We start from the raw sequence: 55,362 nt of genomic DNA, 5'->3' as shown, positions 1-55,362 counted from the left end.
TCTACGCCGCCACCGGAACCCTCCACCTGGAGGCCATGGCCAAGGGACTGCAGGGCGTCGACCCCCGCCTGGACACCCTCGCCGCCGCCGGCGCCGCCCTCACCGTCGTCGGCTTCGCCTTCAAGCTCGCCGTCGCGCCCTTCCACTTCTGGGTGCCCGACACCTACACCGGCGCCCCGCTCCCGGTCGCCGGCTACCTGTCGGTCGTCGGCAAGGCCGCCGGGTTCGCCGGCCTCATCCTCGTGACCGTCGTCGCCTTCCGGCCGTACGCGCACGTCTGGGGCCCCGCCGTCGCCGTCCTGGCCGCCCTCACCATGACCGTCGGCAACGTCGCCGCCCTGGTGCAGCGCCCCGACCGCCCGCGCAGCGCGGTCCGTCTGCTGGCCTGGTCGTCCATCGGCCAGGCGGGCTACCTGCTGGTCCCGATCGCCGCCGCGGCGTACACCGACCCCGACCGCCAGGTCGGCACCACCCTCGCGTACGCGCTGATGTACGGCGCGGTGAACCTCGGCGCCTTCGGCGTGGCCGCGCTCGTCGCCCGCACCGCGCCGCAGAACCGCCTCACCGACTACCGCGGCCTCCACAGCAGCCACCCGCTCGCCGCACTGGCCATGGCCTTCTTCCTGCTCTGCCTGGCCGGCCTGCCGCCCGGCGTCATCGGCCTGTTCGCCAAGGTCGCCGTCTTCTCCTCGGCCGTCGACGCGGACCTCGGCTGGCTGGCCGCCGTCATGGCCGTCAACGTCGTCATCGCACTCGTCTACTACCTTCGGTGGACGGTCCTGCTCTTCGCGAAGCCCGGGACGGAACCGGCCGCCACCGCCCGCCCGGCCGGCACCCCGCGCCCGCTCGGCGCCGCCATCGCGCTCACCGCCGTCGTCGGGATCGTCCTGTCCGGCGCACCCCAGCTCATCCTCCGCTTCGCCTCCGACACCCTGCTCTGAGCACCCCGAAGAAGGTGCACAAGGGAACTAACGCCCCTCCGGTGGCGTTGGCCCCTGCGGGAGGTTCTCCTTGGACGAGGAGAGAAGGTCCTCCCGATGCACACCTTGGAGGGTGTACCGTGCACCGCCGGCACAACGGCCTGAAGACCGCCGCGCTCCTGGGCGGAATGTCGGCTCTCATCCTGGTCATCGGCAGCTTCTTCGGCCGTACGGGACTGATCGTCGCACTCGTCGTAGCCCTCGGGACCAACGCCTACGCCTACTGGAACAGCGACAAGATCGCACTGCGCTCCATGCGCGCCCGCCCGGTCAGCGAGTTCGAGGCGCCGGCGCTGTACCGCATGGTGCGCGAACTCTCCACCTCCGCGCGGCAGCCCATGCCGCGGCTCTACATCTCCCCGACCGAGGCCCCCAACGCCTTCGCCACCGGCCGCAACCCGCGCAACGCCGCCGTGTGCTGCACCGAGGGCATCCTGCGCCTCCTCGACGAGCGCGAGCTGCGCGGCGTCATCGGCCACGAGCTGAGCCACGTCTACAACCGCGACATCCTCATCTCGTCCGTCGCCGGTGCCCTGGCCTCCGTGGTGATGTTCCTCGTCAACTTCGCCTGGCTGATCCCCATCGGCCGCTCCGACGACGACGAGGGCCCGGGCCTGTTCGGCCTGCTCCTCATGATGATCCTCGGCCCGGTCGCCGCCTCCCTCATCCAGCTCGCCGTCAGCCGCTCCCGCGAGTACGAGGCCGACGCCTCCGGTGCCCGCCTCACCGGCGACCCGCTCGCCCTCGCCTCGGCGTTGCGCAAGCTGGAGACGGGCACCAAGCGCGCCCCGCTGCCGCCCGAACCCCGGCTGGAGACCACCAGCCACCTCATGATCGCCAACCCGTTCCGCCCCGGCGACGTGTCCAAGCTCTTCTCGACCCACCCCCCGATGGGCGAGCGCATCGCCCGCCTGGAGGAGATGGCCGGCCACCGCCGCTGACGCCCACGTGCGGCCCGGCCCGCCCGCGGGTACGGGCCCTGTGCAGGACGGCTGACGGAGCGGCGGCTCCCGTCCTCCTGACGGGCGGGGCCCCCGGACGCATGGGAGGCTTGGGCAATGAAGGCGGTCAACATCGTCCTGAACGTCGTGTGGCTGATCATCTGGGGCCTGTGGATGGCCATCGGCTACGCCCTGCTGGGCCTGCTGATGTTCATCTTCATCATCACCATCCCCTGGGGGATCGCGTCCCTGAGGATCGCCAACTACGTGCTGTGGCCCTTCGGCCGCACCACGGTGGAACGCCGTGACGCGGGCGTCGGGTCGCTGCTCGGGAACATCATCTGGCTGATCCTCGCGGGGATCTGGCTCGCCATCGGCCACGTGCTCGCGGGCATCGGCTTCTGCCTGACGATCATCGGCATCCCGTTCGGCATCGCGAACTTCAAGATGGTGCCGATCTCCCTGGTGCCGCTCGGCCGCGAGATCGTCCCCGTCGACGCCCCGTACGCCACCCGCTGAGCCGCCCTCGCTCCCGGCGGCCTGGGTCAGTCCGGCTCGATGTTGTGGTTGAGGCGGAAGACGTTCTGCGGGTCGTACTCCCTCTTGACCCGGGCCAGCCGCCCCAGGTTGTGCGCGCCGAACCCGGCGATCACGCGGCCCTCGCCCTCGTCGCCGATGAAGTTGAGGTAGACCGCGCCGGAGGACCACTGCCGCACGTCGGCGCGGATGCCGTGCGCCCACCGCCGGGCCCGCTCGTCGTCCGCCGGGTCCGCCCACAGGCCGAACGGGTGCACGACCCACGGCGCCCGGCGCCAGGGCAGCGGGTAGTCGGCCGGAGGACGCGCCACGGCGCCGCCCACGGGGAACAGCACGTGCTGGGAGGGGGAGGGGACCACCATGTCCCGGGCCCGGGCGCAGAAGCGGTCCACGGCCTCGTCGGGGAAGTCGTCCAGGTACTCCGCCGACCAGTAGTTCCGGTAGCCCGGCGGGTCGTCGAACATGGACTGGAGGTCCGCGTACGGCAGCTCCGTCACCAGCCGGCCCTGCGGGCCGAGCGCGAGCAGCGGCTCCAGCACCTCGCGCGCCGCGTCCCCGGTGCCCGCGTACGTCACCAGGACGGCGCAGGTGAGCGCGCCCACCATGTGCTCCGGGACGAACTCCTCCGCAGGCCCGGTGAGGAAGAGCAGGCCCCCGCCCATCTCGTCCGGCGCCGACGCCAGCAGGGTGCGGTAGGCGCACAGCACCTCGGGGCCGGCGTCCGGCGGCCACAGCAGCAGGGCCACGGTGACCGCGGGCAGCGGGTGCAGCCGCAACGTGAGAGAGGTGGCGACGCCGAAGTTGCCGCCGCCCCCGTGCAACCCCCAGAACAACTCCGGGTTCTCGTCCTCGGCGGCCCGCACCATGGTGCCGTCCGCCGTCATCAGCTCGACTTCCACCAGGTTGTCGCAGGCCAGCCCGAACGCGCGCTCCAGCCACCCCGATCCGCCGCCGAGGGTGAAGCCGCCCACGCCCGTGGTGGACACCCGGCCCCCGGTGGTGACCAGGCCGTACGGCTGCGTCGCCCGGTCCAGGTGGCTCATCGTGGCGCCCCCGCCGACCCGTGCCGTGCGCGCCCCCGGGTCGACGACGCCGGCGTGCATGCGCCGCAGGTCGACGACGACGCCGCCGTCCGTCAGGGCATTCCCGGCGACACCGTGCCCGCCGCCGCGGACGGCGACCTCCAGCCCGCGCTCCCGTCCGAAGCGGATCGCCGCGGCGACGTCCTCCACCGTCTCGCACAGGGCGATCACGGACGGCCTGCGGTCGATCATCGCGTTGAAGAGCGTGCGGCTCTCGTCGTAGGACGGGTCGCCCGGTGCGACGACCTCGCCCGTGAAGCCGGAGCGCAGGGCGTCCAGGGTCGCGTCGTCCAGGACCCGGGGTGCCATCGGTGCTGCCCCCTCTCTCCACCTCCACGGTAGGACGGGGGCAGGGGCCCGGCACGTCGGCGCCGGGCCCGCGCGGTCAGTCCGCCAACCCGGCTGCCAGGGTCGCGCCCAGCTCCCAGCAGGCCTGCAGATCGGCCTTGGACGGCTCCCCGGTGACCGTCACCTCGGCCGCCGCCTGCTCCCAGCCCAGGCCCGTGGTGATCGACCGGATCCCCCGCACCGTCCCCGTCACGTCGTTGCCGCCGTGCACGTAGTAGCCGAACGGGCGGCCCCGCGTGCCGTCCAGGCACGGGTAGTAGACCTGGTCGAAGAAGTGCTTGAGCGCCCCCGACATGTAGCCGAGGTTCGCCGTCGTGCCCAGCACGTAGCCGTCCGCCGCGAGCACGTCGGAGGCGGTCGCCGCGAGGGCGGCCCGCCGCACGACGTCCACGCCCTCGATCTCGTCGGTGGTCGCGCCGGCGACCACCGCCTCGAACATCGCCTGGAGGTTCGGCGACGGCGTGTGATGCACGATCAGCAGGGTCGGCACTCAGCTCACTCCGACCGGCGCGGACGCCGGCAGGCTGTCCATGAACGAGCTCACCGAGAACACCGCGTTGCCGGGGCCGGCCGGGCCGTACCCGGGCGGCGAGCTCAGCCCGTACTCCTCCAGCGTCGCGCGGTACACGTCCAGCAGGCGGATGTGGTACTCCAGCGGCGCGCCCTCCGGGTTCGCCTTGCCCAGCGGGGTCGTCGGCTCCGGGCACCAGGTGGTGAAGCGCGGCGTGATGCCCCGCGACATGAAGAAGCGCAGGCCCTCCGCCGTGGAGTCGATCGCCTCCCCGACGCTGCCGAAGCCGAACGGCTCGGCCATCTCCACGCCCGCGACGAAGTTGGGGATCACGTTGCGCGGGCCGAAGATCTCCGCGGAGTCCAGGATGCGGCGGTGCCACTCGTCCCGGCCGACGTAACGCTCCTTGCCCGGGCAGTACAGCTCGAACAGACGGCGGTCCCACACCTCGTAGTTGGGGTGGTAGATCTGCACGCCGTAGTCCTTGAAGCGCTGCACGTCCCCCTTGGGCAGCGCCTGCGCGACGACCTTGCCGATCCAGCGGCCGGGGAAGCGCTCCTCGATGGCCTTCGCGTAGTGGCCGTAGAAGTCCGCCTCGTCCCGCCCGGCGACCTTGGAGGTGATCGCCCCGCCGGTGAGGGTGTAGGCGGTGGAGGACTTCGTCTCGTCGTACTTGTCGATGATCTCCAGCGCCTCCAGCACCTCCTCGACCGGCTTCACACCCGTGTAGGGGCGTCCGGCCGCCTTGTGCTGGCGCCAGTTGTGGTTGATGTCGCAGTACTGGCACTCCTCCTTGGCGCCGAAGTACTGGCACACGCGGAAGACCGTCAGATAGATCAGGTAGCCCCACTGGATCGTCGGCGCGACCTCCATCACCGACTTGCCGTTCTCCAGCGTGTGCCGGTAGTACGCCGGCATCGGCGGCAGGCCGACGTCCGCGATGCGCACCCCGTCGAGGTAGAGGCCGAGCACACCGCGCCCGCCCGCCCGCACGCGGTACGGCGAGGCCGGGTTCACCCGTACCGACACCACCGTGCGGCGCAGGTCGTACGGCCCGCCGGTGAGCACGATCTCCTCCGGCGGCCGCTTCAGCGCGGCGGCGCCCAGCTCGGGGAGGGTGCGGTGGTCGAAGGAGAAGATGAAGTACGACTTCGGCTTGACGTCGCCGTCCTCGTTGCCGCTGAGCGCGGACTCGTCGAACGCGATCCCGCCGCGCAGGAGGTCCTCCTTGATGACCGCCTCGCGGGGGACGTGCGGGAAGCGGCTCATCAGGTCCTCGACCAAAGCGGTGCGGCTTTGCATGCCCGGCTCCATCCTCGAGACACTGCCCCGGGTCCGCCGTCGACGGGCGGGGCGGTCCCGGGGAGACCTAACAGGAAGACACTACGCACCTACGGCGGCTTCCCGGGTGGCACCCTCCGAATGCGCCCCGTCGTGCGCGTGGCGAAGGCCCCGGCCGCCTCCTCGCGGCCGGGGCCTCGGCAAGACCTCGCTCAGCGGTAGTTCACGAACTGCAGCGCGAAGTCGAGGTCCTTGCCCTTCAGCAGCGCGATGACGGCCTGCAGGTCGTCCCGGCTCTTGGACGTCACGCGCAGCTCCTCGCCCTGGACCTGCGCCTTGATGCCCTTGGGCCCCTCATCGCGGATGATCTTGGCGACCTTCTTGGCGTTCTCCTGCGAGATGCCTTCCTCGATGGTCGCGAAGATCTTGTACTCCTTGCCGGACAGCTGGGGCTCGCCCGCGTCCAGCGACTTCAGCGAGATCCCCCGCTTGACCAGCTTGGTCTCGAAGACGTCCAGGATGGCCTTGACCCGCTCCTCGGAGTTGGCCTGCATCAGGATCTTGTCCCCGGACCACGAGATCGACGCGCCGACGTTCTTGAAGTCGTAGCGCTGCGAGATCTCCTTGGCGGCCTGGTTGAGGGCGTTGTCGACCTCCTGCCGCTCGACCTTCGAGACGATGTCGAAACTGGAGTCGGCCATCTTCTGTTGGCTCCTTGGCTCTGATCCGTCAGGTCCGCGACCCGCCTCCGGGCCGCCCCCGCAAGCCTAGCCACCGGACCCGCCCGAAGCGCTGATCAATAGGGTGGCGAAGCACCCCCGCGCATCGGGTATTGTTTACGACGTCGCCACGGGGACCGCACACAAGCGGCCCACGGAGACACTTCCCAGGCGGTGTGCCCGAGTGGCCAATGGGAGCGGACTGTAAATCCGTCGGCTTAGCCTACCCAGGTTCGAATCCTGGCGCCGCCACAGTGGAAACACAGCCCCTGAGCTGCGGAAACGCAGAGCAGGGGCTGTTTTGCTTGCTCCGGCGGGCGTTGGCCGCTGTCTCGCTCCGTCCCGTTCTCGGACGCTCTCCACCAGCGGTTGTGGACGGGGTGTGGACGGGAATCCGGAGCCCGACCTGCGGCTGTGGGGCATGCGTGGGACGGCTGGCTGCACCTTGGCTTCGCGGTCGTGGCCGCATTGTCAGTGGCCAGTGCGAGGCTCCCGGCATAGCCGTGCGAGGAGATCATCATGGGTACCTGGGCTACCGGCCCCTTCACCCATGCCGACCTTCCGCTCCGACCTCCGGAACCTGGCGGACGAAGCCCTCGGCCGCATCGTCAGCGACGAATCCGGATTGGCGTCGAACTGGGTCAACCCACGGGACGGCAGACAATGGCGTGCGACGCTCAACAGCCTTCGCGCCGTACTCGCCCCGCCGCCACCGACCATCCCGCTCTTTGACATCAAGCCATAGCGCGGAGCTCAAGAGTCCACTGTGCCGCCGGGGTTCATCGGCCACTGCATGTACCAGTCGAAGTCCGGTCCGTGGCTGAGCGCCTGGTCGGAGAGGAGGCGGCGTGGCCAGCAGGTCTGCCCACCGTTCGCCGAGATCGGTCTGCTGGCGCCGGAACAGCGCGCGACAAGGCCCCCCGCCCCCGCTTCCCACTGCCGTGATGAAGGCACGGTAGGAGGGAGGAAGGCTCATCCCGTGCTCCTGCTCGAAGCGAGCCATTCGGGATTCCGTGACCGGCGGGTCGAGCTGGTGGCGGTGACGTGCCGCACCGAATCGCCGATGGCCGGGGTCGGCTTCGGCCAGCGCGTGGGGCCGCTCGTGCACCTCCGTGGCGTTGCCCATGCGCCGATCGCAGGACGGTTTCCCGCGCCGGCGGACGACGACTCGGTGGAAGGGGACCGGAAACTCACTTCCGGTCCCCTTCCCGGCTGTCGCCGCCGGCGCGGGCGGGGTCAGTAGCTCAGGGCGGCGACCTCGGACGCGCCCGATTCCGTGCCGTCCGCGTAGAGGACCGTGACGCGGTAGTAGACCGTGGTGGCGGCCGGCTGGGTGCGGTCGGACCAGTACCAGTCGGTCGAGTTGCCCTTGGGCTCCGTGGCGAGCGCGTCGAAGGTCCCGCTCTCGCGGTTCCATCGGCTCACGGTGAAGGCCGTCACCGGGCTGCCGTTGGCGTTCTTTCCGTCGGTGAGGAACCAGTGGAGGGAGCCGGTCTCGTTGCTGTTCAGGTGGATCGGGGCGCCGGTCGCCGGTGGGGCGGTGGGGCGGAGGTCGGGTTCGGTGACCTCGGTGACGGTCGCGCCGGTGTCGGGGGTGAGCTGGTTGCCGTACTGGTCGACGGAGACGACCGCGTAGCGGATCCGTTGGCCGTCGGCCGCCGTCCGGTCGTGGAAGGTCGTCGCCTTGATCTCCCGCGGCCGCAGGGTCCAGGGGTCGATCAGCGGGGCGTACGTCCACCGCCCGTCGGCGAACGTGCCGCGCAGCACGCGGTAGTGGTCGAGGCCCGGTGCGGTGTCGGCGTCCCAGGTGAGGGTGACGCCGTTCTCCTTGGGGTCGGCGGTCAGGCCGGTGACCGGGGCGGGAGCCGTCGTGTTCCCGGAGACGGTGACGACGACCTCCTGGGACGGGGTGCCTCCGTTGCCCGCGTGGTCGACCGCGACCACCCCGTAGTAGTAGGTGGCGCCGGGCGGCGGCGCCGCGTCGGTGAACGTGGTGCCCTCGACCCCCGTGCCGACCACCTCCCGCGGGCCCCCGGTACCGCGCGGCTGGGCGTACCGGATGATCGTGTAACCCGCGAAGTCGTCGCTGGTCCGCTCGGAGGGGTCCCAGGTCAGCGTGACGCCTGCCTCGTCCTCCCGGCCGCGCGCGTTGAGTGCGGTGTCGACCGGACCCGTCAGGTCGCGGGTGTAGTACATCGCCGCGTGCGAGGCCGCCGACTCGTTGCCGTGCGTGTCGACGGCGGTGACCACGTAGTAGTGGATGTCGCCGGTCTGCGGCAGCGGCCCCGTGTAGCCGCCGTGCGACAAGGCGTCGCCGGTCACCCGGTTCTCCGGGGTGAGGGCGACCGGCAGGGACGTCGAGCGGTAGACGCGGTAGCCGGCCAGGTCGGGCTCGGAGTTGCTGTCCCAGTACAGGGTGATCGTGCTGGGGTAGCCCATGGCCCAGTTCTCCTCGACGCCCTTCGGGGCGGCGGGGGCGGCGCTGTCGACGGTCGTGATGCCGAGGTCGGCGGTGCCCGGCGAGGTGTTCCCGGCCTTGTCGTAGGCGCGGACCTCGTAGTAGTAGACGTTGCCGTCCTTCGGGACGGTCGTGTCGGTGTACGAGGTGGAGGTCGTCGTGGCGATCGGCTTCGAGGGGTAGGAGGCGCCCTTCAGCCGGCGGTAGACGCGGTACCCGGCGAGGTCCATCTCCTTGTTCTTGGCCCAGCCGACCTTCGTGGACGCGGTGGTCGCGCTGTAGGCGACGGTGGTCCCGGCCGGGACGAGGGGCTTGACCTTGTCGACCGTCGCCGACGTGCGGGGGGCGTAGCCGAACGTGACGTTGGCCGAGCCCGTCCAGTTGACGAAGTCGACGCGCAGGGTGTGCTTGCCGGAGGGGACGGTGACGTTGGCGGTCTTGCGCACCGTGGACGACACGTTCTTCCACAGGTCGACCTTGCGGACGCCGTCGAGGTAGACGCGGATGCCGTCGCGGGAGGAAGCGGTGAACGTGAACGGCCCACCCGAACCGAAGTCGCGCGTGGTGGACCAGCGGACGCCGAAGTTGTTGACGGGCAGGCCCTTGTAGGGCGCGCCGGTGCCCCAGTTCTGGTCGATCGCCGAGTCGCAGTCCGTGTGCCTGGGTGTCCCGGAGAACGTGGTGTTCGCGTAGAACGTTCGCTTGAAGACCGGCGAGGTGCAGGTCACGGCGGCGGAAGCGGGCGTGGCCGCGGTGAGCAGGCCGCCCGCTGTGGCGAGCACGACGGTGGCGGCCGTGGCGACCGTGGCGCTTCTGGGTCGGTTCATGCGTTCCTTCGCTTCCGGTCCTCGGCGGCATGGCGGCACCACCGACGATCAGGACCGATGAGGAACGCGCTTGGTTGTACGCCCCGGACCTCGATGTCCACGGCTTCTGCCGCGGCGTAGGAGCAGGAAGACGGCCTTGGCCAGGACGACGGCCACGAGGGCGCCGACGGCCCAGTGCTTCCAGGGGCCGGACGTCAGGAGCAGCCCGCCCAGGCCCAGGTGGGCGACGACGACCAACACGACGACGGCTGCGAGGCCGAGCTTCGTGCGCCGTCGCGCCGGGTACCGGGCCGGGTGGCCGGTACGGACGTGGCCTTCGGCCTGCTGCGACCGCTCGACGCCCATGATGAGGAACCCCCCACCTTCCGTGGTCGGTGTGCTCTTCGACCATGACGACAGGGCGGCGGGGCGGTATGTGACACCGGCCGTGCGACGGGTCCCCTCCTCCCGGGGTCAGCGCCAGTAGGTGTCGTGGCTGAGGCGGTGGTGGTGGCTGTCGTACTGGTCGACGGTGGCGATGGTCCTGCCGTCGGGGACGGCGACGGCCCAGGCGCGGTAGTCGGTGCCGGGGACGGTGACGGTGGTGGCCTTGAGGTGGGTGCCGTCGGTGAGGTTGACGATGCCGTACGCGACGGCGGCCTCGGGGTTGGAGACCATGAGGCGGGAGCCGGTGGTGCCCTTGTCGTGCGGGCCCCACAGGCCCGTGCCGCCGCTGCCGGCGGGGTCGTGGGCCCCGGTGACGGGCTGGCAGTCGGACCAGGGGCCGCCCTGGTGGTCGATGCGGATGCCGCCGATGTACATGCGCTGGCACAGCAGCGCCGTGCCGGGGGCGGTGGTGCCGTCGGGGAGCGCGGGGAGGCGGTAGCCCTCCGGCAGCGTCGGGTGGAACTCCAGCGCGACCGACCAGGGGGCGCCGCCGGTCGTGCCGCCGGCCACCCGGACGGTGACGGGGCCGGGCGACGCGGTGGCGGTCGGGCTCGCCGCCGGGGAGGAACGGTCCGCGGGGCCGGCGGAGGGGCGGGCCCCCTGGATCGAGACCGCCACGGCGACGGCGAGGACGCAGGCGGCACCGGCCACGGCGCCGACGGCGACCGCCGCGCGGTGGCGCTTCCTGTGCGCCCGCGCGGTGGCGAGGATCCGGTCGACGGGGGCCTGGGAGGCGGGGTAGGCGTCGCGCGACCGGGCGAAGGCGTCGCGCAGCCAGTCCTCTTGGGCGGGGCGGCGGTCGTGGTCGGGAGTCATCGTGCCTCTGCGGGGCGGCTGGACGGGTGAAGACGGGCGAGGGTCGCCCGGTTGCGCAGTTTGTCCAGGGCCCGGGAGGCCTGGCTCTTCACGGTGCCGACCGAGCACCCGAGGACGTCCGCCACTTCCTCCGCTGACAGGTCCTCGCAGTAGCGCAGCACGACGACCGCCCGCTGCCGCTCCGGTAGTCCGGCGAGCAGGCGGGCCAGGGCGTCGTACCCGTCCACGCCCCCGACACCCGCCCCGTCCTCGGGGGCGGGGCGGGTGTCGGGCAGCGACGGGAGGAGGAGGTGGGCGATCCTGCGGCGGCGGTGCCGGCTGCGGTTGGTGTTGACCAGCGCCCGCCGCACGTAGTGCTCCGCGTGCTCGGGCCGCAACCGCCCCCAGTGCGGGTACACCTTGGCCAGCGTCGACTGCACCAGGTCCTCCGCTTCGTGGAAGTCCGCGGTGAGCAGGTACGCGGTGTGCGTCAAGGCGCGCCAGCGGGCGGCGACGAAGCGGGTGAACTCCGCGTCCGGTTCGCTGCCCTCGGCTCGGTGGTCACGTGGCTGCACGGCAGGAGGTGCCCGTCCTTCTTCCTGGGATCAGCGCCAGTAGGTGTCGTGGCTGAGGCGGTGGCGGTGGCTGTCGTACTGGTCGACGGCGGCGATCGTCCTGCCGTCGGGTATGGCGACGGCCCAGGCACGGTAGTCGGTGCCGGGGACGGTGACCGTGGGAGCCTTCAGACGGGTGCCGTCGGTGAGGACGACGACGCCGTACGCGACGGCGGCCTCGGGGTTGGAGACCATGAGGCGGGAGCCGGTGGTGCCCTTGTCCTGGAAGCCCCACAGGCCCATGCCGCCGCTGCCGGCGGGGTCGTGGGCGCCGGTGACGGGCTGGCAGTCGGACCAGGGGCCGCCCTGGTGGTCGATGCGGACGCCGTCGATGTACATGCGCTGGCACAGCAGCGCCGTGCCGGGGGCGGTGGTGCCGTCGGGGGACGTGGGAAGGTCGTAGCCCTCCGGCAGCGTCCGGTGGAACTCCAGGGCCACCGACCAGCGCTTGCCGTCCACCCGGCCCTCGCCGATCAGCTGCGTGACGACCTTGGGCGCCTGCTTCCCGGGTGCGGCGACCGCCTTGGCGGCCACGGCGGCGGGTGCGCCGGCGCGGTGCGTGGCCGGGGCGGACGGGGCCGACGGCGCCGCCATGGCGGAGGCGCCGAGCGACATCGCGCCGATCGCGACCGCCGTGGCGGCCGCCACGCCTGCCTTCCTGGCAAAACTGAGAGCCACGGAGCATTTCTCCTTCGAAGCCGCCACCCGGCACCGCGCCGGGCGGTCCTTGACGGCCGGCGCGTGGGCCCGCGCGCCGGCCTGCGGTGGCCACCGGATGTGGTGGCCGCCGCTTGGACGTCCATTCGTAGGTACTCCCGAATGTGCGCGGAGGGTTGCACGGCCGCGCAACTTCCTCCGGGACGCGGCCGGTTGAGGTCGCACCGTACGGTGGCATCCGGCCGGTCCCGTCACGCGGGCCGCAGGGGAGAGGGAGCCGGGAATGGCAGGCCGGGCCCGTGGCCTCGGGCTCCGCGAGGCCCAGATCGTGGTGGGCGAACGCCACGACCACCACGGCGAACGGATCGTCCGCACCCCCGACAGCCCCCTCGACACGGAATCCCTGCACGCCCGCGCCGCCGGCTTCCCCGGCCGCGTCGCCGCGATCGAGGCGGTGTGGGACGGCGACACCGTGCACGACCGGTTCGTGGAGCTGCTGGCGATCACCGCGGACCCTGCGGGCGAGCACCACCTGGCCAGTCGACCCATCGCGGCACCGCGGTGCGGTACCTGGGCGAGGAGAGGGACGTGGGCCGGCGCCACCCTTCGGCGGTCGCCGCCGACCGGGCAGGCCGGGCCCTGGCCTCCGTCCTCTCGGTCCCCTTCCACTCCGCGAGTCCGCACACCCCGGACGACGAGGCGCCGCGCCTGCGGCTCTGAGCGACGCGAGGGCCACCGGGAGCCACCTGGAGCCCCTGGTGGGCATCGGTACCACCCGGGCACTTCCGGTATTTCGGGATGAGATGTACGAAAGAGGGGAAAGTGGTTGAACGTGGCACGCAGCTGTCGCGTACCTCCTGCTGAGGGAGGAGGGATGCCTGTGTGATCCGCGCTGACCGCACCGACACGCTCTGCCGGACTCCTACGGACGGCCGACGCCGCCCGCCGGGGCCTCGGGAGCAGAAGAGGTTTCCCCATGAACTACATAGCCGAGCGATTGCGCGTCCAGCCGCAGGCGGAGGACGCCGTACCGGTGCGCCCGCGGGTGAGCGCCGGTGACTGCGGCCTGCTGCTGATCCGGCTCACCTTCGGTGTCCTGATGGCGGGGCACGGGCTCCAGAAGCTCTTCGGATGGTTCGGCGGCCAGGGGCTCACCAGCACCGGCAAGGGTTTCGAGATGATGGGCTACTCGCCGGGGAAGGTCTTCGCCGCCATCTGCGGGGCCTCGGAGTTCCTGGGCGGCGTGGGCCTGGCGCTGGGGCTGTTCACCCCGCTCGCCGCGGCGGCGCTCATCGGCGTGATGATCAACGCCATGGTCACGGTGACCGGTGCCCGCGGGCTGTGGGACGAGCAGGGCGGCATCGAGTACAACCTGGCCATCACCGTCGTCGCCCTCGGGATCGCCGCCATCGGCCCCGGGCGGCTCGCGCTGGACCGGTACTTCCGCTGGGGGAGGGGCGGCTGGGCCGATGCCGCCGTCGCGCTGGCCCTGGGCGGCGTGGGGGCGCTGGTCGTCCTGAACCTGTAGGCCGGGCCCCCGTACCGGGGGCACCTGCCGGTGACCCCGGGGCGCAGACGGCCCCGGGGTCACCTGACGTCCGACGCGGGCGCCGCAGCAAGCTCACCCCTACGAGTGACGCGTGAGGCGTGCGCAGGAAATCGAACACATGATTGAATCCTGTGCATGGCCAACACCGTGTTCCCGCCCGACCTGGTGCAGGCGCAGCGCGAATGGCACCGCACCTACGCGCAACTCGCCGCGGAGCCCGCCCATGCGGCGGTCCTGCGGCGACGCCTGCTCTGGCTCTCCTGCCGGCTGTTCTGGCACCCGTACTGGCGCACCGGCCCCGGCCGGTTGCCCGCGGCCCGCGTGGAGCTGCGGCGGCAGGCGCGGGCCGCTCAGAACCCGAGGTCGGACAGACCGGGATGATCGTCGGGCCGTCGTCCGAGCGGCCAGTGGTACGCGCGCTCCGCCTCGGCGATCGGGGTGTCGTTGATGCTGGCCAGCCGTACGCGCATCAGGCCCTCGTCGTCGAACTCCCAGTTCTCGTTGCCGTACGAGCGGTACCAGTTGCCGGAGTCGTCGTGGCACTCGTAGGCGAAGCGGACCGCGATGCGGTTGCCGTCGAAGGCCCAGAGCTCCTTGATGAGCCGGTACTCCTGCTCCCTGGTCCATTTGCGGGTGAGGAACGCGACGATCTCCTCCCGGCCGTTGACGAACTCGCCGCGGTTGCGCCACCGGCTGTCGGGTGTGTAGGCGAGGGACACCTTCTCGGGGTCGCGGCTGTTCCAGGCGTCCTCCGCGAGGCGGACCTTCTCGATCGCGGTCTCGCGGGTGAACGGGGGTGCCGGGGGCTTCATCGGCATGGTCTCTCCGTGACGTCAGGGGGATGGCGCTGGTCGTCCCGATACGATCAAGTGCAGCCCAGAGCCGGACTGATCGCATCTCGGCCGTCCCCCCTCTACCCGTCCGCTCGCGCCCGCATCCCGCGCCCCGTGGAATGCGCGGGTCGGTGTACTGCTGTGACCTCAAGGCCGCCCGGGAGATCGGCTTCGACGAGGCCTTCCCGTACGTGGACTTCACCAAGCCCCTCGGCCAACGGCGCATCGGCATCCGGCGGATTCACCCGGAGCCCGGAGCCCGGCGCCAAGGCCCACAGGGCTGCCCGTAGTGCGGTTCAGTTCCCGGCGACGTCCTTCACGGCGACCGACACCGGGGTGTGACCCTCGATCAGTTCCAGGGTGAGCCCCGCCGTCGAGGGCGTGTCGAGCAACTCCGCCAGCACCGCCGCGACGTCGTCACGGGTCACCGAACCGCGCCCGGTGGAAGCGGCGAGCCGGACCCGCCCCGTGCCCGGGTCGTCGGTCAGATGGCCGGGGCGGACGATCGTCCAGTCCAGGGCGGCGCGCCGGCGCACCTCGGCGTCGGCGGCGCCCTTGGCGCGCAGGTAGGCGGCGAAGACCTCGTCGGTGCCGGAGCGGGACCCGGCGTCGGCCCCCATGGCGGAGACCATCAGGTAACGGCGTACGCCCGCGCGTTCCGCGGCATCGGCCAGCAGCACGGCGGCGTCCCGGTCGACGGTCTCCTTGCGGGCGGCGCCGCTGCCCGGCCCCGCGCCCGCCGCGAAGACGACCGCGCCGGCCCCGGCCAGTGCCTGGGCCACCTCGTCCACCGATGCCGACTCCAGGTCGAGCACGATCGGCTCGGCGCCGGCCTCGCGCAGGTCATCGGCCTGTTCCGGCGTGCGGATGATGCCCGCCACCTCGTCCTCGCGCGCGGCGAGCAGCCGCTCCAGCCGCAGCGCGATCTGTCCATGTCCACCAGCGATCACAGTGCGCATGCCACCGACGCTACGCCCGGCGCGCCGTTCATGCCGGGTCACGTCGGCTCCTCGACTGACGCGGCAGGTCGAGCGCCAGGGTGTCGGTGTACTCGCGTACCGCGCTGGTCCGGGAGACGACCCGCCCCCGGTGGATGACGATCCGGCTGTACGCGAGCGAGAGCGCGCTCTCCAGCCGGTCGGCCCGTACCGCGAGCAGCTCGGCGGGGAAGCCCGCCTCCACCCGCACCTCGGGCAGCCCCATGACGGCGCGGGCGTCCCGGCTCACCGCCTCGTACGCCTCCCCCGGGGCGCACTCGCCGTGGGAGGCGAGCAGGAAGGCGGCCTCCAGGGGGTCGCCACGGCCGACGGGGTTGGTCAGGTCGCGCAGCGCGCCGCTGCCCGCGGCGATCCGGACGCCGGCCGCCCGCAGGGTCCGCACCGGCGCGGTGCCGCCGCGGCGCAGCGACTCCAGGGCGCCGCAGCCGCCCTGCGGGAGGGCGGTCAGCGAGACCCCGGCGGCGGCGAGCTGCCCCGCCAGACGGACGGTCGTGTCGTACGGGAGCCGGGCCAGGCCGCCGCAGGGGCCGAGGGCGACGCCGGGGCGCAGTCCTCCCGCCATCGCGGCGAGCCGGGAGAGCCGGGCCGGGTCGGCGGCGTCGGTGTGCAGGTCGACCGGGAGGCCGAACTCGGCGGCCACGGCGAGCACGGCCTCCGCGTACCCGCCCGGGTCGGGGTCGAGGTCGGGGCAGCCGCCCACCACGTCGGCGCCCATCTTGAGGGCGTCGCGGAGCACGGCGAGGCCGTCCGCGCCGGCGGGCCCGGTGAGCACCCGGGGCACCGCCACGGTCCGCACGTCGACCAGGCCGCGCAGGGCGCGCCGGGCCTGCAGCGCCGCCTCCAGGGCGCGCAGCCCCTGTACGTCGCCGATGCGGATGTGCGTGCGGACCGCGGTCGCGCCGTGGCCTAGCTGGTGGAGGGCGCCCTCGGTGACCCGCCGCTGCACGTCCTCGGCGTCGTACGAGGGCGGTCCGGCGGAGCCGGCGGTCAGGGCGGTGTCGAGGTGGGCGTGGGGTTCGGCGGGGGCGGGCAGCAGGAGGTAACCGCCGAGGTCGACACGGGTGCCCTCGTGGAGGCTGCCGGCGGTGCCGACGGCCTCGATGCGCGCTCCGGCCAGGCGCACGTCGACGGTGCGGCCGTCGGCGAGGCGGGCACCGCAGAGCAGGAGGGCGGGGGCTGGGGCGGTTTCGCCCAGCGGCGGGTCGGTGGGCTGCTGCGGCTGGCTGTCGGTCATCGCGCTCCTCGGGGCCGGAGGCAAGATCACGCGGTTCCGAGCCTAGGGCGCGGTGCCCGGTCCGTCCGGGAAGAGCGAATAGTCGTACTGGTGACGTCAAGTGACGTATGGGGCCGAGCGGCTGGGGCGGCGGAGGCGGGAGGTGGTCCGGCGACTGCCCGCAAGATACGGATTTCACCTTCGGCGGCGGACCGTGTAATGTCTTCCTCGCTCGCCCCAATAGCTCAGTCGGCAGAGCGTCTCCATGGTAAGGAGAAGGTCTACGGTTCGATTCCGTATTGGGGCTCTGGTGATCGGATGACCCGCCACCCGGCGGGTGATCTTTTCATCGAAGCGGCGTAGCTCAGTCGGTAGAGCAAGCGGCTCATAATCGCTGTGTCACCGGTTCAAGTCCGGTCGCCGCTACCCCGCGTAGCCGATTGTGGGATCGGTCCTTCAATCGGCTACTCTTTCCGTGTTCAAACCTTATTGCCGTTCGTCAAGGAGCACTCACGTGGCCGCCACCGACGTCCGCCCGAAGATCACGCTGGCCTGCGTGGAGTGCAAGGAGCGGAACTACATCACCAAGAAGAACCGGCGCAACGACCCGGACCGTCTTGAGATGAAGAAGCACTGCCCGCGCTGCAACGCGCACACCGCGCACCGCGAGACGCGCTGACCCAGGCCGTAAGACCGAAGAGGCCGCCCCTGTCACCGGGGGCGGCCTCTCGGCGTTGGCGGACCCGCCGACGTGCAGACCACAGCTCCAGGAGGTGCCGATGGCGCTGGACCAGTCCTTCGTGGGGCGGACGTATCCGCCCACCGCTCCCTACGAGGTGGGCCGGGAGAAGATCCGCGAGTTCGCCGAGGCCGTCGGCGACCCGAACCCGGTCTACACCGACCCCGACGCGGCCAAGGCCCTGGGCCACCCGGACGTGATCGCGCCGCCGACCTTCCCGTTCGTGATCACGTACAAGGCCTCGGGGCAGGTCGTCCTCGACCCGGAGCTGGGACTGGACTACGGCCGGGTGGTGCACGGCGACCAGAGGTTCAGCTACACCCGCCCCGTGCGGGCCGGTGACCGCCTGTCGGTGACGGTCACCATCGAGGCCATCAAGTCGCTCGCGGGCAACGACGTCATCGACGTCCGCGGCGAGGTCCACGACGAGAGCGGCGAGCACGTGGTGACGGCGCTCATGAAACTGGTGGCGCGCGCGCCGGAGGGTGAGTGAACCGATGACGGCGAAGATCTCCTACGACGAGGTCGAGGTCGGCACCGAGCTGCCGGCGCGGTCCTTCCCCGTGAACCGCGCCACGCTCGTGCAGTACGCGGGCGCCTCCGGTGACTTCAACCCGATCCACTGGAACGAGAGGTTCGCCACGGAGGTCGGCCTGCCGGACGTCATCGCGCACGGCATGTTCACCATGGCCTCGGCGATCCGCGTGGTGACGGACTGGGCGGGCGACCCGGGCGCGGTCGTGGAGTACGGGGTCCGCTTCACCAAGCCGGTCGTGGTGCCGAACGACGGCACGGGCGCGCTGATCGAGGTCAGTGCCAAGGTCGCGGCCAAGCTGGACGACGACGAGCGCACGGTCCGGGTGGACGTCACGGCCCTCAGCGCCGGGCAGAAGGTGCTGGGCATGTCGCGCGCGGTGGTCCGGCTGGCGTAGCCGTGAGGAGAAGGCGGCGGGGCGTCCCGCCGCCTTCCTCTTGCTCCCGTTTGTTATTGACTGATAACTTACTTGGCATGGCAGGTGACGGCATGCGGATGAGCGCGGAGGAGCGCCGCGAGGCGGCGATCCGCGCGGCGATGACGGAGTTCGGCACGGGTGGCTACAACGGCACCTCCACCGGCGTCATCGCCAAGCGCATGGGTGTGTCGCAGCCGTACCTCTTCCGGCTCTTCCCCAACAAGAAGGCGTTGTTCATGGCCGTCGCGGCGCGGTGCGTCGAGACGATCGAGGCGCACTTCGAGAAGGCGGCCGAGGGGCTGGAGGGGGAGGAAGCCTTCGAGGCGATGTGCGGCTCGTACCAGGAGCTCATCGGGGACGGCGACGTCCTGCGGATGCAGTTGCAGATGTACGTGGCCGCCGTCGACGACGAGGAGATCCGCGAGGCCTGCCGGCGCGGCTGGCTGGGCCTGTGGGACTTCGTCAGGGCACGTACGGGGGTGGGCGACCGCGAAGCGGCGGAGTTCTTCGGCACGGGGATGCTCGTGAACGTACTGGTGGCGCTCGGTGTCCCACAGCACGAGCGCGGCTGGGCGGGGATCGAGGACCTCTACGCCGACCGCTTCCCGGGGAAGGGCTGACGGGTCGCGTCGGCCTGCCGTGGGGCCCACCCATGTCCATGAAAGTTATTGATCGATTACTAATCAGCTGGGGGAGTTCATGGCACAGCAACCGACGGAGGGCCGGCGCGGCAGCGTCGTCTGGGCACTCGTCATCACCAGCGTCGCCGGGTTCATGGCGGCGCTCGACAACCTGGTCGTCACCACGGCGCTGCCCTCCATCCGCGCGGACCTGGGCGGCGCCCTGGAGGACCTGGAGTGGACGGTGAGCGCCTACACGCTCACCTTCGCCGTCCTCCTGATGTTCGGCGCCGCCCTGGGCGACCGTTTCGGCCGCCGGCGCATGTTCCTGGTGGGCCTCGGCGTCTTCTCCGCGGCCTCCGCCGCCGCGGCCCTCGCCCCCGGCATGGGCGAACTCATCGCCGCCCGCGCCGTCCAGGGCGTCGGCGCCGCGATCCTCATGCCGCTGACCCTCACCCTGCTCTCGGCCACCGTGCCGCCCGAGCGGCGCGGCATGGTGTTCGGCATCTGGGGCGCGGTGAACGGTCTCGCGGTCGCCGCCGGACCGCTCATCGGCGGCTCGCTCACCGAACACATCTCCTGGCAGTGGATCTTCTGGCTGAACGTCCCGATCGGCGTGCTCCTCCTGCCCCTCGCCCGGCTGCGGCTCGCCGAGAGCCGCGGCCCCGACCCCCGGCTCGACGTGACCGGCACGGTGCTCGCCAGCGCGGGTCTGTTCGGCATCGTCTACGCCCTCGTCCGCGGCAACGCCGACGGCTGGACCAGCGGCCCGGTCCTCGGCGGACTCGTCGGCGGCGGTGTGCTGATGGCCCTGTTCGTCCGGCACGGCATCCGCGCCCGCAACCCGATCCTGCCGATGCGGCTCTTCCGCAGCCGCGCCTTCGCCGCCGTCAACACGGCCAGCCTGCTGATGTTCCTCGGCATGTTCGGCTCGATCTTCCTGCTCAGCCAGTTCCTCCAGGGCGTCGCGGGCTACTCCCCGACCGAGGCGGGGCTGCGCATGCTGCCCTGGACGGGCATGCCGATGATCGTCGCGCCCATCGCGGGCTTCCTCTCCGACCGCATCGGAGGCCGCCCGGTCGTCGCCGCCGGACTCGCCCTGCAGGCGGTGGGCCTCGGCTGGTTCGCCGTGGTGATCGAGCCGGGGGTGTCGTACGTGGCGCAGGTGCCGGCGCTGATCGTGAGCGGCATCGGGATGGCGATGTACTTCGCCCCGAGCGCCAACATCGTCATGGGCAGCGTCCGGCCGGAGGAGCAGGGCATCGCCTCGGGCGCCAACAACGCCCTCCGCGAGGTCGGCGGGGCCCTCGGCGTCGCGACCCTCGCGGCGGTCTTCTCCGCCCAGGGCGGCTACGAGTCGGCGGCGCGGTTCGTCGACGGCCTCACTCCCGCCCTCTGGGTGGGCGCGGCCGCCGTCGCGGTCGGAGCGCTCGCGGCCCTCCTCATCCCGGGCCGACGCGCCACGAAGGCCCCCGAGCTGGTCCCCGCCCCGCCCAAGTCCCTGGTCGACGCGACGCCCTGACGCCCCGTCCGGCGCGCGTCACCACCGGCCGGCCCGGTGGTGACGCGCGCTCCGGGCTACCCGGACCCCGTCCGCCCCGCGGGCGTCCATCCCTCGCTGCGGATGTCGAGCGCCAGGTCGCGGTCGTGGACCTCCTCGCCGCACGCGCGGCAGTACTCGACAGGGTCCACCGGATGGTCGTCCCGGTGCCGGAGTACGACCGGCGGCTCGTCCACCGCCCACTTGTCGCCCCACGTCACCAGGGACCGGATGACCGGCGCGAGGTCACGCCCCGCCTCCGTCAGGTGGTACTCGTACCGCGGCGGCCGCTCGCTGTAGGCGCGCCGCTCGACGACGCCGGCCTCCTCCAATGCGCGCAGCCGTGCGGTGAGGCGGTCGCGCGGAGCGCCCGTGTTGCGGGCGATGGCGTCGAAGCGCCGGTTGCCGTAGAGGATCTCGCGGACCGCGAGCAGCGCCCACTTCTCGCCGACGACGGACAACGCCGCGGCCGCCGAGCAGGGGCGCCCCGGCAGTGGGGGCACAGGTGTGGTCGGGCTCACCGGGCCAGTCTCACACGGAAGGTTGTGATGTCAAACCCTCTCGCCCTACCCTCGTCCTCACGCGATAGTTGGAAAATCAAACTAGCTACGCACCGCACCCTCAGGAGGCGAGAACGTCATGCGCGACGCCGTCATCGTCGAAGCCGTCCGCACCCCCATCGGCAAGGGCAAGCCGGGCGGGGCGCTCGCCGGGACGCACCCGGTGGAACTGCTCGCCCACACCCTCAAGGAACTCGTCGGCCGCAGCGGGATCGACCCGGCGCTGGTCGACGACGTCATCGGCGGCACCGTCGACCAGGTCGGCGAGCAGGCCATGAACACCACCCGCTGGGCCTGGCTGTCGGCGGGCTTCCCCGACTCCGTCCCGGCCACCACGGTCGACCGGCAGTGCGGCTCCTCCCAGCAGGCCGTGCACTTCGCCGCGCAGGGCGTCATCGCCGGCGCCTACGACGTCGTCGTGGCCTGTGGCGTGGAGTCGATGAGCCGGGTGCCCATGTGGTCCAACGTGCCGCCCGGCGCGGACCCGTTCGGCCCCGGCGTCGCCGAGCGCTTCCCGGGCGGACTCGTGCCGCAGGGCGTCAGCGCGGAGCTGATCGCCGCCAAGTGGTCGCTGGGCCGGGAGGCGATGGACGCCTTCGCCGCCGAGTCGCACCGCAAGGCCGCCGCCGCCTGGTCGGCCGGCGCCTTCGACGCCGAGGTCGCGCCGCTGGCCGGACTCACCACGGACGAGTCCGTCCGTCCCGCGACCACCCCGGAGATCCTCGCCGGACTGCGCCCCGCCTTCGCCGACCCCGGCTACGCCGAGCGCTTCCCGCAGATCGACTGGTCGGTCACGGCCGGCAACAGCAGCCCGGTCAACGACGGGGCCTCCGCCGTGCTGATCACCAGCAGCGAGACCGCGGAGCGCCTGGGACTGCGCCCGCTCGCCCGGCTGCACAGCTTCGCGGTCACCGGCTCCGACCCCCTGCTGATGCTGACCGGGGTCATCCCGGCCACCGAGCGGGTGCTGCGCCGCGCCGGGCTGGACCTGGCGGACGTCGACCTGTTCGAGGTCAACGAGGCCTTCGCCAGCGTCGTCCTCGCCTGGCTGCAGGAGACCGGCGCCGACCCGGCCAAGGTCAACGTCAACGGCGGCGCCATCGCGCTGGGCCACCCGCTCGGCGCCAGCGGCACCCGGCTGATGACCACCCTCGTCCACGCCATGCGGGCCCGAGGCGCGCGCTACGCGCTGCAGACCATGTGCGAGGCGGGCGGCCTCGCCAACGCGACGGTCCTCGAGGCGCTCTGATCCGTACGGGGCGGGCGGTATCCCTGGCGGGGCCGCCCGCCCCGTAACCTGAATGCCGTGCACGTACTCCACGACGCCCCGCTCGCGCCCCTGACCACCTTCCGCCTCGGTGGCCCCGCCACCCGCCTGGTGACGGCGACCACGGACGCCGAGGTCGTCGAGGCCGTCCGGGAGGCGGACGCGGCCGGGACGCCGCTGCTGGTCATCGGCGGCGGCAGCAACCTGGTGATCGGCGACGAGGGCTTCGCGGGCACCGCGCTGCGCATCGCCACCAGCGGGTTCGAGCTCAGCGGCACCGCGTTGGAGCTCGCGGCGGGCGAGGTCTGGACGGACGCCGTCGCCCGCACCGTGGAGGCGGGCCTGGCGGGCGTCGAGTGCCTGGCCGGCATCCCGGGCTCCGCCGGGGCCACGCCCATCCAGAACGTGGGCGCGTACGGCCAGGAGGTCGCCAGCACGATCACCGAGGTGGTCGCGTACGACCGCACCACCGGCGAGACGGTCGTCCTGGACAACGCCGCCTGCGCCTTCTCCTACCGGCACAGCCGTTTCAAGGCGGACCCCGCGCGCCACGTCGTGCTGCGCGTGCGCTTCGCCCTGGAGGACGCCGGCGGCATGTCCGGCCCGCTGAAGTACGCGGAGACGGCCCGCGCCCTCGGCGTCGGGACGGGCGACCGGGTGCCCCTGGACACCGCCCGCGAGACGGTGCTGAAGCTGCGCTCGGGCAAGGGCATGGTGCTGGACCCGGAGGACCACGACACCTGGTCGGCGGGCTCCTTCTTCACCAACCCGGTCCTCACCCAGGCCGGTCACGCGGACTTCCTGGCCCGTGTCCACGACCGCCTCGGCCCGGACGTCACGCCCCCCGCCTACCCCGCCGGCGACGGCCGCATCAAGACCTCCGCCGCCTGGCTGATCGACAAGGCGGGCTTCGCCAAGGGCTACGGCACCGGCCCCGCGCGGATCTCCACCAAGCACACCCTCGCCCTCACCAACCGGGGCGGGGCCACGACCGCCGACCTGCTCGCGCTGGCCCGCGAGGTCGTCGAGGGCGTCCACGCGGCCTTCGGGATCACCCTGGTCAACGAGCCGGTGACGGTCGGCGTCAGCCTCTGACCCGCCGCCGGGCGCCCCTCGTACTAGTACGCCACCCCGACCGCCTGCTTCAGCGTCGCCGCGTCGTCGACCACCGCGAGCATCGCGTGCGCCACGTCGGCGCGGCCGATGGTGAGGCCGCCGCGCAGATTGGCGTTGAGCGCGGTCCGGTAGACCCCGGTCAGCGGCTTGTCGCTGAGCTTCGGAGGCCGTACGGCGGTCCAGTCGGTGGCGCTGCGGCGCATCTCCTCCTCCATCGCCCGCAGGTCGTCGTAGACGGGCCGCAGCAGCCCCGAGACGACGGGTGCGGTGATCCGGCCGAGCAGCGTCTCGTCCTGCGGCACCGGGCCCAGTGGGGCCGCGCTGACCGCCACGAAGCGGCGCACGCCCTCCGCCTCCATGGCCCGCAGGACCGGACGGGTGACCTCGGTGGCGATCCCCGCGTCCTTGCGCCGGCGCGGCCCGAGACCGGAGAGCACCGCGTCCCGCCCGGCGACCGCCGCGCGCAGCGGCTCAGGGTCGGTCAGCGACGCCGTGACGACCTCCAGGCCGGATCCGGTCACGGGCAGCCGTGCCGGGTCGCGCACCACCGCGGTGACGTGGTGCCCCGCGGCCAGCGCCTGGCGCACGATCTGCCGGCCGATGCCTCCGGTCGCGCCGAACACCGTGACGTCCATCGTTCCCTCCCAGGTGGGTGAGTACTCACTCACCTTTAGGGTGAGTGCATGCTCACCCCCGAGTCAACACCCACCCGGACGCGGATCCTGGACGCTGCCGAGCGCCTGATGCGCACCATCGGCCTCGCCCGCACCACCACCAAGGAGATCGCGAAGGCGGCCGGCTGCTCGGAGGCCGCGCTCTACAAGCACTTCAGCAGCAAGGAGGAACTGTTCGTCCAGGTGCTCAAGGAGCGGGCGCCACGGCTCGGGCCGCTCATGGCCGAGCTCACCGCCGACCCGGGCGACCGCAGCGTCGAGAGCTGCCTCACCGACATCGCGCGCACCGCGGTCCTCTTCTACGAGTCCAGCGTGCCGATCGCCGCCTCGCTCTTCGCGGAGCCCGCGCTGCTGGCACGGCACCGTGACGCACTGCGCCCCATGGGCTCCGGGCCGCACGTGCCGCTGCGGGAGCTCGCCCGCTACCTGCGCGCGGAGCGTGACAGCGGGCGCATCCGGGCCGACGCCGACCCCGAGGCGGTCGCCGCGCTGCTGCTCGGCGCGTGCTTCCAGCGCGGCTTCCTCAACTGCTACCTGGGCGAACCCGTCGACGACCAGCCGCTGGACGACTTCGCGGTCGCCGTCGCCCGCACCGTCCTGGCCGGGATCAGCCGCTGAGCCAGTCGTCGATCCCCGCCAGGAGCTTGGTCCGCACGCCTTCCGGCGCCGCGGAACCGCGCACCGACTGGCGGGCCAGTTCGGCCAGCTCCTCGTCGGTGAAGCCATGTGCGTCCCGGGCCAGTTCGTACTGCGCGGCGAGCCGGGAGCCGAACAGCAGCGGGTCGTCGGCGCCCAGCGCCATCGGCACCCCGGCGTCGAAGAGGGTGCGCAGCGGCACCTGCTCGGGCTGCTCGTAGACGCCCAGGGCGACGTTGGACGCGGGGCAGACCTCGCAGGTCACGCCGCGCTCGGCGAGCTTCGCCATCAGCCGCGGGTCCTCCGCCGCCCGTACGCCGTGACCGATGCGGCTGGCGTGCAGGTCGTCCAGGCAGTCGCGCACGCTGCCCGCGCCCGCCAGCTCGCCGCCGTGCGGGGCCGCCAGCAGGCCGCCCTCCCGGGCGATGGCGAAGGCGCGGTCGAAGTCCCTGGCCAGACCCCGGCGCTCGTCGTTGGAGAGCCCGAAGCCGACCACCCCGCGGTCCGTGTAGCGCACCGCGAGCCGGGCCAGCGTACGGGCGTCCAGCGGGTGCTTGGTGCGGTTGGCGGCGACGAGGACGGCCATGCCCACGCCCGTGTCCCGGGAGGCGGTCTCCACGGCGTCCAGGATGATCTCCAGGGCCGGGATCAGCCCGCCCAGGCGGGGCGCGTACGAGGTGGGGTCGACCTGTATCTCCAGCCACCCCGATCCGTCGCGGGCGTCCTCCTCGGCGGCCTCGCGCACCAGACGGCGGATGTCGTCGGGGGAGCGGAGCACGGAACGCGCGATGTCGTACAGGCGCTGGAAGCGGAACCACCCGCGCTCGTCGGTCGCGCGCAGACTGGGCGGCTCGCCCGAGGTCAGTGCCTCGGGGAGGTGCACCCCGTACTTGTCGGCGAGCTCCAGCAGGGTCGCGGGCCGCATCGAGCCGGTGAAGTGCAGGTGGAGGTGCGCCTTGGGGAGGAGGGATACATCGCGTGCCATCCACAGATCCTGCCGCACCGGCGGGGGGTGCCGGTACCTCTTTCGGCCGCTTTCCCCGAACGAGCGCTTGCCCGCACACACACGCGGGCCCCCGGACCGGCCGGTCCGGGGGCCCGCGGGGCGGTCGGCTCAGGCCTTGGCCTCGCCCAGCAGCTTCTGCAGCCGGGAGACTCCCTCGACGAGGTCCTCGTCACCGAGCGCGTACGACAGGCGCAGGTAGCCGGGGGTGCCGAAGGCCTCGCCCGGGACCACGGCGACCTCGGCCTCCTCCAGGATCAGCTCGGACAGCTCCACCGAGCTCTGCGGCCGCTTGCCGCGGATCTCCTTGCCGAGCAGCGCCTTGACCGACGGGTACGCGTAGAACGCGCCCTCGGGCTCGGGGCAGACGACACCGGGGATCTCGTTGAGCATCCGCACGATGGTCTGGCGGCGGCGGTCGAAGGCCTTCCGCATCTCGGCCACGGCCACCAGGTCACCGGAGACGGCGGCCAGGGCGGCGACCTGCGCGACGTTGCTCACGTTCGAGGTGGCGTGCGACTGCAGGTTGGTGGCGGCCTTGACGACGTCCTTGGGGCCGATGATCCACCCCACGCGCCAGCCGGTCATGGCGTAGGTCTTGGCCACGCCGTTGACGACGACGCACTTGTCGCGCAGCTCGGGGAAGAGCGCGGGCAGCGAGACCGCGGAGGCGCCCCCGTAGACCAGGTGCTCGTAGATCTCGTCGGTCAGCACCCACAGGCCGTGCTCGACGGCCCAGCGGCCGATCGCCTCGGTCTCGGCCTCGCTGTACACGGCGCCGGTCGGGTTGGAGGGCGACACGAAGAGCACGACCTTGGTCTTCTCCGTGCGGGCGGCCTCCAGCTGCTCGACGGAGACCCGGTAGCCGGTCGTCTCGTCGGCGACCACCTCGACCGGGACACCGCCGGCCAGCCGGATCGACTCGGGGTAGGTCGTCCAGTACGGCGCCGGGACGATGACCTCGTCACCCGGGTCGAGGATCGCGGCGAAGGCCTCGTAGATGGCCTGCTTGCCGCCGTTGGTGACCAGGATCTGGGAGGGGTCGACCTCGTAGCCCGAGTCGCGCAGCGTCTTGGCGGCGATCGCGGCCTTCAGCTCCGGCAGGCCGCCGGCCGGGGTGTAGCGGTGGTACTTCGGATTGCGGCACGCCTCCACGGCCGCCTCGACGATGTAGTCGGGCGTCGGGAAGTCGGGCTCGCCGGCTCCGAAGCCGATGACCGGTCGCCCGGCGGCCTTGAGGGCCTTGGCCTTCGCGTCCACGGCGAGCGTCGCGGACTCGGAGATCGACCCGATGCGGGCCGACACGCGTCGTTCAGTTGCAGCGGTCATGCCTGCATCGTCGCAGACCCGGGGGTACCGGAGCACACGAGTTCACGTTCCGGTCGGAACCGCGCGCAACCGCGCCGAACCGCGCCCGGACGCGCGACGCATTCGACGCCCGGCCCGCGAACACGTACACTCATCCGTCGATGGCCCCCGCGAGCTGATCTTGGCTGCACACATCGTGCAGCCGCTCGGATGCGGTACGTTGGGGGGCACTCAAAGGGTCGTAGCTCAATTGGTAGAGCACTGGTCTCCAAAACCAGCGGTTGGGGGTTCGAGTCCCTCCGGCCCTGCTACACGCAGGCAGACGCTTTGAGGATTGTTTCGGCAAACGACCCGGATTCAGGTGAGGACGAGTGACGGAAGCCCTGGGCTCCACCGCGACGCCTGAAAGCGGTCGTCCCGACGGTGAATCCACGGACGCCGGCTCCAAGAAGCCCCGCCGCGGCGGCAAGCGCGGCAAGAAGGGGCCCCTCGCGCGCCTCGCGCTCTTCTACCGCCAGATCGTCGCGGAGCTCCGCAAGGTCGTCTGGCCCACGCGCAGCGAGCTCATCACCTACACCAGCGTGGTGATTGTCTTCGTTGTGGTCATCATCGCGCTCGTTACCGTGATTGACTGGGGATTCAACAAGGGCGTCTCGTACGTCTTCGGGTGATTCCTCCCGCGGAGGGCGCCCGCGGCGCCCGACCGCCTGTTCCACATCGTGAAGGAAGAAGCAGCGACCGTGTCTGACCCGAACCTGTACGACGCCGACGAGACCGTCGAGGGCGACGACACCGCGCTTGACATCGTCGAGGCCGCCGACGGCGACATCGACCAGGCGGAGGCTGCAGACGAGGCCGCCGGCGAGCCCGCCGAGCAGGCTGCCGTCCAGGTCGTCGACGAGGACGAGGACGAGGACGAGGCCACGGAAGAGGAAGCCGCGGAGGAGCAGGCCCCGGTGGACCCGGTCGCCTCGTTCCGCGAGGAGCTGCGCGCCCTCCCCGGCGAGTGGTACGTCATCCACACCTACGCCGGCTACGAGAACCGCGTGAAGTCCAACCTGGAGCAGCGCGCCGTCTCGCTGAACGTCGAGGACTACATCTACCAGGCCGAGGTGCCCCAGGAAGAGGTCGTCCAGATCAAGAACGGCGACCGCCGCACCGTCCGCCAGAACAAGCTGCCCGGCTACGTGCTGGTGCGCATGGACCTGACAAACGAGTCCTGGGGCGTCGTCCGCAACACCCCCGGCGTCACCGGCTTCGTCGGCAACGCCTACGACCCGTACCCGCTGACGCTGGACGAGGTCACCAAGATGCTCGCCCCGGAGACCGAGGAGCAGGCCGCTGCCGCCGAGGGCGGCGAGGGCGGTGCCGCCCCGAAGCGCAAGGTCGAGGTCCAGGTGCTGGACTTCGAGGTTGGCGACTCGGTCACGGTCACCGACGGCCCGTTCGCGACGCTGCAGGCCACGATCAACGAGATCAACCCGGACTCGAAGAAGGTCAAGGGCCTCGTCGAGATCTTCGGTCGCGAGACCCCGGTCGAGCTCAGCTTCGACCAGATCCAGAAGAACTAGCAGCCCGGAACACCGGAAGAGCCCCTGCCCGCGGTCACCCGCCGGGCGGGGGCTCTTTCGCGTACGGGGGGCGGTCCCGCGGCGGTGGGTGAGAGGCGCGCAGACGGCCGCTACGGGCGGTTTCCGGGGGTCCTCGGGGGTGCCGCCGGGTCGTCTCTGACCTGCTCGGTTTCAGGGCTCGGCACGATACCCGCTATCGTGGTGCGGTATGCCTGCTCGCAGGCAGGAAAACTCTCACTAGGACCCGGAGAGAGCACATGCCTCCCAAGAAGAAGAAGGTCACGGGGCTTATCAAGCTCCAGATCAACGCCGGCGCGGCCAACCCGGCCCCGCCGGTGGGCCCGGCGCTGGGTCAGCACGGCGTCAACATCATGGAGTTCTGCAAGGCCTACAACGCGGCCACCGAGTCGCAGCGTGGCTGGGTGATCCCGGTGGAGATCACGGTCTACGAGGACCGTTCCTTCACCTTCATCACCAAGACCCCGCCGGCTTCCCGCATGATCCTCAAGGCCGCGGGTGTGGAGAAGGGCTCCGGCGAGCCGCACAAGACCAAGGTCGCGAAGCTTACGCGTGACCAGGTCCGCGAGATCGCCACGACCAAGCTGCCCGACCTCAACGCGAACGACCTGGACGCCGCCGAGAAGATCATCGCCGGCACCGCGCGTTCCATGGGCATCACGGTCGAGGGCTGACCACACCACCAGCAGTTCCGTGGCAGGGCCTGCTCGGCCCGCACCACGACTCCTCAGGACACACAGGAGCAGTAGTGAGCAAGCGCAGCAAGTCTCTCCGCGCTGCGGACGCCAAGATCGACCGGGAGCGTCTGTACGCGCCCCTCGAGGCCGTCCGTCTCGCCAAGGACACCTCCACCAGCAAGTACGACGGCACCGTCGAGGTGGCCTTCCGTCTGGGCGTCGACCCGCGCAAGGCCGACCAGATGGTCCGTGGCACCGTGAACCTTCCGCACGGCACCGGTAAGACCGCCCGGGTCCTGGTCTTCGCGACCGGTGACCGTGCCGAGGCCGCGCGTGCCGCGGGCGCCGACATCGTCGGCGCCGACGAGCTCATCGACGAGGTCGCCAAGGGCCGCCTGGACTTCGACGCCGTCGTCGCCACCCCGGACCTCATGGGCAAGGTCGGCCGCCTCGGCCGCGTCCTCGGTCCCCGTGGTCTGATGCCGAACCCGAAGACCGGCACCGTCACCCCCGACGTGGCCAAGGCCGTCACCGAGATCAAGGGCGGCAAGATCGAGTTCCGCGTCGACAAGCACTCGAACCTGCACTTCATCATCGGCAAGACCTCGTTCGGTGAGCAGCAGCTGGTCGAGAACTACGGCGCGGCCCTGGACGAGATCCTCCGTCTGAAGCCGTCCGCCGCCAAGGGTCGCTACATCAAGAAGGCCGCCATCAGCACCTCGGTGGGCCCCGGCATCCCGGTCGACCCGAACCGCACCCGTAACCTCCTCGTCGAGGAGGACCCGGCCTCCGTCTGACCGGGTCGGGCCCCTGGGCCCGTGCAGTTGTGAACCGGCCCCGCGCCTCTCCGGAGGTGCGGGGCCGGTTTTTTCGTACGACCGTGTCGGCGCCGTGCGTTACCGTGGCAAGCGGTTCCACGGGGACCCGGGGACGACGGACGGCATGGGGTGGGGATTTCATGAGCTTGTCGGCAGCGAAGCGTCTGGGAGTCGGTCTGGCGGCCGTGGCCGTCGTGGTCGGGCTCGCGGGCTGCGACGACGGCGACGGGGGCGGCAAGAAGCGCAAGAAGGCCGAAGCGCCGCACGGGGCGGTCCAGGGGCAGGGCGAGATCGCCAAGGCCATCCAGGCCGCCTTCGAGAAGACCTCGGAGGCGAAGTCCGCCAAGGTGCGCATGACGCTCACCCTGCCGGCCGGCGCGCAGGGCGGCGGCACGATGCGGATCGCCGGAGTGCAGGGGTGGGACCCGGCGGTCATGGACGTCACCATGGAGGGCTCGGCCTTCACCGCCGCCGACCCGGACGCCCCCTCCCGGATCCGCATGATCATGCTGGACCAGGCCATGTACATGGACATGGGGGCGAAGCAGGCCGCCGAGATGGACGGCAAGCGCTGGATGAAGCTGGACCTGAAGGCAGCGGCCGAGGTGAGCGGCAGCGAAGAGCTGCAGAAGCAGATGACCGGCGGCCTGGACAACATGAACCAGGACCCGGCCGAGCAGCTCGCCCTGCTGCTCCAGTCGCCCAGCCTGAAGCACGTCGGCGCGGAGAAGGTAGGCGGCGTCCAGGCGGACCACTACAAGGGCACGCTGACCTTCGCGGAGATGGTGGAGGCCAACAAGGCCACCGGCGTCCTGTCCGAGAAGGAGCGCAAGGCCCTGGTCGCCAACGCCGAGAAGGCGGGCATCAAGGGCTACGACACCGAGATCTGGGTCAACCAGGACCACTACCCGGTGAAGATGGTCGTGGGCGTGAGGACGCCCGAGGGCACGCTCCGCATGAACGCCTCCTACTCCGACTACGGCACCGCGGTGAGCGTCCAGGCGCCGCCGGCGAAGGACACCGTCGACCTCTTCGGGATGCTCGGGGACATGAAGGCCTCAGGCGCCTGACCGGGGGCTCCGGCCTCACGGGCTGACCTGCCCCGACACCGGATTTGCCTGGTGCGGATCCGTTCGCGTACTCTTCAACGGAAGCCAAAGACCGCTGGTTGCTGGCGCGCCCGTGAGGGTGCGGCAGCCGAAGGATCCGCTGATGCGGACGGCCCGCGCAGGTGACAGTGGATGCACTCCCGGGAACGCTCCTCGCGATTCCGGTCGAGTCACGCCCCGTGCGCCTGCGCCGGGGCGTTTGTTTTGCCCGGCCCCTTCCCGTGCGGTCCGAATCACCCGGAAGGAGGCCGAGGCTCTATGGCGAGGCCCGACAAGGCCGGTTCGGTTGCCGAGCTGACGGACAAGTTCCGCAGCTCCAACGCCGCCGTGCTGACCGAGTACCGCGGTCTCACCGTGGCGCAGCTCAAGACGCTGCGCCGTTCGCTCGGTGAGAACGCCCAGTACGCCGTGGTGAAGAACACGCTGACCAAGATCGCGGCCAACGAGGCCGGGATCACCGCTCTGGACGACCTGTTCGCGGGTCCGACGGCGGTCGCCTTCGTCACCGGTGACCCGGTGGAGTCGGCGAAGGGTCTCCGTGACTTCGCCAAGGAGAACCCGAACCTCATCATCAAGGGCGGTGTGCTTGACGGCAAGCCGCTGTCCGCCGATGAGATCAAGAAGCTCGCGGACCTCGAGTCCCGCGAGGTGCTGCTCGCCAAGCTGGCGGGTGCCATGAAGGCAAAGCAGGGCCAGGCCGCTGCTGTCTTCCAGGCCCTGCCTTCGAAGCTCGTCCGCACCGTGGAAGCGCTGCGCGAGAAGGTCGAGCAGGGCGGTGCCGGTACGCCGGCTCCCGCCGAGGACGCGGAGTAGTCACTCCCGTGCTCTAGCGGGCCCGTACGCCCGCCGACATGTACATCCGGCACCTGCCGAATTAGTGGAAGGACCGCCATCATGGCGAAGCTCAGCCAGGACGACCTGCTCGCGCAGTTCGAGGAGATGACCCTCATCGAGCTCTCCGAGTTCGTGAAGGCCTTCGAGGACAAGTTCGACGTCACCGCCGCCGCCCCCGTCGCCGTCGGCGTTGCGGGCCCGGGTGCCCCGGTCGCCGAGGCCGTCGAGGAGAAGGACGAGTTCGACGTCATCCTCACCGGCGCCGGCGAGAAGAAGATCCAGGTCATCAAGGTCGTGCGCGAGCTGACCTCCCTGGGTCTGAAGGAGGCCAAGGACCTCGTCGACGGCACCCCGAAGCCGGTCCTCGAGAAGGTCAACAAGGAGGCCGCCGAGAAGGCCGCCGAGTCCCTCAAGGCCGCGGGCGCGTCCGTCGAGGTCAAGTGATCCCTGCCCCTTCCGAGGGGCTGATCAGCCGCGGGGCGGCCACCCTTTCGGGTGGCCGCCCTCGGTCGTTTGCGTGGTGCGTCACCCGGTCCGGCGACCGACCCGGGTAGGGTGATCATCACTGTTCCGGGACCGTCGGCTTCCTCGAGCTGTGACGATCTCCGCGGGGCGGAGGCCTTGACGAACCGCACGCAGCGCGCGATTCTCAGGACGCGTCGTCACATCGGCCATGGACCGAGGCATGGAACGAAGGCGATGCGGGAATGCCTAGCGTGGCAAGCGTGAAAGAGGGCATGACGGCTCACAACAAGGGGCTCCTACCGACCCCTCCGGAGGACGAGATTGGTGCAGTACCGGTCTCCGAAACTCTGCACTGGACATCAGTGTGCCAAGTGGCTACACTGACCCTTTGCGCTGCCTGTTAGCTGCCGCCTGGCCCGTCACCAGGGGCAAGCCCAAGCCTGAGCACACATGAGGAACCGTCCTGACCAGGGCCTCCTTGTCTGCGCCCGGGGGCGGAAGCCGGTACGCGCGTAGTGAGTCCGAGCCCTCGGAAGGACCCCCTCTTGGCCGCCTCGCGCAACGCCTCGACTGCCAATTCGAACAACGGCGCAAGCACCGCCCCGCTGCGCATCTCTTTCGCGAAGATCAAGGAGCCCCTCGAGGTCCCGAACCTCCTCGCGCTGCAGACCGAGAGCTTTGACTGGCTCCTCGGCAACGCCGCCTGGAAGGCTCGCGTCGAGGCGGCCCTGGACAGTGGCCAGGACGTCCCCACCAAGTCCGGTCTGGAGGAGATCTTCGAGGAGATCTCGCCGATCGAGGACTTCTCCGGGTCGATGTCGCTGACCTTCCGCGACCACCGTTTCGAGCCTCCGAAGAACTCGATCGACGAGTGCAAGGAGCGCGACTTCACGTACGCGGCCCCGCTCTTCGTCACGGCCGAGTTCACCAACAACGAGACCGGCGAGATCAAGTCCCAGACGGTCTTCATGGGCGACTTCCCGCTCATGACCAACAAGGGCACCTTCGTCATCAACGGCACCGAGCGTGTCGTGGTGTCCCAGCTGGTGCGCTCGCCGGGTGTCTACTTCGACAGCCAGATCGACAAGACGTCCGACAAGGACATCTACTCCGCCAAGGTCATCCCCTCCCGTGGTGCCTGGCTGGAGATGGAGATCGACAAGCGCGACATGGTCGGTGTCCGCATCGACCGCAAGCGCAAGCAGTCCGTGACCGTCCTCCTGAAGGCGCTCGGCTGGACCACCGAGCAGATCCTCGAGGAGTTCGGCGAGTACGAGTCCATGCGCGCCACCCTGGAGAAGGACCACACCCAGGGCCAGGACGACGCGCTGCTGGACATCTACCGCAAGCTGCGTCCGGGCGAGCCGCCGACCCGTGAGGCCGCGCAGACGCTGCTGGAGAACCTCTACTTCAACCCCAAGCGCTACGACCTGGCCAAGGTCGGCCGCTACAAGATCAACAAGAAGCTGGGTGCCGACGCGCCGCTCGACGCCGGCGTGCTGACCGTCGAGGACGTCATCTCGGCGATCAAGTACCTGGTCAAGCTGCACGCGGGCGAGACCGAGACCACCGGCGACAACGGTTCCTCCGTGGTCGTCGAGGTCGACGACATCGACCACTTCGGCAACCGTCGTCTGCGCAACGTCGGCGAGCTCATCCAGAACCAGGTCCGTACGGGTCTGGCCCGTATGGAGCGTGTCGTTCGCGAGCGGATGACCACCCAGGACGTCGAGGCGATCACGCCGCAGACCCTGATCAACATCCGGCCGGTCGTCGCCTCCATCAAGGAGTTCTTCGGCACCAGCCAGCTGTCCCAGTTCATGGACCAGACGAACCCGCTGTCGGGCCTGACCCACAAGCGCCGTCTGTCCGCGCTGGGCCCCGGTGGTCTGTCCCGTGAGCGGGCCGGCTTCGAGGTCCGTGACGTGCACCCGTCCCACTACGGACGCATGTGCCCGATCGAGACCCCCGAAGGCCCGAACATCGGTCTGATCGGCTCGCTGGCCTCCTACGGCCGGGTCAACGCGTTCGGTTTCGTGGAGACCCCGTACCGCAAGGTCGACGAGAACGGTGTCGTCACCGACGAGGTCAACTTCCTCACGGCCGACGAGGAGGACCGCTTCGTCATCGCCCAGGCGAACGCCCCGCTGACCGACGACAACCGCTTCGCGGAGTCGCGCGTCCTGGTGCGCCGCCGTGGTGGCGAGATCGACTACGTCCCCGGTGAGGACGTCGACTACATGGACGTCTCGCCGCGCCAGATGGTGTCGGTCGCGACCGCCATGATCCCGTTCCTCGAGCACGACGACGCCAACCGCGCGCTCATGGGATCGAACATGATGCGCCAGGCCGTGCCGCTGCTCAAGGCGCAGGCCCCGCTGGTCGGCACCGGCATGGAGTACCGCTGCGCGGTCGACGCCGGTGACGTCATCAAGGCCGACAAGGACGGTGTGGTCCAGGAGGTCTCCGCGGACTACGTCACCGTCGCCAACGACGACGGCACCTACAACACCTACCGGGTCGCCAAGTTCTCCCGCTCGAACCAGGGCACGTCCTTCAACCAGAAGGTCGTCGTGGACGAGGGCGCCCGCGTGATCGCCGGCCAGGTGCTTGCCGACGGCCCGTCCACCGAGCGCGGTGAGATGGCGCTGGGCAAGAACCTCCTGGTGGCGTTCATGCCGTGGGAGGGCCACAACTACGAGGACGCGATCATCCTCAGCCAGCGTCTGGTGCAGGACGACGTCCTCTCCTCGATCCACATCGAGGAGCACGAGGTCGACGCCCGTGACACCAAGCTCGGCCCCGAGGAGATCACCCGGGACATCCCGAACGTCTCCGAGGAGGTCCTGGCCGACCTCGACGAGCGCGGCATCATCCGCATCGGTGCCGAGGTCGTCGCCGGCGACATCCTGGTCGGCAAGGTCACCCCGAAGGGCGAGACCGAGCTGACCCCGGAGGAGCGCCTGCTGCGCGCGATCTTCGGCGAGAAGGCCCGTGAGGTCCGTGACACCTCGCTGAAGGTGCCGCACGGCGAGACCGGCAAGGTCATCGGCGTGCGCGTCTTCGACCGCGAGGAGGGCGACGAGCTGCCGCCCGGCGTGAACCAGCTGGTCCGCGTCTACGTGGCACAGAAGCGCAAGATCACCGACGGTGACAAGCTCGCCGGCCGCCACGGCAACAAGGGCGTCATCTCCAAGATCCTGCCGATCGAGGACATGCCGTTCCTGGAGGACGGCACCGCGGTCGACATCATCCTCAACCCTCTGGGTGTCCCGTCCCGGATGAACCCGGGACAGGTCCTGGAGATCCACCTCGGCTGGCTCGCCGCCCAGGGCTGGGACGTCTCCGGCATCGGCGACGAGTGGGCGCAGCGCCTCACGGCGATCGGCGCCGACCAGGTGGAGGCCGGCACCAACGTCGCCACCCCGGTGTTCGACGGTGCCCGCGAGGACGAGATCGCCGGTCTCTTCGAGGCCACGATCCCGAACCGCGACGGCCAGCGCCTGGTGCTGCCCTCCGGCAAGGCCCGGCTCTTCGACGGCCGCTCCGGCGAGCCGTTCCCGGACCCGATCTCGGTCGGCTACATGTACATCCTCAAGCTGCACCACCTGGTGGACGACAAGCTGCACGCCCGTTCCACCGGTCCGTACTCGATGATCACCCAGCAGCCGCTGGGTGGTAAGGCGCAGTTCGGTGGTCAGCGCTTCGGTGAGATGGAGGTGTGGGCCCTTGAGGCGTACGGCGCGGCCTACGCGCTGCAGGAACTCCTCACCATCAAGTCCGACGACGTCCTGGGCCGCGTGAAGGTCTACGAGGCGATCGTCAAGGGCGAGAACATCCCCGAGCCGGGCATTCCCGAGTCCTTCAAGGTGCTCATCAAGGAAATGCAGTCGCTCTGCCTCAACGTGGAGGTGCTGTCCTCGGACGGCATGTCCATCGAGATGCGCGACACGGACGAGGACGTCTTCCGCGCGGCGGAGGAGCTCGGTATCGACCTGTCCCGGCGCGAGCCGAGCAGCGTCGAAGAGGTCTGACGGGCCGGCCGGGGAGCTGCCGTGAGCAGCTCCCCGCCTCCCCCGGACCGTTCAGACATGTTTGACTTTCGACCCCGAAAGAGGGATTGACGACAAAGTGCTCGACGTCAACTTCTTCGACGAGCTGCGGATCGGCCTTGCGACCGCGGACGACATCCGACAGTGGTCCCATGGCGAGGTCAAGAAGCCTGAGACCATCAACTACCGCACCCTGAAGCCCGAGAAGGACGGACTCTTCTGCGAGAAGATCTTCGGCCCCACCCGGGACTGGGAGTGCTACTGCGGCAAGTACAAGCGTGTCCGCTTCAAGGGCATCATCTGTGAGCGCTGCGGCGTCGAGGTCACTCGCGCCAAGGTGCGTCGTGAGCGGATGGGCCACATCGAGCTGGCCGCCCCCGTGACCCACATCTGGTACTTCAAGGGCGTTCCGTCGCGGCTGGGCTACCTGCTCGACCTCGCCCCGAAGGACCTCGAGAAGGTCATCTACTTCGCCGCCTACATGATCACGTGGGTGGACGACGAGCGTCGTACCCGCGACCTGCCCTCGCTGGAGGCCCAGGTCTCCGTCGAGCGTCAGCAGATCGAGCAGCGCCGTGACTCCGACATCGAGTCCCGGCAGAAGAAGCTCGAGGCCGACCTCGGCGAGCTGGAGGCCGAGGGCGCCAAGTCCGACGTGCGCCGCAAGGTGCGCGAGGGCGCCGAGCGGGAGATGAAGCAGCTGCGCGACCGCGCCCAGCGCGAGCTGGACCGGCTCGACGAGGTGTGGTCCCGCTTCAAGAACCTCAAGGTCCAGGACCTGGAGGGTGACGAGCTGCTCTACCGCGAGCTGCGGGAGCGCTTCGGCACCTACTTCCAGGGTTCGATGGGTGCCGCGGCGCTGCAAAAGCGCCTGGAGTCCTTCGACCTGGACGAGGAGGCCGCCAAGCTCCGCGAGATCATCCGTACCGGCAAGGGCCAGAAGAAGACCCGTGCGCTCAAGCGCCTCAAGGTCGTCTCCGCGTTCCTGCAGACCACCAACAAGCCCCAGGGCATGGTGCTGGACTGCGTCCCGGTGATCCCGCCGGACCTGCGTCCGATGGTGCAGCTGGACGGTGGCCGCTTCGCGACCTCCGACCTGAACGACCTGTACCGCCGCGTCATCAACCGCAACAACCGCCTCAAGCGCCTCCTCGACCTCGGTGCCCCCGAGATCATCGTGAACAATGAGAAGCGCATGCTCCAGGAGGCCGTCGACGCGCTCTTCGACAACGGCCGTCGTGGTCGCCCGGTCACGGGCCCCGGCAACCGTCCGCTGAAGTCGCTGTCCGACATGCTCAAGGGCAAGCAGGGCCGGTTCCGCCAGAACCTGCTCGGCAAGCGCGTCGACTACTCGGCCCGTTCGGTCATCGTCGTCGGCCCGCAGCTCAAGCTGCACCAGTGCGGTCTGCCCAAGGCCATGGCGCTGGAGCTCTTCAAGCCGTTCGTGATGAAGCGCCTGGTGGACCTGAACCACGCGCAGAACATCAAGTCGGCCAAGCGCATGGTCGAGCGCGGCCGCACGGTCGTGTACGACGTGCTCGAAGAGGTCATCGCCGAGCACCCGGTGCTGCTGAACCGTGCGCCGACCCTGCACCGCCTCGGCATCCAGGCCTTCGAGCCGCAGCTGGTCGAGGGCAAGGCCATCCAGATCCACCCGCTCGTCTGCACCGCGTTCAACGCGGACTTCGACGGCGACCAGATGGCCGTGCACCTGCCGCTGTCCGCGGAGGCGCAGGCCGAGGCCCGCATCCTGATGCTGTCCTCGAACAACATCCTCAAGCCCGCCGACGGCCGTCCGGTGACGATGCCGACGCAGGACATGGTCCTGGGTCTGTTCTTCCTCACCACGGACGCGGAGGAGCGCGAGCTCCGGGGTGAGGGCCGGGCGTTCGGCTCGACCGCCGAGGCGATCATGGCCTTCGACGCGCGCGAGCTCTCGCTCCAGTCGCGGATCGACATCCGGTTCCCGATCGGCACCGTCCCGCCGCGTGGCTGGACCCCGCCGGCGGACGTCGAGGGCGAGGAGCCCTGGCAGCTGGGCGACTCCTTCCGGCTGAACACGACCCTGGGCCGTGCGCTCTTCAACGAGCTGCTGCCCGAGGACTACCCGTTCGTGGACTACCCGGTGGGCAAGAAGCAGCTCTCCGAGATCGTCAACGATCTCGCCGAGCGCTACCCGAAGGTCATCGTGGCGGCGACGCTCGACAACCTGAAGGCGTCCGGTTTCCACTGGGCGACCCGTTCCGGTGTCACCGTGGCCATCTCCGACGTCGTCGTGCCCGAGGCCAAGAAGGCCATCATCGCGGGCTACGAGGCTCAGGACGAGAAGGTCCAGAAGCAGTACGAGCGCGGTCTGATCACCAAGGACGAGCGCACGCAGGAGCTCATCGCGATCTGGACCAAGGCGACCAACGAGGTCGCCGAGGCGATGAACGCGAACTTCCCGAAGACCAACCCGATCTTCATGATGGTCGACTCGGGTGCCCGCGGAAACATGATGCAGATGCGTCAGATCGCGGGTATGCGTGGCCTGGTGTCCAACGCGAAGAACGAGACCATCCCGCGGCCGATCAAGGCGTCGTTCCGCGAGGGTCTCACCGTGCTGGAGTACTTCATCTCCACCCACGGTGCCCGTAAGGGTCTCGCGGACACCGCTCTGCGTACCGCCGACTCCGGTTACCTGACGCGTCGTCTGGTCGACGTCTCCCAGGACGTCATCATCCGCGAGGAGGACTGCGGCACCGAGCGCGGCCTCAAGCTGGCGATCGCCGAGCGCTCCGAGGACGGTTCGCTGCGCAAGACGGACGACGTCGAGACCAGCGTGTACGCGCGCTGCCTCGCCGAGGACGTCGTGGTGGACGGCAAGGTGCTGGCCACCGCCGGCACCGACCTGGGCGACGTGCTCATCGAGCAGCTCATCCACAACGGCGTCGAGGAGGTCAAGACCCGCTCGGTCCTGACCTGCGAGTCCGCGGTGGGCACCTGCGCGATGTGCTACGGCCGTTCGCTCGCGACCGGCAAGCTGGTGGACATCGGTGAGGCGGTCGGCATCATCGCCGCCCAGTCCATCGGTGAGCCCGGCACCCAGCTGACGATGCGTACCTTCCACACCGGTGGTGTGGCCGGTGACGACATCACGCAGGGTCTGCCGCGTGTCGTCGAGCTCTTCGAGGCGCGTACCCCCAAGGGTGTCGCCCCGATCTCGGAGGCGGCGGGCCGCATCCGGATCGAGGAGACCGAGAAGACCAAGAAGATCGTCATCACCCCGGACGACGGTGCCGAGGAGATCGCCTACCCGATCTCCAAGCGTGCCCGGCTGCTGGTGGGCGAGGGCGACCACGTCGAGGTCGGCGAGAAGCTGACCGTGGGTGCCACCAACCCGCACGACGTGCTGCGCATCCTGGGTCAGCGGGCCGTCCAGGTCCACCTGGTCGGGGAGGTCCAGAAGGTCTACAACTCGCAGGGTGTGTCGATCCACGACAAGCACATCGAGATCATCATCCGGCAGATGCTCCGCCGGGTGACGATCATCGAGTCCGGCGACGCGGAGCTGCTGCCGGGCGAGCTGGTCGAGCGCGGCCGCTTCGAGACCGAGAACCGTCGGGTCGTGGCGGAGGGTGGCCACCCGGCCTCCGGCCGTCCGCAGCTGATGGGTATCACCAAGGCCTCGCTGGCCACCGAGTCCTGGCTGTCGGCCGCCTCCTTCCAGGAGACGACCCGGGTCCTCACCGACGCGGCGATCCACGCCAAGTCCGACTCGCTGCTGGGCCTCAAGGAGAACGTCATCATCGGTAAGCTCATCCCGGCCGGTACGGGTCTGTCCCGCTACCGCAACATCCGGGTCGAGCCGACCGAGGAGGCCAAGGCCGCGATGTACTCGGCCGTCGGCTACGACGACATCGACTACAGCCCGTTCGGCACCGGCTCCGGCCAGGCCGTCCCGCTGGAGGACTACGACTACGGCCCGTACAACGGCTGAGTCGTCCGCTCGAAGCCGCTGGGCGGCCATCCCTCGGGGTGGCCGCCCAGCGGCTTTGTGCCGCCCTGGACGGGCCTGTGGGGGCCTTCCAGGGCGGTACGGGCGGGGGAGGGGCGGCACGGACCGGCCGACCGTGTGACGGGGCGTCCTGGGAACGTGGTTTTCCGGGCATAATGGAGCGATGCGGGCTGCGAACGATGATCGCGAGCGTACGGTGGACGTGCTCAAGGCTGCGTTCACCGAAGGGCGGTTGACCCAGCCGGAGTTCGAGGACCGGGTCGGGCTGGCCTACCAGGCGGTGACGTACCAGGAGCTGTACGGGCTCACCGCGGACATCCCGCGCCCACGCCGGCTCCCCGCGCCTCCGCCGCCGGTCAACGCCAAGGCGGTCGCCTCGCTGGTCTGCGGTGCGGTGGGCATGTTCGGACTGGTGATCCCCGGGATACCGGCCGTGGTGCTGGGGCACATGGCGCGCCGGGAGATCCGGCGCACGGGCGAGCGGGGCGACGCGCTCGCGGTGTGCGGACTGGTGATGGGGTACCTTCTGACCGCGTTCACGGTCGCGATCACGGCGATCGTCGTTATGGTGGTAGTGGCGGTCAGTCACGGCTGAGTGCGTTCTCGCGAGCTCCCCGCGGGGCCCGGCGGGAGGGTGCGGCATCGGCCGAGACCATATGTTTTGACCGAAGGCTGGGCGCTGGGTACGCTCTGACCTTGTGCCTGGGGTGTGCCCGGGTTCTCGTGCGTGCACTTGTCCGTGCGGGACACCGAGGCCGATACACCGACAAATATGCAGTTTCGCTTCGGCGGAAATCGTATGAGGTGCGCGACACACCCGACCGCGTGGGTCGGCGTGAGCCGCTGAAACCCCAGGTTAGAAGTATCGAGTCGGCACACAGAAACCGGAGAAACGGTGCCTACGATCCAGCAGCTGGTCCGAAAGGGCCGGCAGGACAAGGTCGAGAAGAACAAGACGCCCGCACTGAAGGGTTCCCCTCAGCGCCGCGGCGTCTGCACGCGCGTCTACACGACCACCCCGAAGAAGCCGAACTCTGCCCTGCGCAAGGTCGCGCGTGTGCGACTGACCAGCGGCATCGAGGTCACCGCTTACATCCCGGGTGAGGGTCACAACCTGCAGGAGCACTCCATCGTGCTCGTGCGTGGTGGCCGTGTGAAGGACCTGCCGGGTGTTCGCTACAAGATCATCCGCGGCTCGCTCGACACCCAGGGTGTCAAGAACCGCAAGCAGGCCCGCAGCCGCTACGGCGCCAAGAAGGAGAAGTAAGAATGCCTCGTAAGGGCCCCGCCCCGAAGCGCCCGGTCATCATCGACCCGGTCTACGGTTCTCCTCTGGTGACGTCGCTCGTCAACAAGATCCTGCTGCACGGCAAGCGCTCCACCGCCGAGCGCATCGTGTACGGCGCCCTCGAGGGCCTGCGCGAGAAGACCGGGCAGGACCCGGTCATCACGCTCAAGCGCGCCCTGGAGAACGTCAAGCCCTCCCTCGAGGTCAAGTCCCGCCGTGTCGGTGGCGCGACCTACCAGGTGCCGATCGAGGTCCGCCCCGGCCGCGCCAACACCCTGGCGCTGCGCTGGCTGGTGGGTTACTCCCGCGCCCGCCGCGAGAAGACCATGACCGAGCGTCTGATGAACGAGCTGATGGACGCCAGCAACGGTCTGGGCGCCGCGGTGAAGCGTCGCGAGGACACCCACAAGATGGCCGAGTCCAACAAGGCCTTCGCGCACTACCGCTGGTAGTCCGCGCCCCCATCGAGAGAACCGAGAGAAGACTGAAGCCTTATGGCTACCACTTCACTTGACCTGGCCAGGGTCCGCAACATCGGGATCATGGCCCACATCGACGCGGGCAAGACGACGACCACCGAGCGGATCCTGTTCTACACCGGTGTCTCGTACAAGATCGGCGAAGTCCACGACGGCGCTGCCACCATGGACTGGATGGAGCAGGAGCAGGAGCGCGGCATCACGATCACGTCGGCCGCGACGACCTGCCACTGGCCGCTGGAGAACGTCGACCACACCATCAACATCATCGACACCCCGGGTCACGTCGACTTCACCGTCGAGGTGGAGCGCTCGCTGCGCGTGCTCGACGGTGCCGTGACGGTGTTCGACGGTGTCGCCGGTGTCGAGCCGCAGTCCGAGACCGTCTGGCGTCAGGCGGACCGCTACGGTGTGCCGCGCATCTGCTTCGTCAACAAGCTCGACCGCACCGGCGCCGAGTTCCACCGCTGCGTCGACATGATCGTGGACCGCCTCGGTGCGGTTCCGCTGGTCATGCAGCTGCCGATCGGTGCCGAGGCCGACTTCAAGGGCGTGGTCGACCTCGTCCAGATGAAGGCCCTCGTGTGGTCCGCCGAGGCCACCAAGGGCGAGATGTACGACGTCGTCGACATCCCCGACACCCACACCGAGGCCGCCGACGAGTGGCGCGGCAAGCTGCTCGAGGCCGTCGCCGAGAACGACGAAGAGATGATGGAGCTGTACCTGGAGGGCACCGAGCCCAGCCAGGAGCAGCTGATGGCGGCCATCCGCCGCATCACCCTCGCCTCCAAGGGCGGCGCGGGCTCCGTCACCGTCACCCCGGTGTTCTGCGGAACCGCGTTCAAGAACAAGGGCGTCCAGCCCCTGCTCGACGCGGTCGTGCGGTACCTGCCGTCGCCGCTGGACGTCGAGGCCATCGAGGGCCACGCCGTCGGCGACGCCGAGCAGATCATCAAGCGCAAGCCCTCGGACGACGAGCCCTTCTCCGGCCTCGCGTTCAAGATCATGAGCGACCCGCACCTCGGCAAGCTCACCTTCGTCCGGGTGTACTCGGGCCGCCTGGAGTCCGGCAGCTCCGTGCTGAACTCCGTCAAGGGCAAGAAGGAGCGCATCGGCAAGATCTACCGCATGCACGCGAACAAGCGTGAGGAGATCGACTCGGTGGGCGCCGGCGACATCGTCGCCGTCATGGGCCTGAAGCAGACCACCACCGGTGAGACGCTGTCCGACGACAAGAACCCGGTGATCCTGGAGTCCATGGACTTCCCGGCTCCGGTCATCCAGGTCGCGATCGAGCCCAAGTCCAAGGGCGACCAGGAGAAGCTGGGTGTCGCCATCCAGCGCCTCTCGGAGGAGGACCCCTCCTTCCAGGTCCACTCGGACGAGGAGACCGGCCAGACGATCATCGGCGGCATGGGCGAACTGCACCTCGAGGTGCTGGTCGACCGCATGAAGCGCGAGTTCAAGGTCGAGGCGAACGTGGGCAAGCCCCAGGTCGCCTACCGCGAGACCATCCGCAAGGCGGTCGAGCGGATCGACTACACGCACAAGAAGCAGACCGGCGGTACCGGCCAGTTCGCCAAGGTGCAGATCTCGCTGGAGCCGCTGGAGGGCGGAGACGCCTCCTACGAGTTCGTCAACAAGGTCACCGGTGGCCGCATCCCCCGCGAGTACATCCCGTCGGTGGACTCCGGTGCCCAGGAGGCCATGAAGTTCGGCATCCTGGCCGGCTACGAGATGGTCGGCGTCCGCGTCACCCTTCTCGACGGTGGCTACCACGAGGTCGACTCCTCCGAGCTGGCGTTCAAGATCGCCGGTTCGCAGGCCTTCAAGGAGGGCGCCCGCAAGGCGAGCCCCGTCCTCCTCGAGCCGATGATGGCCGTCGAGGTCACCACGCCCGAGGAGTCCATGGGCGACGTCATCGGCGACCTCAACTCCCGCCGTGGCCAGATCCAGGCCATGGAGGAGCGCAGTGGTGCCCGGGTCGTCAAGGGCCTGGTACCGCTGTCGGAGATGTTCGGCTACGTCGGCGACCTCCGCAGCAAGACGTCGGGTCGCGCGAGCTACTCGATGCAGTTCGACTCCTACGCCGAGGTTCCCAAGAACGTCGCCGAGGAGATCATCGCGAAGGCCAAGGGCGAGTAACCCAGCAGTTGTTCCCGCACTAGGCTTGACCGGGAGGCTTGGGGGCATTCCGCCGCGAACCGCAAGGGGAGCGTCGGATGCCCCGGCCGCCCGTAACCCAGCAAAGATCACCCTGGCGCCGATGAAGTAAGGCGTACAGCAACTCCACAGGAGGACCCCAGTGGCGAAGGCGAAGTTCGAGCGGACTAAGCCGCACGTCAACATCGGCACCATCGGTCACATCGACCACGGTAAGACCACTCTTACCGCTGCGATCACCAAGGTGCTGCACGACGCGTACCCGGACCTGAACCCCTTCACGCCGTTCGACCAGATCGACAAGGCGCCGGAGGAGCGGCAGCGCGGTATCACCATCTCCATCGCGCACGTCGAGTACCAGACGGACGCGCGTCACTACGCGCACGTCGACTGCCCGGGTCACGCGGACTACATCAAGAACATGATCACCGGTGCCGCGCAGATGGACGGCGCCATCCTCGTGGTCGCCGCCACCGACGGTCCGATGCCGCAGACCAAGGAGCACGTGCTCCTGGCCCGCCAGGTCGGCGTTCCCTACATCGTCGTCGCCCTGAACAAGGCCGACATGGTGGACGACGAGGAGATCCTGGAGCTCGTCGAGCTCGAGGTCCGTGAGCTGCTCTCCGAGTACGAGTTCCCGGGCGACGACCTGCCGGTCGTCCGCGTCTCCGCGCTGAAGGCGCTGGAGGGCGACAAGGAGTGGGGCGAGAAGCTCCTCGGCCTGATGAAGGCCGTGGACGAGTCCGTCCCCACCCCCGAGCGCGACGTCGACAAGCCGTTCCTGATGCCGATCGAGGACGTCTTCACGATCACCGGTCGTGGCACCGTCGTCACCGGTCGTATCGAGCGCGGCATCCTCAAGGTCAACGAGACCGTCGACATCATCGGCATCAAGACCGAGAAGACCACCACCACGGTCACCGGCATCGAGATGTTCCGCAAGCTGCTCGACGAGGGCCAGGCCGGTGAGAACGTCGGTCTGCTGCTCCGCGGCATCAAGCGCGAGGACGTCGAGCGCGGCCAGGTCATCATCAAGCCGGGTACGGTCACGCCGCACACCGACTTCGAGGCCCAGGCCTACATCCTGTCGAAGGACGAGGGTGGCCGTCACACCCCGTTCTTCAACAACTACCGCCCGCAGTTCTACTTCCGTACCACGGACGTGACCGGCGTCGTGACCCTCCCCGAGGGCACCGAGATGGTCATGCCGGGCGACAACACCGCCATGACGGTCGCGCTGATCCAGCCGATCGCCATGGAGGAGGGCCTGAAGTTCGCCATCCGCGAGGGTGGCCGGACCGTCGGCGCCGGCCAGGTCACCAAGATCCTGAAGTAAGGATCCCGGCGATCTGCCGCTTGCCGTAGGCGAGCTGTACGAGGGCCCCGGCCCACCGTTCACGCGGTGGGCCGGGGCCTTCGGCGTTCGGGGGCTCCGGGGCCCGGGCCCGGAAGCCGCCGGGGGCCGGCGGGCTAGACCGGGGTGCGCAGCTCCGGCCGCCAGATCCAGGGCGTGGCGTCGGTCCCGAAGCCCACGACGGCCGGCCGGGCCCCGGGGCGGGTGTGCAGGGCCGGGAAGCCGTACCCGGGGGCGCCCCGGCGCAGCGCGCCGGCCGGGTGCGCGAGGCCGGCGACGTGGACGGCACCGTCGGCGGCGCGTCCGGCGAGCAGCCCGTGGGCCTGGGCGAGGGGACCGTAACCGTCGAAGAGCCGCGGCCGGCCGGGCCCGAGCGCCGCCCTGACCACGCCGAGCCGGTGGACGAGGAGTCCGTCGCTCGCGGGCAGGCGGTAGACCAGGGACAGCGAGCCGTCGGGCTCCGCCGCGGCCGCCGGGGGGTCGGCGGGCCCCGGCAGCGCGGTCAGCACGCGGCAGAGGAGCGGCCGGCCCGGCGCGTCCTGGGACCAGTGGTGCACGGCGGTCCGCCCGGCGGCGAACACGTGCACCCTCCCGTCGCGGTCCACGACCGCGCTCAGCCCGTCCTGCACCTCGCCGCCGCCCAGGTCCTGCCAGCCGGTCCACGTGCCGTCGGGCTCCCGTACGCGCGTGCTCAGGCCCTTGGCCGCGTTGCGCACGAACAGGTGCACCCGTCGGTCCGGCGCGGCCACCGCGACGGGGACGCCGATCCTGCGCCCCCGGTCCGGGTCGTCCTCGGGCGAGCCCAGTCCCACCCAGTCACGGCCCTCCGCCAGCACCACGACGTCACGGGTGTTGGCCGCCCGGTCGCTCTCCAGGGCGGCGAACCGCAGCGCGAACAGCAGGGGTCCGCCGCCGGCCGGGTCGGTGACGACGCTCAGCGCGGGGGCGAGCGGTCCGCCGCCCAGGTCCCGCGGCGTGCCCCAGCGCCCGCTGCCGGGGGCGGTCTCCCGCCAGCGCACCGCGCGTGTGCCGAGCACGCCGTGGGCGACCAGCCGCCCCTGCGCGTCGGTCCCCGGTACGAGGCGGGCGCCGGGGTGGCGGTAGTGGGTGCTGCGCACCCAGCCCTTGCGGTTGGCGAGCGGTCTGCCCATGCCGACCTGGTAGTCGCCGCAGCCGGAGGGGTCGCCGCACGGCCAGTCCGGGGCGCCTCCGTACGGGGCGAGGTAGCCGGCCTTCCGGCGCAGCAGCGCGGGCGGGAGGTTGTAGGGCCAGTGGTGGTTGTAGTAGCCGCGGTAGGCCGTCGTCAGGAAGGCGGGCGCGATGCCTTCGCTGCGGGCGACGTCCTCGGCGTAGCGGGCGATCGCCTTCCAGGCGAACAGCGCGGTCGCGGTGTGGTCCCAGTGGTCGCTGTAGCCGAGTTGCTCGACGTCCCGTCGCCGGGTGGCCGCGTTGGCCTCCATGTCCGGGTCGGGGTCGAGGGTGTGGACGAGGGTCGGCCGGTGGTGCCGCAGCAGTCCGGCGAGCACGTCCACCAGGACCTCGTGGGTGTAGGTGTCCCTGGCGGCGTTCGGTGAGCCCGCCGAGGTGAAGGTCGGCAGGGTCATGCCGGGCAGCTGCCACAGCTGCGGCAGCCCGACCCTGTCGGTCGTGCCGTGCATGGCGAGGTTGAGGAAGACCAGCACCGCTTCCCGGTCGCCCACGCGCAGCGTGTCGACCTCGGCGGTCATGCCGTGGGCCAGCCGCGTGGTGCCGCGCCGCCAGGGCGTGAAGATGTCGGCGCCCAGCATCGCCGCGTACGCCTGCCGCAGGCCCTGGTGACGGGCGGCGGAGTAGGCGGCCTTGTCGGGGGCCGGACGCGGCCGTCCCGGTGGGCGGTTGACCCCGTGCGCCTCGCCCGCGGTGACGTAGACCGACACCACGGGGACGCCCGCCTCGACGGCCTGCACGGTGTCGGGGTTCATGAAGTACAGCTCGTCGTCGGGGTGCGCCAGCACCTGGAACAGCCGCGCCCCGCCCGCCGGGGCGCGGAACGCCAGGGGGGCGGGCGCCGGACCGGTGGCCGGGCCCGCGGACCGGGAGCAGCCGCCCAGGGCGAGGGCCGCGGAGCCGGTGGCGAACGCGGCGAGGAAGCGCCGACGGGTGGGGACGATCTTCACGCCACGCTAGAGGGCCGTTCCGCCCGGGAGGTTGCGGGGCACCGCCGCGACGTGCGCCACTCGGGCGACGCGTGTACGTCATCGGGGCGTCCCCTCACCCGCTCGCCCGATTGGCACGCTGCGCGAGCAGCGGGTGACCACTCGGTGTTACGACTTGTGACGTTCGGTGCACACCCGTACGAGTCCCCCGAGGAGCCCGCCATGCGCCTGTCCCAGCGCCGGGCAGTGGTCGTCGCCGCGGTCCTGACGGCCGTCCTGCCCGCCCTCGGCGGGGCCGCCGCGACGCCGGAGCCGCCCGGGGCCCCGCTGCGGATGGCGGCGCAGGGGGGCATCACCGGGCAGTACCTGGTGATGCTGCGGCCGGGTACGGACCCGGGCTCGGTGCTGCGCAGCGTCGAGGCGCAGCCGATGTTCACGTTCACCAGCGCGCTGGTGGGCTTCGCCGCCCGGCTGACCGACGGCCAGGTCTCCCGGCTGCGCGCGGTGCCCGGGGTGGAGGCCGTGGAGCAGGACGCCGAGGTCGCGGCACCGAAGCCGGCGACGCAGGTGGCCGCGGCCGCCGCCGAGACGTCCTGGGGCCTGGCCCGGATCGGCAACCGGGCCCACGACGGCGGCGCCTTCAGCGTGCGGGCGACGGGAGCCAAGGTCACCTCGTACGTCATCGACACCGGCATCGACTTCGGGCACGCCGAGTTCGGGGGACGGGCGGTGCCCGGATTCGACGCGGTGGGGGACGGCCGGGACGGCACCGACTGCAACGGCCACGGCACGCACGTCGCCGGGACGGTCGGCGGTGCCACCACCGGGGTCGCCCGGGCGACGAAGCTGGTCTCGGTGCGGGTGCTGGGCTGCGACGGCCGTGGCTCGGTGGCCACCGTGGTCGCCGGGATGAACTGGGTGGCCGCCCACGCGGTGAAGCCCGCGGTCGCCAACCTGTCGACCGGCGGCGCCCGCAGCGAGACGGCCGACCGTGCGGTGGAGGGCCTGGCGGCCGCGGGGGTCTTCCCGGCCGTCGCCGCCGGCAACTCCGACGAGGACGCCTGCCAGGCCTCCCCGGCCGCGGCGCCCGGCGCGTTCACCGTCGCCGCGATCGACGAGTCGGACCGCAAGGCGTCCTTCAGCAACTGGGGCGGCTGCGTGGACATCAGTGCCCCGGGGACGGGGATCACCTCCGCGGCCATGGGCGGCGGCCTGGTCCGCATGAGCGGCACCTCGATGGCCGCCCCGCACGTCACGGGGGTGGCGGCGCTCTACAAGGACACGTACGGGGACGTCTCCACGTCCTTCCTCGCCTCCTGGCTGCTGGCCAACGCCACGTCCGGCGTGCCCGTCGACGCCCCGGCCGGCACCCCGCGCCTGCTGGTGTACACATCCGGACTGTGACCCGGGTTTGGGGGAGCGGCGGCGGGGGGTAAGGTACTGCGCCCCGATTGGCGTCCGAGGCGTCCGGTATGGCAGACTAGCCGGGTTGCTCGGTCGAGTGCCGATGCTGCGCGCCTCCCGTCGGGAGGACCGGAAGCGAGTCCCACAGTACTCGTCGTCACTCTCCGCCCCAGGCGGGGTGGCGGACGTACGGGAATCTTCCGGGAAGCGTCAGCGGGGTGCTCACCAGGTGCTCGGTGGGTGTCTTCTCCCACGTATCCCCTCCCTGAGGGTCTCCGCCATGCGGTGATTTAAGGGAAGGGAAGCGACACGCCCGACCGCGTGGGTCGGAGAAGACGGTCGAACCACCGAGTTCCAGAGCGCTGACTAGCAGACAGGACTACGAAGTAGCCATGGCGGGACAGAAGATCCGCATCCGGCTCAAGGCCTACGACCACGAGGTCATCGACTCCTCGGCGAAGAAGATCGTCGAGACGGTGACGCGTACTGGTGCGCAGGTCGCGGGCCCGGTGCCGCTGCCCACTGAGAAGAACGTGTACTGCGTCATCAAGTCGCCGCACAAGTACAAGGACTCGCGCGAGCACTTCGAGATGCGCACGCACAAGCGCCTGATCGACATCCTCGACCCGACGCCCAAGACCGTTGACTCGCTGATGCGCCTGGACCTTCCGGCCGGCGTTGACATCGAGATCAAGCTCTGAGAGGCGCGGAACAGATGGCTAAGCAGATCAAGGGCATCCTGGGCGAGAAGCTCGGCATGACCCAGGTCTGGGACGAGAACAACCGTGTCGTCCCGGTGACCGTGGTCAAGGCCGGCCCGAACGTCGTGACCCAGGTCCGTACGAACGACGTCGACGGTTACGAGTCGGTCCAGATCGCCTTCGGCGAGATCGACCCGCGCAAGGTGAACAAGCCCCTCAAGGGCCACTTCGCCAAGGCCGACGTGACCCCCCGCCGCCACCTGGTGGAGCTCCGCACCTCCGACGCCGCCGAGTACACCCTCGGCCAGGAGATCACCGCGGAGGTCTTCGAGGCGGGCGTGAAGGTGGACGTCACCGGCAAGAGCAAGGGCAAGGGCTTCGCCGGTGTCATGAAGCGTCACAACTTCAAGGGCCTCGGCGCCGGACACGGCACCCAGCGCAAGCACCGCTCTCCCGGCTCCATCGGTGGCTGCGCCACCCCGGGCCGTGTGTTCAAGGGTCTGCGCATGGCGGGCCGCATGGGCAACGAGCGGGTCACCACCCAGAACCTGACCGTCCACGCCGTTGACGCGGAGAAGGGCCTGCTGCTCATCAAGGGCGCGGTTCCCGGCCCGAACGGCGGCCTCGTCCTGGTCCGCACCGCGGCCAAGGGGGCCTGAGGATATGAGCACCATTGACATTCTGTCGCCCGCGGGCGACAAGGCCGGGACCGTTGAGCTCCCGGGCGAGATCTTCGACGCGAAGGTCAGCATCCCGCTGATCCACCAGGTCGTCGTGGCGCAGCTGGCCGCCGCCCGTCAGGGCACGCACAAGGTCAAGACGCGTGGCGAGGTCCGCGGTGGCGGCAAGAAGCCGTACCGCCAGAAGGGCACCGGCCGCGCCCGTCAGGGTTCGACCCGCGCTCCGCAGTTCGCCGGTGGTGGCGTCGTGCACGGTCCCGTGCCGCGTGACTACTCGCAGCGGACCCCGAAGAAGATGAAGGCCGCCGCCCTGCGCGGTGCCCTCACCGACCGGGCGCGTCACAACCGCATCCACGTCGTGACCGGCGTCATCGAGGGCGAGTCCCCGTCGACGAAGGCCGCCAAGACGCTGCTGGGCAAGATCAGCGACCGCAAGAACGTGCTGCTCGTCGCCGACCGCGCCGAAGAGGCCGCGTGGCTGTCCGCCCGCAACCTGCCCCAGGTGCACATCCTGGAGGCCGGCCAGCTGAACACGTACGACGTGCTCGTCTCCGACGACGTGGTCTTCACCAAGGCCGCCTTCGACCGCTTCATCGGTAACGGCGCCGCCGAGACCGAAGGGAGCGACGCCTGATGGCCGAGCAGACCGCGATCACCAGCCGGACCTTTACGGACCACCGTGACATCCTGGTCAAGCCGGTGGTCTCCGAGAAGAGCTACGCGCTGCTGGACGAGAACAAGTACACGTTCGTCGTCGACCCGCGTGCCAACAAGACCCAGATCAAGCAGGCCGTCGAGGCGGTCTTCCAGGTCAAGGTCACCGGGGTCAACACGATCAACCGTCAGGGCAAGCGCAAGCGCACCAAGACCGGTTTCGGCAAGCGCAAGGACACCAAGCGCGCCATCGTGACCCTCGCTGAGGGCGACCGCATCGACATCTTCGGCGGCCCGGTCTCCTAACGGGGACCGGAACGTTCAGAAGTCCGGAATCTTCCGAGGACTGAGAAATGGGTATCCGCAAGTACAAGCCGACGACCCCGGGCCGTCGTGGCTCCAGCGTCGCCGACTTCGTCGAGATCACGCGGTCCACGCCGGAGAAGTCGCTGGTCCGCCCCCTGCACAGCAAGGGCGGCCGTAACAACACCGGTCGTGTGACCGTTCGCCACCAGGGTGGTGGACACAAGCGCGCCTACCGCGTGATCGACTTCCGTCGTCACGACAAGGACGGCGTGCCGGCCAAGGTCGCGCACATCGAGTACGACCCCAACCGCACCGCTCGCATCGCGCTGCTGCACTACGCGGACGGCGAGAAGCGCTACATCCTGGCCCCGGCCAAGCTGAACCAGGGTGACCGCATCGAGAACGGCGCCGGCGCCGACATCAAGCCCGGCAACAACCTCCCGCTGCGTCACATCCCGGTGGGTACGACCATCCACGCCATCGAGCTGCGGCCCGGCGGCGGCGCGAAGCTGGCGCGCAGCGCCGGTGCCTCCGTCCAGTTGCTGGCGAGGGAGGGCTCCATGGCCACCCTCCGCATGCCGTCCGGTGAGGTCCGCCTGGTCGACGCCCGCTGCCGCGCCACCATCGGCGAGGTCGGCAACGCCGAGCAGTCGAACATCAACTGGGGCAAGGCCGGCCGTATGCGCTGGAAGGGCGTCCGCCCGACCGTCCGCGGTGTGGCCATGAACCCCGTCGACCACCCGCACGGTGGTGGTGAGGGCAAGACCTCCGGTGGTCGCCACCCGGTCAGCCCGTGGGGTCAGAAGGAGGGTCGTACTCGCTCGCCGAAGAAGGCCAGCAGCAAGTACATCGTCCGCCGCCGCAAGACGAACAAGAAGCGCTAGGAGCGGGTTTAGATGCCGCGCAGTCTCAAGAAGGGGCCCTTCGTCGACGACCACCTGATCAAGAAGGTGGACGTTCAGAACGAGGCCGGTACCCACAACGTCATCAAGACCTGGTCCCGCCGCTCGATGATCATCCCGGCGATGCTGGGCCACACGATCGCGGTGCACGACGGCCGTAAGCACGTCCCGGTGTTTGTCACCGAGTCGATGGTCGGCCACAAGCTCGGCGAGTTCGCGCCGACCCGCACCTTCCGCGGCCACGAGAAGGACGACCGCAAGTCGCGTCGTCGCTGATCTGCGGAGAGCGAAGACCATGACAGACACCGAAGGGACAACCATGGAAGCCAGGGCCCAGGCGCGGTACATCCGCGTCACGCCCATGAAGGCCCGCCGCGTGGTGGACCTCATCCGTGGCATGAGCGCCACGGAGGCTCAGGCGGTCCTGCGTTTCGCCCCGCAGGCCGCGAGCGTGCCGGTGGGCAAGGTGCTCGACAGCGCCATTGCCAACGCCGCGCACAACTACGACCACACCGACGCCGAGTCGCTGTACATCAGCGAGGCGTACGTCGACGAGGGCCCGACCCTGAAGCGGTTCCGTCCGCGTGCCCAGGGTCGTGCCTACCGGATCCGCAAGCGGACCAGCCACATCACCGTGGTCGTCAGCAGCAAGGAAGGAACCCGGTAATGGGCCAGAAGGTTAACCCGCACGGGTTCCGGCTCGGCATCACCACGGACTTCAAGTCCCGGTGGTACGCCGACAAGCTGTACAAGGACTACGTCAAGGAAGACGTCGCCATCCGCCGGATGATGACGCAGGGCATGGAGCGGGCCGGCATCTCCAAGGTGGAGATCGAGCGCACCCGTGACCGCGTCCGCGTCGACATCCACACCGCCCGGCCGGGCATCGTCATCGGCCGTCGCGGCGCGGAGGCCGACCGCATCCGCGGCGACCTGGAGAAGCTGACCGGCAAGCAGGTCCAGCTGAACATCCTCGAGGTCAAGAACCCGGAGACGGACGCTCAGCTGGTGGCCCAGGCCGTTGCCGAGCAGCTGTCCTCCCGCGTCTCCTTCCGTCGTGCCATGCGCAAGAGCATGCAGAGCACGATGAAGGCCGGCGCCAAGGGCATCAAGATCCAGTGCGGTGGCCGTCTCGGCGGCGCCGAGATGTCCCGCTCGGAGTTCTACCGCGAGGGCCGCGTTCCGCTGCACACGCTGCGCGCCAACGTCGACTACGGCTTCTTCGAGGCCCGTACGACCTTCGGCCGCATCGGTGTGAAGGTGTGGATCTACAAGGGCGACGTCAAGAACATCGCCGAGGTCCGCGCAGAGAACGCTGCCGCCCGCGCCGGCAACCGCCCGGCCCGTGGCGGTGGCAACGACCGTCCGCAGCGCCGCGGTGGCGAGCGCGGCGGCCGTGGCCGTCGTCCCCAGGGTGACGCCCAGGCCCCCAAGGCCGAGGCGACCACCGCTGAGGCTCCGGCTGCGGAGACCACCGGAACGGAGGCCTGACCCCCATGCTGATCCCCCGTCGGGTCAAGCACCGTAAGCAGCACCACCCGAAGCGTGATGGCATGGCCAAGGGTGGCACCGAGCTGGCGTTCGGTGAGTACGGCATCCAGGCCGTCACCCCCGCGTACGTGACGAACCGGCAGATCGAGTCCGCTCGTATCGCCATCACCCGTCACATCCGCCGTGGTGGCAAGGTCTGGATCAACATCTACCCGGACCGTCCGCTCACGAAGAAGCCGGCCGAAACCCGCATGGGTTCCGGTAAGGGTTCCCCGGAGTGGTGGATCGCGAACGTCAAGCCCGGTCGGGTGATGTTCGAGCTGTCCTTCCCGAACGAGAAGGTTGCGCGTGAGGCGCTCACCCGAGCCGCCCACAAGCTTCCGATGAAGTGCCGGATCGTCCGGCGCGAGGCAGGTGAGCTGTGATGGCGGCCGGTACCAAGGCGACCGAGCTGCGTCAGCTGGGCGACGAGGAGCTCGTCGGCAAGCTGCGTGAGGCCAAGGAGGAGCTGTTCAACCTCCGCTTCCAGGCGGCCACCGGACAGCTCGAGAACAACTCCCGGCTGAAGGTTGTCCGCAAGGACATCGCCCGGATCTACACCCTCATGCGTGAGCGTGAGCTCGGCATCGAGACGGTGGAGAACGCCTGATGAGCGAGAAGAATGTGACTGAGAGCAGCGAGCAGCGCGGTGACCGCAAGACCCGTGAGGGTCTCGTGGTCAGCGACAAGATGGACAAGACCGTCGTGGTCGCCGTCGAGGACCGTGTGAAGCACGCCCTGTACGGCAAGGTCATCCGCCGTACCAACAAGCTCAAGGCGCACGACGAGCAGAACGCCGCGGGCGTCGGCGACCGTGTCCTCCTGATGGAGACCCGGCCGCTGTCCGCGAGCAAGCGCTGGCGCGTCGTCGAGATCCTCGAGAAGGCCAAGTAAGACTGCTCGGCCGGCCGGGCCGCGCGACCCGTTCGCGCGGCCCGGCCCCGGCCGGCACGTAATTCCTGCGGGGGGTTCCCCGCAGGACGGTTCCGCCAGGCTCTCCGGGCCAGCCCCGGAGGGAACCGGCAGACGATCAGGAGATA

At 70.3% G+C, this 55,362-nt stretch carries 59 protein-coding genes and 4 tRNA genes (1 of these 63 running past the window's edge); 46 read left to right on the top strand and 17 right to left on the bottom strand.

Annotated features, from left to right (window positions below):
• The 3 genes from PV410_RS26885 to PV410_RS26875 all read left to right on the top strand — a co-directional run.
• Nucleotides 1–941 carry the 3' portion of an NADH-quinone oxidoreductase subunit N gene (locus PV410_RS26885; protein ID WP_500328195.1) on the top strand. The gene continues 568 nt to the left of window position 1, outside the view, so only the last 941 of its 1,509 coding nucleotides appear in the window; the start codon falls outside the window, past its left edge; it ends in the stop codon at nucleotides 939–941.
• 119 nt (nucleotides 942–1,060) lie between these two features.
• Nucleotides 1,061–1,921, top strand: coding sequence for a zinc metalloprotease HtpX (gene htpX / locus PV410_RS26880; RefSeq protein ID WP_500328193.1), 861 nt, complete (start codon nucleotides 1,061–1,063; stop codon nucleotides 1,919–1,921).
• Nucleotides 1,922–2,038: 117 nt separating this feature from the next.
• The gene (locus tag PV410_RS26875; protein ID WP_500328192.1) at nucleotides 2,039–2,440 is read left to right on the top strand and encodes a YccF domain-containing protein; all 402 of its coding nucleotides are present in this window, start codon (nucleotides 2,039–2,041) and stop codon (nucleotides 2,438–2,440) included.
• Nucleotides 2,441–2,466: 26 nt separating this feature from the next.
• On the opposite strand, the gene PV410_RS26870 is transcribed toward PV410_RS26875, so the two are convergent.
• The 4 genes from PV410_RS26870 to PV410_RS26855 form a co-directional block, all read right to left on the bottom strand.
• A complete protein-coding gene (locus tag PV410_RS26870; protein WP_500328191.1) occupies nucleotides 2,467–3,849 on the bottom strand; it encodes an FAD-binding oxidoreductase in 1,383 nt (460 codons plus the stop codon).
• A 76-nt stretch (nucleotides 3,850–3,925) separates the two neighbouring features.
• On the bottom strand, nucleotides 3,926–4,378 hold the full coding sequence (locus tag PV410_RS26865; protein ID WP_500328189.1) for a flavodoxin family protein: 453 nt from the start codon (nucleotides 4,376–4,378) through the stop codon (nucleotides 3,926–3,928).
• Nucleotides 4,379–5,701, bottom strand: coding sequence for a radical SAM protein (locus PV410_RS26860; protein ID WP_500328188.1), 1,323 nt, complete (start codon nucleotides 5,699–5,701; stop codon nucleotides 4,379–4,381).
• Between the two features lie 191 nt (nucleotides 5,702–5,892).
• Nucleotides 5,893–6,381, bottom strand: coding sequence for a YajQ family cyclic di-GMP-binding protein (locus tag PV410_RS26855; RefSeq protein WP_018558836.1), 489 nt, complete (start codon nucleotides 6,379–6,381; stop codon nucleotides 5,893–5,895).
• 188 nt (nucleotides 6,382–6,569) lie between these two features.
• Between PV410_RS26855 and PV410_RS26850 the strand changes: the two genes are divergently transcribed.
• Nucleotides 6,570–6,651 (top strand) — tRNA-Tyr (locus PV410_RS26850).
• Nucleotides 6,652–7,378: 727 nt separating this feature from the next.
• Nucleotides 7,379–7,642 carry a hypothetical protein gene (locus PV410_RS26845; protein WP_500328186.1) on the top strand — a complete coding sequence of 88 codons (264 nt, stop codon included), beginning with the start codon at nucleotides 7,379–7,381 and terminating at the stop codon, nucleotides 7,640–7,642.
• On the opposite strand, the gene PV410_RS26840 is transcribed toward PV410_RS26845, so the two are convergent.
• From PV410_RS26840 to PV410_RS26820, 5 genes are all read right to left on the bottom strand, one after another.
• Entirely contained in the window at nucleotides 7,636–9,684 is a 2,049-nt protein-coding gene (locus tag PV410_RS26840) for a PA14 domain-containing protein (protein ID WP_500328185.1), read from the bottom strand. The genes PV410_RS26845 and PV410_RS26840 overlap by 7 nt on opposite strands.
• A gap of 48 nt (nucleotides 9,685–9,732) precedes the next feature.
• A complete protein-coding gene (locus PV410_RS26835) occupies nucleotides 9,733–10,029 on the bottom strand; it encodes a hypothetical protein (RefSeq protein WP_500328184.1) in 297 nt (98 codons plus the stop codon).
• Between the two features lie 108 nt (nucleotides 10,030–10,137).
• Nucleotides 10,138–10,926, bottom strand: a complete 789-nt coding sequence (locus tag PV410_RS26830; RefSeq protein WP_500328182.1) for a hypothetical protein — start codon at nucleotides 10,924–10,926, stop codon at nucleotides 10,138–10,140.
• Nucleotides 10,923–11,480, bottom strand: a complete 558-nt coding sequence (locus PV410_RS26825) for a SigE family RNA polymerase sigma factor (RefSeq protein ID WP_500328181.1) — start codon at nucleotides 11,478–11,480, stop codon at nucleotides 10,923–10,925. The genes PV410_RS26830 and PV410_RS26825 overlap by 4 nt, the downstream gene beginning before the upstream one ends.
• A 30-nt stretch (nucleotides 11,481–11,510) precedes the next feature.
• On the bottom strand, nucleotides 11,511–12,197 hold the full coding sequence (locus PV410_RS26820; RefSeq protein ID WP_500328179.1) for a hypothetical protein: 687 nt from the start codon (nucleotides 12,195–12,197) through the stop codon (nucleotides 11,511–11,513).
• A gap of 567 nt (nucleotides 12,198–12,764) precedes the next feature.
• Here PV410_RS26820 and PV410_RS26815 point away from each other — a divergent pair.
• The 3 genes from PV410_RS26815 (at nucleotide 12,765) to PV410_RS26805 (ending at nucleotide 14,106) form a co-directional block, all read left to right on the top strand.
• Entirely contained in the window at nucleotides 12,765–12,896 is a 132-nt protein-coding gene (locus PV410_RS26815) for a hypothetical protein (RefSeq protein ID WP_500328178.1), read from the top strand.
• 256 nt (nucleotides 12,897–13,152) lie between these two features.
• A complete protein-coding gene (locus PV410_RS26810) occupies nucleotides 13,153–13,704 on the top strand; it encodes a DoxX family protein (protein WP_500328177.1) in 552 nt (183 codons plus the stop codon).
• Nucleotides 13,705–13,860: 156 nt separating this feature from the next.
• On the top strand, nucleotides 13,861–14,106 hold the full coding sequence (locus PV410_RS26805; protein ID WP_499513397.1) for a DUF8825 domain-containing protein: 246 nt from the start codon (nucleotides 13,861–13,863) through the stop codon (nucleotides 14,104–14,106).
• Here the strand turns inward: PV410_RS26805 and PV410_RS26800 are convergent.
• The gene (locus tag PV410_RS26800; protein ID WP_500328175.1) at nucleotides 14,076–14,543 is read right to left on the bottom strand and encodes a nuclear transport factor 2 family protein; all 468 of its coding nucleotides are present in this window, start codon (nucleotides 14,541–14,543) and stop codon (nucleotides 14,076–14,078) included. The genes PV410_RS26805 and PV410_RS26800 overlap by 31 nt on opposite strands.
• Nucleotides 14,544–14,677: 134 nt before the next feature.
• Between PV410_RS26800 and PV410_RS26795 the strand changes: the two genes are divergently transcribed.
• Nucleotides 14,678–14,848 carry a hypothetical protein gene (locus PV410_RS26795; protein WP_500328174.1) on the top strand — a complete coding sequence of 57 codons (171 nt, stop codon included), beginning with the start codon at nucleotides 14,678–14,680 and terminating at the stop codon, nucleotides 14,846–14,848.
• A gap of 6 nt (nucleotides 14,849–14,854) precedes the next feature.
• On the opposite strand, the gene PV410_RS26790 is transcribed toward PV410_RS26795, so the two are convergent.
• A complete protein-coding gene (locus PV410_RS26790) occupies nucleotides 14,855–15,517 on the bottom strand; it encodes an NAD(P)H-binding protein (protein ID WP_500328173.1) in 663 nt (220 codons plus the stop codon).
• A gap of 28 nt (nucleotides 15,518–15,545) precedes the next feature.
• Nucleotides 15,546–16,790 (bottom strand): amidohydrolase family protein, encoded by a 1,245-nt coding sequence (locus PV410_RS26785; protein ID WP_499513400.1) that lies wholly within the window; start codon nucleotides 16,788–16,790, stop codon nucleotides 15,546–15,548.
• 213 nt (nucleotides 16,791–17,003) lie between these two features.
• Here PV410_RS26785 and PV410_RS26780 point away from each other — a divergent pair.
• The 7 genes from PV410_RS26780 (at nucleotide 17,004) to PV410_RS26750 (ending at nucleotide 20,603) form a co-directional block, all read left to right on the top strand.
• Nucleotides 17,004–17,076, top strand: a tRNA-Thr gene (locus PV410_RS26780).
• 46 nt (nucleotides 17,077–17,122) lie between these two features.
• A tRNA-Met gene (locus PV410_RS26775) sits at nucleotides 17,123–17,195 on the top strand.
• Between the two features lie 88 nt (nucleotides 17,196–17,283).
• The gene (rpmG, locus tag PV410_RS26770) at nucleotides 17,284–17,448 is read left to right on the top strand and encodes a 50S ribosomal protein L33 (RefSeq protein WP_004571794.1); all 165 of its coding nucleotides are present in this window, start codon (nucleotides 17,284–17,286) and stop codon (nucleotides 17,446–17,448) included.
• 100 nt (nucleotides 17,449–17,548) lie between these two features.
• Complete coding sequence (locus PV410_RS26765) at nucleotides 17,549–18,001, top strand: FAS1-like dehydratase domain-containing protein (protein WP_500328171.1); 453 nt, start codon at nucleotides 17,549–17,551, stop codon at nucleotides 17,999–18,001.
• 4 nt (nucleotides 18,002–18,005) lie between these two features.
• Nucleotides 18,006–18,440: a MaoC family dehydratase gene (locus PV410_RS26760; RefSeq protein ID WP_500328170.1), complete on the top strand. Its 435-nt coding sequence runs from the start codon at nucleotides 18,006–18,008 to the stop codon at nucleotides 18,438–18,440.
• A gap of 77 nt (nucleotides 18,441–18,517) precedes the next feature.
• Nucleotides 18,518–19,081, top strand: a complete 564-nt coding sequence (locus PV410_RS26755) for a TetR/AcrR family transcriptional regulator (RefSeq protein WP_499513403.1) — start codon at nucleotides 18,518–18,520, stop codon at nucleotides 19,079–19,081.
• 79 nt (nucleotides 19,082–19,160) lie between these two features.
• The gene (locus tag PV410_RS26750) at nucleotides 19,161–20,603 is read left to right on the top strand and encodes an MFS transporter (protein ID WP_500328168.1); all 1,443 of its coding nucleotides are present in this window, start codon (nucleotides 19,161–19,163) and stop codon (nucleotides 20,601–20,603) included.
• 56 nt (nucleotides 20,604–20,659) lie between these two features.
• Here the strand turns inward: PV410_RS26750 and PV410_RS26745 are convergent, their stop codons facing one another.
• Nucleotides 20,660–21,142 (bottom strand): winged helix-turn-helix transcriptional regulator, encoded by a 483-nt coding sequence (locus tag PV410_RS26745; RefSeq protein WP_500328167.1) that lies wholly within the window; start codon nucleotides 21,140–21,142, stop codon nucleotides 20,660–20,662.
• Nucleotides 21,143–21,260: 118 nt separating this feature from the next.
• On the opposite strand from PV410_RS26745, the gene PV410_RS26740 reads away from it, so the two are divergent.
• Nucleotides 21,261–22,430: a thiolase family protein gene (locus PV410_RS26740; RefSeq protein ID WP_500328166.1), complete on the top strand. Its 1,170-nt coding sequence runs from the start codon at nucleotides 21,261–21,263 to the stop codon at nucleotides 22,428–22,430.
• A 57-nt stretch (nucleotides 22,431–22,487) separates the two neighbouring features.
• Complete coding sequence (locus tag PV410_RS26735) at nucleotides 22,488–23,543, top strand: UDP-N-acetylmuramate dehydrogenase (protein WP_500328165.1); 1,056 nt, start codon at nucleotides 22,488–22,490, stop codon at nucleotides 23,541–23,543.
• A gap of 23 nt (nucleotides 23,544–23,566) precedes the next feature.
• Here PV410_RS26735 and PV410_RS26730 read toward each other — a convergent pair whose 3' ends face one another.
• Nucleotides 23,567–24,199 (bottom strand): NAD(P)-dependent oxidoreductase, encoded by a 633-nt coding sequence (locus PV410_RS26730; protein WP_500328163.1) that lies wholly within the window; start codon nucleotides 24,197–24,199, stop codon nucleotides 23,567–23,569.
• A 48-nt stretch (nucleotides 24,200–24,247) separates the two neighbouring features.
• Between PV410_RS26730 and PV410_RS26725 the strand changes: the two genes are divergently transcribed.
• Nucleotides 24,248–24,856 (top strand): TetR/AcrR family transcriptional regulator, encoded by a 609-nt coding sequence (locus PV410_RS26725; RefSeq protein WP_500328162.1) that lies wholly within the window; start codon nucleotides 24,248–24,250, stop codon nucleotides 24,854–24,856.
• On the opposite strand, the gene PV410_RS26720 is transcribed toward PV410_RS26725, so the two are convergent.
• Nucleotides 24,846–25,859: an adenosine deaminase gene (locus PV410_RS26720; protein WP_500328161.1), complete on the bottom strand. Its 1,014-nt coding sequence runs from the start codon at nucleotides 25,857–25,859 to the stop codon at nucleotides 24,846–24,848. The genes PV410_RS26725 and PV410_RS26720 overlap by 11 nt on opposite strands.
• Nucleotides 25,860–25,988: 129 nt before the next feature.
• Nucleotides 25,989–27,206 (bottom strand): pyridoxal phosphate-dependent aminotransferase, encoded by a 1,218-nt coding sequence (locus PV410_RS26715; RefSeq protein ID WP_500328159.1) that lies wholly within the window; start codon nucleotides 27,204–27,206, stop codon nucleotides 25,989–25,991.
• A 214-nt stretch (nucleotides 27,207–27,420) separates the two neighbouring features.
• On the opposite strand from PV410_RS26715, the gene PV410_RS26710 reads away from it, so the two are divergent.
• The 15 genes from PV410_RS26710 (at nucleotide 27,421) to tuf (ending at nucleotide 45,992) form a co-directional block, all read left to right on the top strand.
• A tRNA-Trp gene (locus tag PV410_RS26710) sits at nucleotides 27,421–27,493 on the top strand.
• A gap of 63 nt (nucleotides 27,494–27,556) precedes the next feature.
• Nucleotides 27,557–27,856, top strand: coding sequence for a preprotein translocase subunit SecE (secE, locus tag PV410_RS26705; protein WP_499513412.1), 300 nt, complete (start codon nucleotides 27,557–27,559; stop codon nucleotides 27,854–27,856).
• A gap of 69 nt (nucleotides 27,857–27,925) precedes the next feature.
• Entirely contained in the window at nucleotides 27,926–28,756 is an 831-nt protein-coding gene (gene nusG / locus PV410_RS26700) for a transcription termination/antitermination protein NusG (protein WP_500328158.1), read from the top strand.
• Between the two features lie 257 nt (nucleotides 28,757–29,013).
• Nucleotides 29,014–29,448, top strand: a complete 435-nt coding sequence (gene rplK, locus PV410_RS26695; protein WP_319135229.1) for a 50S ribosomal protein L11 — start codon at nucleotides 29,014–29,016, stop codon at nucleotides 29,446–29,448.
• Nucleotides 29,449–29,522: 74 nt separating this feature from the next.
• Entirely contained in the window at nucleotides 29,523–30,248 is a 726-nt protein-coding gene (gene rplA / locus PV410_RS26690) for a 50S ribosomal protein L1 (protein ID WP_499513414.1), read from the top strand.
• A gap of 161 nt (nucleotides 30,249–30,409) precedes the next feature.
• Nucleotides 30,410–31,339, top strand: coding sequence for an SCO4651 family lipoprotein (locus PV410_RS26685; RefSeq protein ID WP_500328156.1), 930 nt, complete (start codon nucleotides 30,410–30,412; stop codon nucleotides 31,337–31,339).
• 297 nt (nucleotides 31,340–31,636) lie between these two features.
• On the top strand, nucleotides 31,637–32,191 hold the full coding sequence (rplJ, locus tag PV410_RS26680) for a 50S ribosomal protein L10 (protein ID WP_319135235.1): 555 nt from the start codon (nucleotides 31,637–31,639) through the stop codon (nucleotides 32,189–32,191).
• Nucleotides 32,192–32,272: 81 nt separating this feature from the next.
• Nucleotides 32,273–32,656 carry a 50S ribosomal protein L7/L12 gene (gene rplL, locus PV410_RS26675; RefSeq protein WP_500328155.1) on the top strand — a complete coding sequence of 128 codons (384 nt, stop codon included), beginning with the start codon at nucleotides 32,273–32,275 and terminating at the stop codon, nucleotides 32,654–32,656.
• A 566-nt stretch (nucleotides 32,657–33,222) separates the two neighbouring features.
• Nucleotides 33,223–36,711, top strand: coding sequence for a DNA-directed RNA polymerase subunit beta (rpoB, locus tag PV410_RS26670; protein WP_500328154.1), 3,489 nt, complete (start codon nucleotides 33,223–33,225; stop codon nucleotides 36,709–36,711).
• A 97-nt stretch (nucleotides 36,712–36,808) separates the two neighbouring features.
• Entirely contained in the window at nucleotides 36,809–40,708 is a 3,900-nt protein-coding gene (locus PV410_RS26665) for a DNA-directed RNA polymerase subunit beta' (protein ID WP_499513418.1), read from the top strand.
• Between the two features lie 181 nt (nucleotides 40,709–40,889).
• A complete protein-coding gene (locus PV410_RS26660) occupies nucleotides 40,890–41,321 on the top strand; it encodes a DUF1707 and DUF4190 domain-containing protein (RefSeq protein WP_500328153.1) in 432 nt (143 codons plus the stop codon).
• A 300-nt stretch (nucleotides 41,322–41,621) separates the two neighbouring features.
• Nucleotides 41,622–41,993, top strand: coding sequence for a 30S ribosomal protein S12 (gene rpsL, locus PV410_RS26655; protein ID WP_014144289.1), 372 nt, complete (start codon nucleotides 41,622–41,624; stop codon nucleotides 41,991–41,993).
• Nucleotides 41,994–41,995: 2 nt separating this feature from the next.
• Nucleotides 41,996–42,466, top strand: a complete 471-nt coding sequence (gene rpsG, locus PV410_RS26650; RefSeq protein ID WP_018558864.1) for a 30S ribosomal protein S7 — start codon at nucleotides 41,996–41,998, stop codon at nucleotides 42,464–42,466.
• A 42-nt stretch (nucleotides 42,467–42,508) separates the two neighbouring features.
• Entirely contained in the window at nucleotides 42,509–44,638 is a 2,130-nt protein-coding gene (gene fusA / locus PV410_RS26645) for an elongation factor G (RefSeq protein ID WP_499513420.1), read from the top strand.
• A 160-nt stretch (nucleotides 44,639–44,798) separates the two neighbouring features.
• Nucleotides 44,799–45,992, top strand: a complete 1,194-nt coding sequence (gene tuf, locus PV410_RS26640; protein WP_018558866.1) for an elongation factor Tu — start codon at nucleotides 44,799–44,801, stop codon at nucleotides 45,990–45,992.
• 134 nt (nucleotides 45,993–46,126) lie between these two features.
• On the opposite strand, the gene PV410_RS26635 is transcribed toward tuf, so the two are convergent.
• Nucleotides 46,127–48,166 (bottom strand): PIG-L family deacetylase, encoded by a 2,040-nt coding sequence (locus PV410_RS26635; RefSeq protein WP_500328151.1) that lies wholly within the window; start codon nucleotides 48,164–48,166, stop codon nucleotides 46,127–46,129.
• Nucleotides 48,167–48,367: 201 nt separating this feature from the next.
• On the opposite strand from PV410_RS26635, the gene PV410_RS26630 reads away from it, so the two are divergent.
• From PV410_RS26630 to rpsQ, 12 genes are all read left to right on the top strand, one after another.
• Entirely contained in the window at nucleotides 48,368–49,549 is a 1,182-nt protein-coding gene (locus PV410_RS26630) for a S8 family peptidase (protein WP_500328150.1), read from the top strand.
• Nucleotides 49,550–49,941: 392 nt separating this feature from the next.
• Entirely contained in the window at nucleotides 49,942–50,250 is a 309-nt protein-coding gene (rpsJ, locus tag PV410_RS26625) for a 30S ribosomal protein S10 (protein ID WP_014144312.1), read from the top strand.
• Nucleotides 50,251–50,264: 14 nt separating this feature from the next.
• Nucleotides 50,265–50,909 (top strand): 50S ribosomal protein L3, encoded by a 645-nt coding sequence (gene rplC / locus PV410_RS26620; RefSeq protein ID WP_431944486.1) that lies wholly within the window; start codon nucleotides 50,265–50,267, stop codon nucleotides 50,907–50,909.
• A 4-nt stretch (nucleotides 50,910–50,913) separates the two neighbouring features.
• The gene (rplD, locus tag PV410_RS26615; protein WP_499513423.1) at nucleotides 50,914–51,564 is read left to right on the top strand and encodes a 50S ribosomal protein L4; all 651 of its coding nucleotides are present in this window, start codon (nucleotides 50,914–50,916) and stop codon (nucleotides 51,562–51,564) included.
• Nucleotides 51,564–51,890: an uL23 family ribosomal protein gene (rplW, locus tag PV410_RS26610; RefSeq protein ID WP_499513424.1), complete on the top strand. Its 327-nt coding sequence runs from the start codon at nucleotides 51,564–51,566 to the stop codon at nucleotides 51,888–51,890. Before rplD ends, rplW begins: the two co-directional genes overlap by 1 nt.
• A 47-nt stretch (nucleotides 51,891–51,937) precedes the next feature.
• Nucleotides 51,938–52,774 carry a large ribosomal subunit protein uL2 gene (gene rplB / locus PV410_RS26605; protein ID WP_499513425.1) on the top strand — a complete coding sequence of 279 codons (837 nt, stop codon included), beginning with the start codon at nucleotides 51,938–51,940 and terminating at the stop codon, nucleotides 52,772–52,774.
• 12 nt (nucleotides 52,775–52,786) lie between these two features.
• Nucleotides 52,787–53,068: a 30S ribosomal protein S19 gene (rpsS, locus tag PV410_RS26600; RefSeq protein ID WP_018558873.1), complete on the top strand. Its 282-nt coding sequence runs from the start codon at nucleotides 52,787–52,789 to the stop codon at nucleotides 53,066–53,068.
• A 43-nt stretch (nucleotides 53,069–53,111) separates the two neighbouring features.
• A complete protein-coding gene (gene rplV, locus PV410_RS26595; protein WP_361800744.1) occupies nucleotides 53,112–53,459 on the top strand; it encodes a 50S ribosomal protein L22 in 348 nt (115 codons plus the stop codon).
• Entirely contained in the window at nucleotides 53,459–54,283 is an 825-nt protein-coding gene (rpsC, locus tag PV410_RS26590) for a 30S ribosomal protein S3 (protein ID WP_361800646.1), read from the top strand. The genes rplV and rpsC overlap by 1 nt, the downstream gene beginning before the upstream one ends.
• Nucleotides 54,284–54,288: 5 nt before the next feature.
• A complete protein-coding gene (gene rplP / locus PV410_RS26585; RefSeq protein ID WP_499513426.1) occupies nucleotides 54,289–54,708 on the top strand; it encodes a 50S ribosomal protein L16 in 420 nt (139 codons plus the stop codon).
• Entirely contained in the window at nucleotides 54,708–54,932 is a 225-nt protein-coding gene (gene rpmC, locus PV410_RS26580; RefSeq protein ID WP_319139014.1) for a 50S ribosomal protein L29, read from the top strand. Before rplP ends, rpmC begins: the two co-directional genes overlap by 1 nt.
• The gene (gene rpsQ / locus PV410_RS26575; protein ID WP_018558878.1) at nucleotides 54,932–55,216 is read left to right on the top strand and encodes a 30S ribosomal protein S17; all 285 of its coding nucleotides are present in this window, start codon (nucleotides 54,932–54,934) and stop codon (nucleotides 55,214–55,216) included. Before rpmC ends, rpsQ begins: the two co-directional genes overlap by 1 nt.
• Nucleotides 55,217–55,362 lie beyond the last annotated feature (146 nt).

Origin of the sequence: Streptomyces sp. PA03-5A, from assembly GCF_033792725.1 — a bacterium.
Classification (GTDB): Bacteria; Actinomycetota; Actinomycetes; order Streptomycetales; family Streptomycetaceae; genus Actinacidiphila.
Note: the sequence above shows the minus strand (reverse complement) of the source record. Positions and strands in the feature narration are given on the sequence as shown.

Coding starts and splice junctions, on each gene's coding strand:
- PV410_RS26875 (WP_500328192.1), top strand. CDS start 2,039: ATGAAGGCGGTCAACATCGTCCTGAACGTCGTGTGGCTGATCATCTGG.
- PV410_RS26870 (WP_500328191.1), bottom strand. CDS start 3,849: ATGGCACCCCGGGTCCTGGACGACGCGACCCTGGACGCCCTGCGCTCC.
- PV410_RS26860 (WP_500328188.1), bottom strand. CDS start 5,701: ATGCAAAGCCGCACCGCTTTGGTCGAGGACCTGATGAGCCGCTTCCCG.
- PV410_RS26855 (WP_018558836.1), bottom strand. CDS start 6,381: ATGGCCGACTCCAGTTTCGACATCGTCTCGAAGGTCGAGCGGCAGGAG.
- PV410_RS26840 (WP_500328185.1), bottom strand. CDS start 9,684: ATGAACCGACCCAGAAGCGCCACGGTCGCCACGGCCGCCACCGTCGTG.
- PV410_RS26835 (WP_500328184.1), bottom strand. CDS start 10,029: ATGGGCGTCGAGCGGTCGCAGCAGGCCGAAGGCCACGTCCGTACCGGC.
- PV410_RS26830 (WP_500328182.1), bottom strand. CDS start 10,926: ATGACTCCCGACCACGACCGCCGCCCCGCCCAAGAGGACTGGCTGCGC.
- PV410_RS26810 (WP_500328177.1), top strand. CDS start 13,153: ATGAACTACATAGCCGAGCGATTGCGCGTCCAGCCGCAGGCGGAGGAC.
- PV410_RS26805 (WP_499513397.1), top strand. CDS start 13,861: ATGGCCAACACCGTGTTCCCGCCCGACCTGGTGCAGGCGCAGCGCGAA.
- PV410_RS26800 (WP_500328175.1), bottom strand. CDS start 14,543: ATGCCGATGAAGCCCCCGGCACCCCCGTTCACCCGCGAGACCGCGATC.
- PV410_RS26795 (WP_500328174.1), top strand. CDS start 14,678: ATGCGCGGGTCGGTGTACTGCTGTGACCTCAAGGCCGCCCGGGAGATC.
- PV410_RS26790 (WP_500328173.1), bottom strand. CDS start 15,517: ATGCGCACTGTGATCGCTGGTGGACATGGACAGATCGCGCTGCGGCTG.
- PV410_RS26785 (WP_499513400.1), bottom strand. CDS start 16,790: ATGACCGACAGCCAGCCGCAGCAGCCCACCGACCCGCCGCTGGGCGAA.
- PV410_RS26765 (WP_500328171.1), top strand. CDS start 17,549: ATGGCGCTGGACCAGTCCTTCGTGGGGCGGACGTATCCGCCCACCGCT.
- PV410_RS26760 (WP_500328170.1), top strand. CDS start 18,006: ATGACGGCGAAGATCTCCTACGACGAGGTCGAGGTCGGCACCGAGCTG.
- PV410_RS26755 (WP_499513403.1), top strand. CDS start 18,518: ATGGCAGGTGACGGCATGCGGATGAGCGCGGAGGAGCGCCGCGAGGCG.
- PV410_RS26750 (WP_500328168.1), top strand. CDS start 19,161: ATGGCACAGCAACCGACGGAGGGCCGGCGCGGCAGCGTCGTCTGGGCA.
- PV410_RS26740 (WP_500328166.1), top strand. CDS start 21,261: ATGCGCGACGCCGTCATCGTCGAAGCCGTCCGCACCCCCATCGGCAAG.
- PV410_RS26730 (WP_500328163.1), bottom strand. CDS start 24,199: ATGGACGTCACGGTGTTCGGCGCGACCGGAGGCATCGGCCGGCAGATC.
- PV410_RS26725 (WP_500328162.1), top strand. CDS start 24,248: ATGCTCACCCCCGAGTCAACACCCACCCGGACGCGGATCCTGGACGCT.
- PV410_RS26720 (WP_500328161.1), bottom strand. CDS start 25,859: ATGGCACGCGATGTATCCCTCCTCCCCAAGGCGCACCTCCACCTGCAC.
- PV410_RS26715 (WP_500328159.1), bottom strand. CDS start 27,206: ATGACCGCTGCAACTGAACGACGCGTGTCGGCCCGCATCGGGTCGATC.
- rplK (WP_319135229.1), top strand. CDS start 29,014: ATGCCTCCCAAGAAGAAGAAGGTCACGGGGCTTATCAAGCTCCAGATC.
- PV410_RS26685 (WP_500328156.1), top strand. CDS start 30,410: ATGAGCTTGTCGGCAGCGAAGCGTCTGGGAGTCGGTCTGGCGGCCGTG.
- rplJ (WP_319135235.1), top strand. CDS start 31,637: ATGGCGAGGCCCGACAAGGCCGGTTCGGTTGCCGAGCTGACGGACAAG.
- rplL (WP_500328155.1), top strand. CDS start 32,273: ATGGCGAAGCTCAGCCAGGACGACCTGCTCGCGCAGTTCGAGGAGATG.
- PV410_RS26660 (WP_500328153.1), top strand. CDS start 40,890: ATGCGGGCTGCGAACGATGATCGCGAGCGTACGGTGGACGTGCTCAAG.
- rpsG (WP_018558864.1), top strand. CDS start 41,996: ATGCCTCGTAAGGGCCCCGCCCCGAAGCGCCCGGTCATCATCGACCCG.
- fusA (WP_499513420.1), top strand. CDS start 42,509: ATGGCTACCACTTCACTTGACCTGGCCAGGGTCCGCAACATCGGGATC.
- PV410_RS26630 (WP_500328150.1), top strand. CDS start 48,368: ATGCGCCTGTCCCAGCGCCGGGCAGTGGTCGTCGCCGCGGTCCTGACG.
- rpsJ (WP_014144312.1), top strand. CDS start 49,942: ATGGCGGGACAGAAGATCCGCATCCGGCTCAAGGCCTACGACCACGAG.
- rplC (WP_431944486.1), top strand. CDS start 50,265: ATGGCTAAGCAGATCAAGGGCATCCTGGGCGAGAAGCTCGGCATGACC.
- rplD (WP_499513423.1), top strand. CDS start 50,914: ATGAGCACCATTGACATTCTGTCGCCCGCGGGCGACAAGGCCGGGACC.
- rplW (WP_499513424.1), top strand. CDS start 51,564: ATGGCCGAGCAGACCGCGATCACCAGCCGGACCTTTACGGACCACCGT.
- rplB (WP_499513425.1), top strand. CDS start 51,938: ATGGGTATCCGCAAGTACAAGCCGACGACCCCGGGCCGTCGTGGCTCC.
- rpsS (WP_018558873.1), top strand. CDS start 52,787: ATGCCGCGCAGTCTCAAGAAGGGGCCCTTCGTCGACGACCACCTGATC.
- rplV (WP_361800744.1), top strand. CDS start 53,112: ATGGAAGCCAGGGCCCAGGCGCGGTACATCCGCGTCACGCCCATGAAG.
- rpsC (WP_361800646.1), top strand. CDS start 53,459: ATGGGCCAGAAGGTTAACCCGCACGGGTTCCGGCTCGGCATCACCACG.
- rplP (WP_499513426.1), top strand. CDS start 54,289: ATGCTGATCCCCCGTCGGGTCAAGCACCGTAAGCAGCACCACCCGAAG.
- rpmC (WP_319139014.1), top strand. CDS start 54,708: ATGGCGGCCGGTACCAAGGCGACCGAGCTGCGTCAGCTGGGCGACGAG.
- rpsQ (WP_018558878.1), top strand. CDS start 54,932: ATGAGCGAGAAGAATGTGACTGAGAGCAGCGAGCAGCGCGGTGACCGC.